Source organism: Brevibacterium sp. LAARM3_SD1 (genome assembly GCF_057364765.1).
The window spans coordinates 56,980-113,778 of record NZ_JBNFOL010000002.1 but is presented as its reverse complement, the minus strand read 5'-3'; the positions used below and the strand labels follow the sequence as shown (position 1 = coordinate 113,778).

Here is a 56,799-nt window from a genome sequence, read left to right as displayed (position 1 = left end):
TCCGGTGATTCGGCGAGGAAGCGACAGAGTGCGGCGACCTGCGAGTCCGGAGATTGCGGATCGTTCGAGTCGGCGAAGAGATAGAGACGCCACCGCCCGTCCGCGCTCGCCTCATGGCCGAGCTCGAGCGCTTCGCATCGGCCAACCGGATCACCGGGGCGGAATGGAAGCGCTCGCCGACGGGGAAGCCGGTGGCCAGCTGCTGATGGTCGGCGGTGCCGGTGATCATGTTCGGCGGATATTCAGTCGCGAAACCGGCGGTGAATCGTCCGCCATCGGTGAAGATCTGCTGCCGCTCCTGGGCGCTCATCCCACCGGCACCCGGATCGGAGGGGTCGGCAGGCTTGGCCGCCATGGCCTCCGACCATTTGAGATCGAAATCGATGAGCTCTTGGGCGATGGCCTGCCGCTCGACGGCGTAGGTGTCGAGCAGGGGCTCCGGACTCTGGCCGCGGACGACCGCTGCGAGCTTCCACCCGAGGTTGAACGCGTCCTGCATGGACACGTTCATGCCCTGACCGGCCTTCGCGCTGTGCGTATGGCAGGCGTCTCCGGTGATGAAGACTCGGGGAGATCGCGTGCCCCTTTCATCGGCGGTGATGTCGTCGAAACGGTCGGCGATGCGCTGGCCGACTTCGTAGACCGACCACCAGGCGATGTCTCGGACATCGAGAGTGTATGGGTGGAGGATCCGCTGTGCTGCGGCGATGATTTCGTCAGAGGTGAATCGGCTGCGGGCCTGTCGGTCTTCTGGATCGAGGTCGCCGAGGTCGACGTAGAGGCGGATCATGTAGCCGCCTTCGCGTGGGATGAGGAGCACGCTTCCGCCGGAAGCTGACTGGATCGCGGACTTGAGGCGGATGTCGGGGAAGTCGGTGACGGCGAAGATGTCCATGACTCCCCACGCGTGGTTGCGAGCGTCGCCGTTCATTTCGATCCCCAGCGATCGGCGCACTGCCGAGCGTGCCCCATCGCAGCCGACGACGTACTTGGCGCGCACTACCGTGGGCTCAGCTGTGTCTGTGGGATCCGTCGGGGCCATGGTCACCTCGACTGGGTACGCCTGAGTGTCGTCGGTCGTGACGGCGGTGACCTCATAGCCGTAGTCGGGAACCAGTCGAGTGGGTGACTTCTCCATGTGGTCGAGGAGGAAGTCCTGCATGCGCGCCTGATTGACGATGACGTGCGGGTATTCGGACAGTCCCTCTTCGACGTCTTGGACGCGACCGGTGCGGACGATGCCGTCGGTTCCGCCTTCGGTATCCGGGCCCCAGAAGGTGGTCTCGTTGACCCAGTGGGCCTCTCGGATGAGTCGTTCGGCTAGGCCGAACGCGTCGAACATCTCTACGGTGCGGCAGGCCACCCCGTCGGCGTGGCCGAGTTCCAAAGGGCCGCCTCGGCGTTCGATGACTTTGGTGGTGATGTCGGGGAACTGGGCCAACTGGGCAGCGAGCACTGTCCCGGCCGGGCCGGTGCCGACGATGAGGACGTCGACTTCATCCACGTTCGTCGTGTGGCCCGAGTTGTCAGCGGCGGGGTGAACCTCGGGGTCACCGGGTCTGAAGCCGTCGAGGTAGAACTGCATTGTGCTCCGATCTTGCGAAATCCGTCGTTGGGTGAAGACGTGCTCCCGATGACTATCGCGTCGTCTGCGATAGAAGACAATAGTTTTCTGCTATGTGGAAAATGAGTAGGATCGGGCTATGGATCGTCGCGTCGTCGCCCAGAAGCCTGCCCATCTGCTGGGGTCGGTCGACAATACGCTTCGCCTGCTGCAGGGCCTGCGGGATACCGGGGCGATGCGGATCACCGACGCCGCTGATGAGCTCGGGGTCAGCGTCTCGACGGCTCATCGCCTGCTGAGCATGTTGGTCTATCGGGGGTTCGCGGTCAGAGACGAATCGCGTGTCTACCATCCCGGTCCGGGGATCGTGGCCGGCGCTCAGGCGCAGGATGCGCATCGAGATGTGCTTGACAGAATGAAGCCCCGACTGAAAGAGCTGTCCGAGCAGACCGGGCAGACGTGCAACCTGATGGTTCGAGTGGGAACGACAACGCGATTCCTCGACAGCTGCGAAGGCCCCGACGGGCTTGGCATCGGGTCCCGTGCGGGTGAGATCCTGCCGGCCGCGCTCACTTCGGGAGGGCAGGTGCTGCTGGCCGATCTCGACGTGGACGTGCTGGGGAGCCTGTATACGTCGAAGTCGGCCCGGACCTCCGGAGATCACCTCGACGAGGATGCCTTCGCGAAGTTCGTGAGGAGGCTCGAGACGGTGCGCCGGTTGGGGTGGGCACTCAACCGGGAGCGCACCGAGAGGGGAGTGGCGGCTCTCGGTATGGCGGTGCGAGATCCCGGTGGTGAAGCGGTGGCGGCTGTGAGCATTTCTGTTCCCAGTGGCCGTGCTGCCTTGCTTGACTCGCCCGAGATCCGTGCGGCGCTCGCCCGCACCTGCGGGTGATGTGACCGGCGCCGAGCTTCCCGGCGCTGCGGTGATCTGCATTTTCTGAGCCGTCCGGGTAAGTCGTCAGAATTTCACTTGACAACTGTCTAGCCAAACTGAAGACTGTTCCCTACATCACACCAAAGGGGGCATAGCAATGAAGCTGGCAGACAAGGTTGCCGTCGTCACAGGAGCGGCATCGGGGATGGGACGGGCCGCCGTCGAGGCGCTGGTCGACAACGGCGCGACGGTCTACGCCATCGACCTGCGTGAAAAACCGCTTCGCCAAGCATTCGAAGGCACCGAGGCGGTCCACACCATCGCTTTGGACATCTCCGACTCCGCCGAGGTGTCGCGGGCTATGCGCCGCGTCGGCGACGAACAGTCGAGGCTCGATGTGCTGGTCAACGCGGCAGGCGTATCGACTCCGAACGGCGAGAAGCAGCGCTGGGTCGACAACATCAACCACGAAATGATCAGCGCGGCCAAGGAAGGCCGGGAGTACCATCCCGACTTCCTCTCGGGCATCACCGACGAGGACTTCCGGCGAGTCGTCGACATCAACCTCAACGGCACCTTCTTTCTGATTCGAGAAGCCGCTCCGCTGATGAAGGAGACCGGTGGATCGATCGTCAACTTCGCTTCCGTCGCGGGACTCATGGGGCTGCCAATGCCCGCCTATTACCCGGCGTCCAAGGCCGCGATCGTGGGCATGACCAAGGCCATCGCGGCCGAACTCGCGCCCTTCAACGTCCGTGTCAATGCCCTGGCACCAGCCGGAATCAACACTGCGATGTTCGCCGCATCCGGTGACGAGCACATGGACGCACTGCTGGCCTTGCAGCCGCTCAAGCGCGTCGCCGAACCCGAAGAGATCGCCAAGACCGTTCTGTTCCTGGCCTCCGAAGAATCCGCACACTACACCGGACAGACACTGTCGCCCTCCGGCGGCGCGGTGATGATGTGAACCCTCTCAGCGAAAGGAACAGTCGCATGGAAATGCACAGTGACGTCGTCATCAATGATGTAGCCGGCATGGAGACCCGCTTCGTCAACCGTTTGGACGAAGCGATCCGTGAAGACCTAGAAGCCGAGTCGTACTATGGCGCCAGTGTCATCGTCGCCCGTCACGGCGAGATCGCGCTCAAGGGGATCTACGGACAATCGGACCGGCACCGAGGTCGTGCCACCGGATCCGACGACATCTACCGGATCCTGTCGATGTCCAAGGGATTCACCAACGCCCTCGTCTTCCGTGCCCTCAGCGAGGGGCGGATCATGCTGTCGACCCGCGTGGTCGACCTCATTCCCGAGTTCTTCGGCAACGAGCCCTTCCGTGCGGTGCGGAAGGAGCGGATCAATCTGGCGCACCTGCTCACCCACCGTGCTGGGATGCCCGCAACTCCCAACCCGGGCCTGGGACCGGATTCATTCGCGGTCCTCGCCGACGTCATCGAAGCCCTCGGGTCTGTGGACGTCGTCAATGAGCCCGGAGAGAACCTCAACTATTCCGCGGCGATCAACCACGCCCTCATCGGAGAGATGCTGCGGCGAGCCTATGGCGCGGAGTCGTTCCGGGATCTGATGAACAAGAAGATCTTCGCCCCCGCCGGAATGGGCACGACCCGATTCGGCCTGCCCGCGGAATGGACGGACCGGGCAGTGCCGCTCGAAGTGATCGTCGCCAACGACTCCTGGCTCAAGCCCGAGGACATCGAAGTCCTCAACGACGTCATCGCTCGCCCCGACGCCGAGATGCCGTGGGTCGGAGCGGTGTCGACGATCGACGATGTCTTCACCTTCACCGAACTGCTGCGCAACCGGGGACGAACGGATTCGGGAGAGCTCCTCTTCAGCCCAGCGGTCCTCGACTTCGCCACCACGAAACAGACCGGAGACCAGATCAACGACCTCTACGGCATGGTCGCCGCGGCACGGCACTGGGATGCGCCCGAAGGCAACATGGGTCTCGGAATGGCGCTGGCAGGCACCGGCACCTATGCGCGCTTCTTCGGCCCGTTCGTCTCGCCCGGGACATTCGGTTCCTATGGCGCCGGTTCGTCCCTGCTCTGGGTCGACCCCGTCTCAGACGTCAGCTTCTGCTTCCTGTCGAGCGGCGTCATGGACGAAGCCGATAACGTGGCCCGTTTTCAACGACTGTCCTCGATCGCCGCCTCCGCGGTCATCGACTGACCCGAGACACCCGGACTTCAGAGAGGAAGGATCCGACCACCATGACAAGCACAGCTCACGAGTCTCGCCCGGTCGGCCGGTGCCCAGTCGCACACGGCTTCGACGTGATGGGCGATGACTACTACTCAGACCCGGCCGCACACATCGCCGAGTTCAGGGAACAGACCCCGGTCTTCTGGTACGAACCGCTGCACGCTTGGATCGCCACCACCCGTGAGGACTGTCTTGAAGTCCTGTCGGACTGGCAGACGTTCTCATCCGCATCGAACTCCGCCGCGGACGTTCCCGAAAGGCACCGCAGCGTCTATCCGCCGGAACTCGTGGCCAAGATGATCGTCGGTATGGACCCGCCCGATCACACTCTGGCACGGTCCGTGGCCCAGAAGGGCTTCGTCAAGGAGCGGATGGACCGTCTCCAGCCCGAGATCGAAGCACGTGCCCACCGCATCATCGACCGCTTCGAAGAACGCGGCGCGGCGAACCTCCTCGAGGAGTACTCCCTCGAACTGACTACACAGACGATCATGGCACTCCTCGGTTTGGACTACGAGTACGAAGGCATGCTGCGTCAGCTGCGTGACGACCTGTTCGCCATCCTCTCGTCAGCCCATGCGCCGATGGAGGAACCCGAGAAATCCACCGTCTGGAACCGCTTCGTCGAAGCCAACCTCGTCCTCCGGGAGATCATCGACCAACGACGTGATTCGGATGCCGACGATCTCATCTCCGTGATGGCATCGTCACGGAACTCCGACGGGACATTCGCGTTGTCCTCGGAGCAGATCGGCCTGCACATCTCGGAATTCTCAGCGGCGGGAACCGACACCACCGCTCAGGCGATGACGAATGCCGTGCTCTTCGTGACGCAGCATCCCGATGCCCTCGACGATGCCCTTGTGGAACCGCGGCTGTGGTCGAACGTGTTCGAGGAGACCATCCGGCGCCGCCCATCCTCAACCTTCACTTCCCGAAAGACCACTCGACCGGTGACGCTCTCGGGAGTCGACATCCCGGCTGGCGACATGATCTTCGTCGGGCTCGCCTCGGCCAATACCGATCCGACACACGTGCGCGACCCCTTCGAATTCGACATTCACAGGCCCGACCCGACCGATCATCTGGCCTTCACCTCGGGGCGTCACACCTGCTTGGGCAATCCACTCGCCAGGGTCCAGGGCGCCACCGGCCTGCGAGTGCTCTTCGAACGTCTGCCGTCCCTGCGGCCCGATGACGTACACGAGCTCGACTTCGCGAGATTGCCGCTGCTGCCGATCCGCCGCTCTCTTCGAGTCCACTGGGATGTCGAGGACGTGCATCGCAATCGCTCGCAGACCATCCGTCAGCTCAATCTGCGGGTAGCCGAGCGAACCGAACAGACCGCCTCGGCGGCGGCTATCACCTTGGAACATCCGGACGGTGGTGTCCTTCCGAAGTGGAAGGCGGGAGCACATATCGATGTGACATTGACCGACGCGGGCGGCGAATCACTGGTTCGTCAGTACTCCTTGTCGTCCGACCCGGCCGATTCCTCTCGCTACCGCATCGGGATCCTGAGGGAGGATGACGGACGAGGTGGTTCGAAGCTGGCTCACGAGCAGCTGCACGCAGGAGCCGATGTGACGGTGTCGTGGCCGCGCAACAACTTCCGTCTGTCCGGGGCGAAAAGGTATCTCTTCATCGCCGGGGGAATCGGAGTCACGCCCATGTTGGCCATGATTCGTGAGGCGAACGCCACCGGCGCCGACTGGGAGCTGCATTATGCGGGCCGGGCCCGCGAGACCATGGCTTTCCTCGACGAACTCGCAGAATACGGGGATCGGGTGAAGCTCTACCCGGGCGACGAAGGCCGGCGTCTGTCGTTGCCCGGACTTCTCGAGCAGCCTCAGGACGACTGCCTGGTGTACGTCTGCGGGCCGGCACCTCTGATGGACGCGGCCGAGCAGGCAATGGGCGAATGGCCCGATGATGCACTTCGGCTCGAGCGTTTTGTCCCGAAGACGATCGAACGCACCGAACCGGACACGCCTTTCGAGGTGCGATTCGAGGCCAGTCAGGTGTCGGTCGAAGTCGGCGCGGAGCAGACGATTCTCGAGGCGGCCGCTGAGGCAGGGCTGCCCGTGCTCTCATCGTGCGAGGAAGGCACTTGTGGGACGTGTGAGACCCGAGTGGTCTCCGGAGACGTCGATCATCGCGACTCGATTCTCAGTGCTTCGGAACAGGCCGCGAGCGAGACGATGATGATCTGCGTGTCGAGGGCCCAAGGGACTTGTCCGCGGCTGGTGCTCGACCGATGACGCCTTAGTCGAGGAACGCGACCCACTGCTCAGCGAGGCTGCGCAGGATGAGTCCTTCCGGGACCGACTGCCCGCGCACATAGAGGAAGTAGAAGTTGTGTTCCAAGCCGATCATCAACGTGATGAGGTGTGCTTCCCACTGGCTGCGGTCGTCACCGGTCAAGGATCCAGCGCGGTCTGCGGACAGCGAGCGGGTGATCCGGCGGTGGAGCTCAAGCCATTCGTCGAATACTGCGGCATCGACGGTCATCGCCCGGGAGATGGCGTCGAACTCGGCGAGGTGTGACTTCCACAGCTGCGCGGCCGACTCCAGCCAGGTCGAGACACCGTCGACCGTTGTCTCGACCTGGTCCAAGCGGCTGTAAAGTCCGAGGACTTCGGACTCCAGCTGACGCATCCGATGCAGAACGATCTGGGACTTGCTGGTGAAATGCAGATACAGATTGGCTCTGCTCGTCTCAGCGCGTCTGGCGATCTGCACCATTGACGTGGTTTCGTAGCCGGCGGTTTCGAACAGCTCGAGTGCAGAGTCGACGATGCGCTGCTGAGTCTGCAGCTTGTCGATATCCCGCTGAGTAGCCACTCGGCTCCTTTAGGTCGGCTGGGGTCTGACAGCACAAGACTAGCGAATCCGGCGCGGAACTCGGCCCCCGACGAAGGCTGGGGGCCGAGCTCGTCGACGCCTGGGTCTCAACCCGCCTAGCTGCTCGGGGTGAACATTCGCACGATCTCGCGCTTGAGGATCTTGCCGCTGGGCCCCTTGGGGAGCTCGTCGAGGAACTCGATAATCCGCGGGATCTTGTAAGCAGCCAGATTCTCCCGGCAGATCCGCTCGACATCTGCGGCGTCGAGGTCGGAACCCGGTGTGCGGGCGATGACGGCGGTCACCTGCTGACCGTACTTCTCGTCCGGAGTGCCCACGACACTGGCCTGAGCGACATCGGGAATTTCATAGAGGACCTCCTCGACCTCACGCGGGTAGACGTTGTAACCGCCGTGGATGATGAGATCCTTGATGCGATCGACGATGAAGAGATACCCGTCCTCGTCCAAACGGCCGAGGTCGCCCGTGCGGAACCAGCCCTCGGCGTCGAGCACCTCGGCGGTGGCCTCCGGCTTCTTCCAATAGCCGGCCATGATCGCAGGTCCTCGCAGCAGCACCTCACCCACCTTACCGGCAGGCAGCTCATTGCCGTCGGGGTCGACGGTCTTGACTTCAAATCCGGGAACCGCCGGGCCGACGCTCATGGGCTTCCGTGTTCCATGCAGCGGGTTGAACGTACCCAGTCCGGACGTCTCCGTGAGCCCGTAGCCTTCCGTGACCGGTGCCGTGAAGCGGTCTTCGACCTTACGGACCACCTCGGCGGCGATCGAGGCACCGCCCGAGCTGATGAGGCGCAGGTTCGGCGCTTCACTGTCGGAAGCGCTCGCCAGCACCGACATCCACATCGTCGGTACGCCGGAGACGATGGTGGTCTCATCCTCGGCGAGCGAATCGATGAATGCTTCCGGGTCCCAACGAGGGAACAGCGTCACCGGCGCGCGGCGCTCATTGCCGGTATGGTCACGGCGGCCAAGCCGAACACGTGGAAGAGCGGCAGTCCGGTCGCGGATCGGTCCGAGGGGTCGGCCTCGATCATCTGTCGGACGATATCGGTCGCGGAAACAAAATTCCCCAACGTCAGCATCGTCCCCTTCGGTCTGCCGGTCGTCCCCGAAGTGTAGAGAAGGGCGGCGATGTCATCCCACGCGAAATCGGCACGGTCGACGGTGACATCGGACTCGGCGCCCACCTCGGCGGTCGGGCCCTCATTGCCGACGATGGCCAGGGTGTGGAAGCCGACATCGTGGTTCGCCGCAGCGGTCTTCCCCGCCTCGGCAGTGACTGGATGAGCCACGACCAAGCGGGCCTCGGAGTCGCTGAGGATATAGTCGAGCTCCCTGACCGTCGAGAGTGGATTGACGGCCACGATGACCAGCCCGGCGGAATGCGCCCCGAAGAATGCGATGAGGAACTCCGGCGAGGTGGGGGCGATGAGCACGATCCGATCGCCGGGGTGCACACCGGCTGCCAGATATCGATCGCGGGCAGCCCCGATCTCGCCGAGGAGGCGCACCTTCGACAGCGTGACCCGGTCCGGCCCCGGGGGAGTGGACACCGCGTCGGATTCTGGGTCCCTTTCGGCCCAGGGGGTGAGCAGGTCAATGATCGATGTGCGCGACTTCGCGGCCATGAAACTCCTTCGGATCACGACGTGGACGGGCCCGCGCAGGGCTCGACAGCACCACGGGGATGCTGAAATACTTGAACTTGAGTACAGGTTCAACTATAGATCGATGACGCATCGCAGACAACGGTGTGTGCGAAGGGAGAAGAGGGCTATGGAGATCGAAGGGCGCACCGCTGTCGTCACCGGAGCCGCGGCCGGAATCGGGGCTGCGCTGGCCAGGGCGCTGCATGAACGCGGTGCCCGGGTGCTGCTTGCCGACCTCGCCGAGGAGGTCGCGGACACCTCTGCGGAGCTGGGCCAGCCGTACTGGACCGGGGATGTCTCCACGGCGGACGGTGTGGACGATCTGCTGGCCACTGCCGACAGTGAACTCGGCGATGTCGATTTCTACTTCGCCAATGCCGGAATCGCCGGGGCATCCGGGCTCGGCGGCGAGCGTGACTGGGACCGCATCCTCGACGTCAACCTGCGGGCACATATCCGTGCCGCCGAACGGCTCGTGCCCCGGTGGCAGGCTCGGGGAGGAGGATATTTCGTGGCGACCGCCTCGGCAGCGGGACTGCTCACTCAGATCGGCCAGGCCGGTTACTCGGTGACCAAGCATGCCGCACTCGCCTTCGCCGAATGGCTGTCGGTGACCTACGGCGACGACGGAGTGGGCGTATCCGTGCTCGCTCCGATGGGAGTGAACACCAAGATCCTGTGGGGAGGCGATCCCAGTTCCCTGACCGCAGAGGAACTCGCCGCCCAACGGGCCGTGTCCGAAGCCGGCACCGTCCTCGAGCCGGAAGACGTCGCCGTGACCGTCATGGCCGCCGTCGAAGCCGAAACCTTCCTCATCCTGCCCCACCCCGAAGTCCTCGACATGTACCGGATGAAAGGCTCCGACTACGACCGCTGGATCCGCGGGATGCGCCGCTACCAGGCAAAGCTGCGTGGCAGCGGCGCTGCGGAGTGAGCCGACTACACGGGCTCGACCGCGACGGTCTCCGTGCGCAGGTGTTCACCCGGGACAGCTGTCTGTGACTGCCTGACGGACTTCGGGTTCGTCTCCTTCAGCGCCAGCGTTGACACGACGGTGATCAGGGCCATCGCACACACGAACAGCGTGATCCCCAGCGTTGATCCGTCCATCTTCGCGATCAGCCACGTCATGACGATGGGCGTCGAGCCCGACACGACGATCGCGCTGAGCTGATAGGCCAGAGAGACCGCGGAGAAGCGGATCTGCGGGGCGAACAATTCGCCGAAGTACGCGGCGATCGGGGCGTAGATGAGTGACTGGAACACGCTGGCCACGCTGATCGAGACCGCGAAGAGGACGATGTCCGTCGTATTGATCAGGGCGAAATAGGGGAACGCCCACGCCAGCAGGCCGACGCCACCGATGATGATGACCGGACGGCGACCGATCAGGTCGGCGAGCCTGCCGCCGATGAGAATGGTGGCGATGCCGAACACGCAGGAGAGCATGGCGGCGATGAGCATCTGCCCGTAGTCCATACCCAGGTAGCTCGTGCCGTAGGACAGGGCTCCGGCGATCGTGATGTAGAAGACGCAGTTCGTTCCCGACAGTGTGCCCGCGGCCAGCAGTATCGTCTTCCAGTGCGATCTGATGGCCTGCCACAGCGGTGCCTGCACGACCTTCGGCTTGGCCGCAGACACCTCGTTCTCGAGCTGTCTGAACTCGGGGGAGTCCTCGACTCTGAGCTGGATGTACATGACGATCGGCACCAGCAGCGCCGTGGCCCAGAACGGGATCCGCCAGCCCCACGATACGAAGGCCGCCTCATCGACCGCGGACGAGACGATGACGAAGGCCAGATTGCCGAGCAGGGCTCCAGTGGGAACGCCGACCTGCATGAACGAGCCCGAGAATGCTCGGTGCTTGGGCCCGGCGGACTCGCTGAGCAGCAGCGCCAGCCCGCCCCACTGGGCGCCGCAGGCGATGCCCTGGATGAATCGGCACGTGACGAGCAGGACCGGGGCCATGAGGCCGATGCTCCCGGCCGAGGGCAGGCAGCCGATGAGGAAGGTGAAGACAGCCATGCCCAGCAGGGCGATGACCACCATGGGTTTGCGGCCGATCTTGTCTCCGAAGTTGCCGGCGACGAGACCGCCGACCGGCCGCGCGATGAAACCGGTGGCGAAGGTCGAGAACGCCAGGAGCGTGCCGGTGACTCCGTTCGTATCAGGGAAGAAGACCTGCGGGAAGACCAGTGCGGCCGCTGTGCCGTAGAGGAAGAAGTCGTACCATTCGATCGAGGAGCCGACGAGGCCGGCAGTTCTCAATCCAGCGTGTTTGTCCGGTTTCACCTGCGGATTGATGGTTTGTGCGTGGACTGACATGGGATTCCCTTCATCGTCGAAAATGGTCCCTCAGTGCATATGGTCGATGGGTATTACTCGAAGTAACGGCGCGGGTTCTTCACCAGCATCGTGTCGATATCGTCGTCGGTCACGCCCTTGTCCAGCAGCATCGGAATGACGTCGTCGCTGATGTGGCGGAAGTGCCAGTTTGGTTGGATCTGCGCCTTCTCTTCCTGAGTGAAGTAGTCGATGTAGCACGCTGCATCGTGGGCTAAGGTGATGCGGTCGGCATAGCCGCGACGGACGAGTTCGACGATGGTGTCGACGCGCGGTTCGGTCGGCAGATAGGCGTCGATGCCGAACCGGTCCATGCCCAGGAACGATCCGTTCTCGGCGATCTGGGACAGGTAGTCGAGGTCTGTCGAGTCGCCCGAGTGGCCGATGATGACCTTCCCCAGATCCGCGCCCTCTTCCTTGAGCACTCGCTGCGTGACCAGGCCGGATCCTGTGCGTGGATTGGTGTGGACGGTGATGGGGGCGCCGGTCTGAGCGCTCGCCTGACCGACCGCCCGCATCGTGCGCTCGACGCCCTCGGTGAGCCCGGGGGATTCGATGGCGCATTTGAGGAAGGCGGCCTTGACTCCGGTGTCGGCGATGCCCTCCTCGAGGTCGCGGACGAACAGTTTCACGAGCGGTTCCGGTTCGTCGACGAGGAGACCCGGGCCGCGATGCTCGAACTGGTGGGGGAGGTCGGTGAATGTGTAGAGGCCGGTGGCTGCGACGATGTTGAGGTCGGTCTGTTCGGCCACTCTCTGGACTCGAGGGATGTAGCGACCGAGACCCACGACCGTCGGGTCGAAGATAGTATCGATCCCCGCCGCTTTGAGGTCATTGAGCTTGGCGACGGCATCGGCGATCTTCTCTTCGTCGTCCCAGGCCGTGTCATAGTTCTGCCGCATCTCCTCGCTGAGGACGAAGATGTGCTCGTGGACGAGGGTTCGGCCGAGTTCGCTGCTGTCGATGGTGCCGGTGACGGTCTGGACTTCTGCCATGGGTGCCGCTCCTTTGCGTAGACGTCCCTGCCGTGAGGCTTGTTTCTGTTCCGCCTTGAAGTGACCCAGCACACACGGCTAGTCTCAGAATAGTGAATCTGAACTCAATTTCAAATACGATGATGATTCGGGTTTCACGGACCGCGCGTGACCCGTCGCACCCACCGAAAGGCAGACAATGACGACTCCCATCAGGCCCACGACCATCGCCGACCTTGAATCGCTCGTCGGTGAGGAACTCGGTCCGACCAGCTGGCACACGCTGATCCAGGACGACATCAACTCATTCGCCGACCTGACGAACGACCACCAGTGGATCCACGTCGATGAGGAACGTGCTGCCGCTGGTCCCTTCGGCGGCACGATCGGTCATGGACTGTTCACCCTGTCGCTGGGGCCGGGGTTCATGGAGGAGCTCATGGCGTTCGACGGATTCGCGCACAGTCTCAACTACGGCTACGGCAAGGTGCGATTCCCGCAGCCTCGACCAGTGGGTTCAAAGGTGCGCATGCGGGCGACGGTCTCAGCCGTCGATGCGCGCGGCACCGGGTCCGCACAGGTGACCACCACTCAGATCTTCGAAGCCGAGGGGATCGAGAAGCCGATCTGCGTCGCCGAATCGATCGGCTACTTCACCGAACACAACGCAGACATCTGAACCGCTGACATCCGAACCGCTGACATCCGGCTCTCCGAAGCCGGACAGGCCATGCGGTCATACAGAACGAGTCATTGAGAACAAGGGAGTACCCATGGACATGTCGACACTGTTTTCGCTGAAAGGGCGCAGTGCGCTGATCACCGGCGGCTCGCGCGGAATCGGCCGGATGATCGCCGAAGGATTCGTGCAGTCGGGCGTGCGCGTCTACATCACCGCCCGCAAGGCCGAGGCCTGTGACGCGACCGCCGCCGAGCTGTCCGAACAGGGAACCTGCGTGTCCCTGCCCGGAGACATCTCCACGAAGGAGGGACTCGCCTCGGTGGTGGCCCGGCTCCGCGAGCACGAGACGAGTCTGGACATCCTCGTCAACAATGCCGGTGCCGCCTGGGGCGCGCCGTTCGACGAGTTCCCGGAGGACGGGTGGGACAAGGTCATGGACCTCAACCTCAAGGCGATGTTCTTCCTCACCCAGGCGCTCGCGCCCGACCTGCGGGCCGCCGCGAGCTCGGAAGGCCACCTCGCCAAGGTCATCAACGTCGCCTCCATCGACGGCATCCGACCCAATCCGCTGGAGACCTACAGCTACCACGCGTCCAAGGCCGGAGTGATCCACCTGACCAAACGCTTGGCCTCCCGACTGGCACCGGACGGAGTGATCGTCAGCGGCATCGCTCCCGGAGCCTTCGGGACGACGATGAATAAGGCCGCCCGCGACCACGGCGACGAAGTGAAGACGAAGATCCCGGCGGGACGGATCGGCACAGCCGAGGACATGGCCGGAGTCGCCGCCTATCTCGCTTCTCGGGCCGGCGACTACGTCGTGGGAGAGACGATCGCCGTAGACGGCGGTGTCGTCGCCTCGTCTCGTCTCTGACGACCCCGCCGACGACCCCGACAGCATCACCCACGTGGGCGAATCCAAACGAAAGGACCCCCGACCATCATGAGAGCAATGCAGCTGAGTGCCACCGACGGCCCCGGCTCCCTGGAACTGCGAGACGTCGAGACTCCGACGCCCGGGCCCGGCGAGGTCCTCATCGACGTCGCCTATGCCGGCGTGACCTTCCCCGAACTCCTCCAATCTCGCGGGCAGTATCAGATGCAGCCGCCGCTGCCCTACACAGTGGGGTCGGAAGTCTCCGGGGTCGTGCGTGAGCTCGGCGACGGCGTCACCGGCCTCAGCGTCGGCGACCGCGTCCTCGGGGCGGCGAACACGGGAGCCTATGCGGAGTCCATCGTCGTCCCGGCCGCCAGCGTCCTTCCGCTTCCGGAGTCCGTATCGCTGACCGCCGGAGCAGGAATGCCGATGAACCTCCTGACCGCGGACTTCGCGCTGCGTGTGCGAGGCAGACTCGAACCGGGCCAGACGGTCCTCGTCCACGGCGCCGCGGGCGGACTCGGCAGCGCCCTCGTCCAGGTCGCCCGCGCCTACGGCGGAGAAGTCGTGGGCGTGGTCTCGACCGAGGAGAAGGCGGAGACGGTGCGCAGCCTCGGTGCTTCTCATGTGGTCTTGGCCGAACAATTCAAAGACACGGTCAAGGACCTGCTCCCCGGCGGTGTCGACCTCGTCGCCGACCCGGTCGGCGGCGATCGGTTCACCGATTCCCTGCGCACGTTGAAGACCTTCGGCACTCTCCTGGTTCTCGGATTCACCGCAGGATCCATCCCCGAAGTCAAGGTCAACCGTCTGCTGCTGAACAACATCTCCGTGGCCGGAGTGGGGTGGGGCGCGGCTCTGGCCGGACGACCGGACATGGTCGCCACCCAGTGGGACACGCTGTGGCCGCATCTGAGCTCTGGAGCACTCGATCCCGTCGTTCATACCGTGCTCCCACTGGAGAAAGCGCAGGAGGCTCTTGAGCTCATCGACTCCCGATCCGTGCGTGGCAAGGTCGTCCTCGAAGTCAGAGGAGAGACCGGCGGCGCCGGCATTCACGACCGCCGGGCCTGAAACCCCACACACCTGAGACCACACACGCCGGAAACCATCCGAGAGAGCAGAAATCATGGACTTCGCACCAGATGAGACGACCCGCGACTACCAATCCAGGCTCAACGCCTTCATGGACGACTTCGTCTACCCCGCCGAACCGGTCTACCACCGGCAACGGGCCGAGGCCGGGGATCCGAACTTCCACCCGCCCGTCCTCGAAGACCTCAAACGTGAGGCCCGCTCCCAAGGACTGTGGAACCTGTTCCTGCCGTACGACGAATGGGGAGCAGGACTGACGAACCTGCAGTACGCACATCTGGCGGAGATCACGGGCCGCAGTGCGGAGATCGCCCCCGAGGCCATCAACTGCAACGCACCCGATACCGGGAATATGGAGGTCCTCGCGCTCTTCGGGACCGACGAGCACAAGGAGAAGTGGCTCAAACCGCTGCTCAACGGTGAGATCGCCTCGGCGTTCTGCATGACCGAACCGGCGGTGGCGAGCTCCGATGCGACGAACATCGAGATGAGCATCGCCTCCGACGGAGACGACTACGTGCTCAACGGACGGAAATGGTTCGCCTCGAACGCTCTGCACGCCAACTGTCAGGTCTTCATCGTCATGGGCAAGACCGACCCCAACGCAGAGGCCCACCGGCAGCAGTCGATGCTCGTCGTTCCGAAAGACACCCCCGGCATCACCGTGGTCCGGGGACTGCCGGTGTTCGGCTACCTCGACAGGGAAGGCCACGCCGAGATCATCTTCGACGATGTGCGAGTGCCGAAGACTGCGCTCCTCTCCGGCGAGGGTGACGGATTCGCCATCAGCCAGGCCCGGCTGGGACCGGGGCGCATACACCACTGCATGCGCTCGATCGGGATGGCCGAACGCGCCCTCGACCTTCTGATCGACCGGGCCCAGCAGCGGGTCACCTTCGGCCAGCCGTTGGCAGACCGAGCGAACATCCAGGATTGGATCGCCGAGGCTCGCGTCGAGATCGAAGCCACCCGCCTCCTCGTGCTCAAGGCCGCGTGGATGATGGACACCGTCGGCAACAAGGAAGCGGCGACGGAGATCGCGGCCATCAAGGTCAAGGCCCCGAACATGGCACTGACGATCATCGACCGGGCGATCCAGGTCCACGGGGGCGGAGGGGTCACCGACGACTTTCCGTTGGCCAGCTTCTACGCCCATCAGCGCATACTGCGTCTGGCCGACGGACCCGACGAAGTGCACAAACGGTCGATCGCGCGGCGTGAACTGCGACGGAGGAAGAACGCACGGGAGGCCCGATGAGCGTCGAACTCGATCTGCCGAGCCTGGCGACATGGTTACGGGACGCGGGCGAGCCGGTGACCGGATCGCTGCACGGAGTCCGGGTGGGGCAGGGACAGTCGAACCTCACCTACCGCATCGACGACGAGACGGGCCGGTCGTGGATCGCCCGTCGACCCCCGCTGGGACATCTCCTCGCCTCGGCCCATGACGTCGCCCGGGAGCACCGGATCATCGCTGCCCTGCAATCGACCGGAGTGCCAGTCCCCGCCACCATCGGAGTCTGTGAGGACCCCGCAGTCGCCGACGTCCCCGTCGTCATCGTGGAACACGTCGAGGGAACCGTCATCGACGATGAGGAGGCCGCCCGACAACTCGCCCCCGAGACCCGCAGACGTCTCGGCCTCGAACTCGCTCGGACCCTGGCGAAGATCCACGCCGTCGACATCGACGCTGTCGGCTTGGGCGACCTGGCGTCTCGGAAACCCTACGCGCCGAGGCAGCTGAAGAGGTGGAGCCGCCAACTCGAGGAGAGCCGGACCCAGGACCGTCCCGATCTCGACGCTCTCACTTCGGTGCTGACCGAGCATCTGCCCGAGCCCGATGAGATCACCCTGGTCCATGGTGACTTCCACATCCGCAACGTCATCATCGACAGCGCCACCGGTGACATCCGAGCGGTGCTCGATTGGGAACTGGCGACACTGGGTGACCCGCTGGCCGATGTGGGCAGCTCCTTGGCGTATTGGACTCAGGCCGGCGAGGTGCCCGAAGGCGCCCCGACCGCAGTGGACGGATTCCCGTCCCGCGCCGAGATCGCTGCCGAATACCTGGCTGTCTCGGGCCGCAGCAGGCGAACGCTCGGCTTCTGGCACACGCTGGGGCTGTGGAAGATCGCGATCATCGCCGAAGGCGTCCGTCGCCGCGTCGCGGAAAACCCCGCGAACGCCGCTGCCCACGGCGTGCCCACGGCCGGCGACGTCCAGGCGATCATCGATCAGGGATGGGCTGTTGCGCGGGAGAGCGGGCTGACATCATGAGCTTGCACTCTGCCCGTGCCCAACAGATGGCTGCCCGTGCCCGAGAAATGGATTGTAGGATTGGCTGTCATGTCGACGACCGAAGGCGCAGCTGAGGATCTCCCCACGCTCGTGGATACCGCACTCCTGCGCGATCTCCCGACGACCACGCGGGGAATCCGCACTCGGGCGGCTCTGGTCGCCGCCGCCCGAGTCGTGTTCGAACGTGATGGCTTCATAGATTCCCGACTGACCGACATCACCAAAGAGGCCAAGTGCTCCACGGGCACGTTCTACACCTATTTCGACAGCAAAGAGCAGGCTTTCGCCGCCGTGCTCAGCGAAGCTCAGGAGGACATGCTCCATCCGGGGCCGCCGCACAGCGGCGACGAAGAGCGCACCGTCATCGAGCAGCTCCAAGCCGGACATCGGGCCTACATCGAGTCGTATAAGCGCAATGCGAAGCTGATGTTCCTGCTCGAACAGGTTGCCGCGATCGACGCGAACTTCCGTCGACTGCGCCTCGACCGGGCGCGGGCCTTCTCCAGACGCAACTGCCGGTGGATCCGAAAGCTTCAGGACGAAGGGTATGTCGACCCGAGTCTCGACCCCCTCATGTCGGCCCGGGCGCTGTCAGCGATGGTCGGGCGGATGGCGTACTTCAAATATGCGGTCGAGGAACCGGACTGGGGGAGCGACGAACTGCTCGTGGAGACCGCGACCAAACTATGGGTCAACGCGCTGGGCATTCCCACCGACGGTTCTCGTCGCAGTCCCCAGGCACCCGGCGCTCAGCAATGAACGCTGAACAGCAATGACCGGAGCTCAGCAATGAACGCTGAGCAGGGCGGATAATCGAGGGACCTTGATCAGCGAGGAGGCCGATCCATGACAACTGCGACGTCTCAGCCCCACAGTGGTGCCCCGTTCGACAACGCCTCGGTGGCCGCGCGCTTGGCAGAGCTGACGGAGACCGCCGACGCCGAGGCGCTGACGGTGTCCACCGGCCAAGGGGAGTTCGCCGCTTTCCGGGCGACGCCGACGCACCCGGATCCCGACCTCGGCGAGGCGATCCTTCTGCACGGGTGGCCGGAATACGCTTCCTGCTGGGAGAGGACTGCTGGCCTCCTCCTCGCGCAGGGGATGGGTGTGTTCGCCTATGACCAACGAGGATATTCGCCGGGAGTGCGCCCGGAATCGGTGGGGGAGTACGCAATTGCGGGCCTGGTCGCCGACCTTGACGAAGTCTCCCGTGCGGCGGGGCTCGAACGATTCCACCTCGTCGGTCATGATTGGGGCGGACTGGTCGCTTGGCCTTTTGCCGCGAACCACCCGCAGCGTCTGCACACCTGTACCGTCGTGTCGACTCCACATCCCAGAGCACTGGGCAAACAGCTGAAGACGGACGATGACCAGTACGAACGCATGGGCTATATGCGGTCGATCCAAGACCACCCGGAAGGAGTGGCCCGAACGTTGCTGCGCGATGACGGGAAGAGACTGGTCGATCTCTACGGCGGAGCCGTCCCCGACGACCTCGCAGCCTCCTATGTTGCTCGATTCAGTGAGCCAGGGGCTTTTCTGTCCGTGCTCAAGTACTACCAAGCGATGGACGGCAGCGATCGGACGCCGAGCACTCCCATCACGGTGCCCACGAGCTTCATCTGGGGCAGCGAGGATATTGCCTTTTCCCGCGCAACCGCAGAGCTCAGCGCTCGCTACGTCGAGGGTCCTTATCGTTTCGTCCCGCTTGAAGGGGCCTCCCACTGGCTGCCGGAATCGCATCCGGAGGACATTGCGGCCACGGTGATCGAAATGCTCGAGAATCTGCCGATTGACTGCGTTTCGTGGCCGAAGTGGACCTGGAGATGGCGTCCCGACTGCACAGCTGTCCCGACGACACAGGCGCTCGGCGAGGGGAGACGAAACACCACGTGCGGCATCCTCACGATGAGGACGACGGCACCCGTGGTGGTGTGACTCGGGATGGCTCGAAAGGTCAGTTCCCGATCGTGGCCTTCGCCTGGTTGTCGGCGGCCACGGTGGTCTGCGGTTCGGGCAGGGCCGCGTCCGCCTCGGGGGCATTCGTCGGCGCACCATGGACATCGGGCTCGAGTGAGAGCTCGTCGAACGGGTTGTCACCCGACAGGGTGGCGCGGGCGACGTCGAGGTCGATCTCGTTCGTCCACTTGCCGATGAGCAGGGTGGCGACGGCGTTGCCGGTGAAGTTCGTCAGCGCACGGCACTCGGACATGAACTTGTCGATGCCGACGATGACGCCCATGCCGTCGAGCAGCTCGGGGCGGTGCGACTGCAGACCGGCGGCCAGGGTGGCCAGGCCCGCGCCGGTGACTCCGGCAGCGCCCTTCGAGGCGATGATCATGAACACGAGCAGCGAGATCTGCTCAGGGATCGACATCGGCATGCCCATGGCCGAGGACACGAACAGCGAGGCCATGGTCAGGTAGATGGCGGTGCCGTCGAGGTTGAACGAGTAGCCGGTGGGCACGGTGATGCCGACGACCGGCTTCGAGACTCCGGCGTGCTCCATCTTCGCGATCAGACGCGGCAGAGCAGACTCCGACGACGAGGTGGAGAAGATGAGCAGGAACTCACGAGCCAGGTACTTCAGCAGCAGGAAGATGTTCAGACCGGTGACGATCTTGAGCAGACCGCCGAGGACGATGACGATGAACAGCGCACAGGTGAGGTAGAAGGCGCCCATGAGGGTCGCCATCGCCCCGATCGCGGCCCAGCCGGTCTTGCCGACGACCGCCGCGATCGCACCGAAGGCGCCGATGGGAGCGGCCCACATGATCATCATCATGAGCTTGAAGACGACGGCCTGGATGTGCTTGATTCCGGTGAGAACCGGCTCGCCGGCCTTGCCCATCGACTGCAGGGCGAATCCGACGAGGAGAGCGAGCACGAGGGTCGGCAGAACCGGGATGTCACCGGGGATGAGGCTCATGAGGAAGGCGACCATTCCACCTTCTTCGCCACCGGCGGCCTCTTCATACGGCTGGAGGTGGAGTCCGTCGCCGGGGTGGATGAAGTTGCCGACGACGAGGCCGATGACCAGGGCGAACGTCGCCATGATGAGGAAGTAGATGAGCGCGAGCCCGCCGACCTTGCCGACGGTGGCTGCCTTCGCCACGGAGCCGACGCCGAGGACGATGGTGCAGAAGATGACCGGGGCGATGATCATCTTGATGAGCGCGACGAATGCCTTGCCCAGGGGTTCGAGTGCGATTCCCGCCTCCGGGGCGATGAGCCCGATGGCGGCACCGGCGAACACGGCCACGATGACCATGATGTAGAGCCAGTGAGTGCGATCCTTCTTCCGCTGCGGGGCACCCTGATCGGTTGCCGCTGCGGTGGGCCTGCCCGTGTTCGCGGACCCGCCCCTCTGCTGTGGCGACATTGCCATGTTTCCTCCAAACGATGTTCGCGACCACACCCCTCGATGGGCGGGATCGCACGCGACGACTGGCCGCGGTGGTGATGTACCCGACAACTGTGCCAGCCGATGTGATCGGTGTCTCGGTTGCGTTCATAGTGTTCACAGGAGGAGTGAGACGCGCCGAGGCAGGAGTATGGCCAGGGAGGACGGGCCGGCGAAGGTCGGGCCGGCGAAGGTCGGGCCGGCGAGAGTCAGGCTTGCGGCTCCTCCGCGTGCTGGTGATCGGCATCGGCACGCGGTACCCGCTGCTCGAGGGCCTTGAGGCCGATGGGGCAGGTGATGGTGAGCTTGAGGCGTCGACTCTTCGCGTCTTCGACAGCGCGCCGCATGAGCTCTCGGCGGTGCTGATCCGCCTGCATAGGCTCGATAGCTTCGCAGTAGATGAACATGACCTCATTGGCATCAGGCTCGAGTTTGTAATGGAGCGCGGCCACGAGTCTGCCGGGAAGGTAGAGGTCGTACTTCGAGGATTCCTGGTTGTTGAGCATCGTGTACATAGTGGTCTCCTGGGGTAGGTCTGTCAGAATGGTCGGTGTCACCAGTCGCTGGGCGACAGAGCCGCCGCAGATGCTGGGTCTCGCAGGTCATGGAGGAAAGTTTGCGCCCAGTGGCGGACGTCGAAAGCGGCGACGGTGTCGGCCATCGCATCCATGCGCTTCCGGGCCTCGTCTTCGCTGAGCGTGGCCGCGTGATGGATGGCCGCCTTCAGGCCGGCCCGATCATGGGGATTGACGATGATGGCTTGGTCGAGTTCTTCGGCGGCTCCTGCGAATTCGGAGAGGACGAGTGCACCGCCCCTGCCTCGGCGGGCAGTGACGAATTTCTTGGCCACGAGGTTCATCCCATCCCGCAGGGAGGTGACGAGCAGGATGTCGGCGGCCAGGTACAGGACGACGGCTTCCTCTGTCGAATGTGAGTGGTGGGAGTAGTGGATGACATCGCCGCCGAGAGTGGAGAACCTCCCATTGATGCGCCCGACCGCATGTTCGACCTCGTCGCGCAGGTCCTGGTAGGCGCGCACGCCTTCGCGAGAGGGGACTGCGATCTGCGCGAGACAGGTTCCCTGCGCATCGAGCAGTCCGTCGTCGATCAGCTCCTCGAAAGCCCACAGCCGGTGCAGGATTCCCTTCGAATAGTCGAGGCGATCCACCCCGATCATGAGGGTGGCGGGATCGCCCAGGTCACGGCGAAAGCATCGGGCCATCTCCTGTACCGCGGGGGATTCGGCCGCGGCCCGGATCTCATCGACGTCGATCGAGATCGGGTACGAGCCGACTCGGCCGCGAAGTTCCTCGGGATCCATGCCCAGCAGCTTCTGCATAGCCTGGCGGGCCTTAGCGGCATCGGCCTCTCGCTGGAGACCGATGACATCGGCCCCGAGCAGGCCGCGGAGGATTTCGTCACGCCAGGGCAGCTGGGCCACCTGCTCGACGGGAGGGAACGGAATATGGCAGAAGTATCCGATCCGGATGTCCGGTCGTCGAGCGCGGATCATCGCCGGTACGAGCTGGAGGTGGTAATCGTGTACCCAGACTGTCGCTCCAGTCTCGGCGGCCTCGACCGCGGCCTGTGCGAATCGGGCGTTGACTTCCCGATAGGCCCGCCACCATGAGCGGTGGTACTGCGGTGCGACGATGAGGTCGTGGTGCAGCGGCCATAGAGTAGCGTTGCAGAATCCCTCATAGTACTGCTGATGTTCGTCATGGCTGAGCGAGACGGGGACGAGGCTCATCCCGTCGAAGTCGAAGGGCTCGAGGCTGTCGTCATGTGTGTTCGCCCAGCCGACCCAGGCTCCGGCTTGCTCGCGCACCACGGGAGCCACGGCTGAGACCAGCCCGCCGGGCGAGGTTTCCCACGCCCCGTCGATGCGGTCGACGGGGAGGCGATTAGCCACCACGACGAAAGCATGGCAGTCAGTTCCCATCATCTTCTCTTCTTCTCGTGCCGCCGGGACGGATCGTACCGGCACGCCGACTTCTGGGGCATGAGATCTGAAAGCATGGCCGAAGGGCGGAGGCGGACAGTGCCTCCGCCCTCCAGCCGCGTCCCTCAGTCCTCCGGTGAGTCCTTGAGTGAGTCCTTGACGCCCTTCAGCGAGTCCTTGGTGTCGTCGCCGACCTGCTTGATCTTGCCCTTGGCCGCGTCCGTCCTGCCTTCGACTTCGAGGCCTTTGTCGTCGGTGACCTTGCCTGCAGCGGTCTTCGCTTTGCCCTTGAGCTCTTCAGCCTTATCAGAGGCCTTGTCGGTCTTGTCGTGAGAATCCATGATTCGTCCTTTCGTGGAGATCGGTGTGGACGTACTGCTCTGTCGAGCGCTATTCATGTTTACGGCGTAATCAACTTAGCAGACCGCGTTTTCGCTGCGCAACAGATCTGGCGAGTCGGGTGGTCGATGGAGGGTGGTAGCTTAGTCATCCATGAGGAGTTTACAGTGTAATCCCGGTATCGGGGGACCTCTCGACGCGTCGGATCAAGCGAGTAGACTGACGGTGAAATCCGTCCGGTCTGCGACATCTCCGACGAAGAAAGGGAGGCGCGCGTGGTTCAGCAGCGACTTGATCGTGCACAGGTCGTCGAGTCGGCGATCGCCTTCGTCGATGCCTGCGGTCTCAGCGAGCTCACGATGCGTCGCCTCGGAACGGCCTTGGACGTAGAGGCGATGGCACTGTATCGGCATGTTTCGGGGCGGGGGGACCTCCTCGAGGCCATGGTCGACGAGCTCATCGACGGCCTCTTCGACGACGATCTCATGACAGAGGACTCCCATTCGTGGGAGGAGTATCTGCAGCGTGTCGCCAATGCCACGCGGAATCTGGCCCTCAAGCATCCGCGGATCTTCCCTCTCATCGCCACCCAGCCACCTCAGGCGCCCTGGCTCCGTCCGCCGCTGCGCAGCGTGCGCTGGGTCGAGGACTTCCTGTCCTCACTGCAGCGCTTCGGATTTGCCGACGCCGAGGCGGTGGCGGCATACAAGGCCTTCACGAGCTTCCTCGTCGGCGCCCTTCTGCTCCAAGCGGCCTCCCTGACCCCGGAGGCCCTCGGCGATGAGGAGGAGTCCTCCGCCGGCGACGACCTCAGCGAGTATCCCACGGTGGCCCGATTGCAGGGCCTGCTCATGGAAGACCACGCCCAGCGCGAGTTCGACGACGCCCTCGACGATCTCATCGAGCGGATCCGCACCAGCACGCAGGGCTGAGAATCTCGGCAGGTGGCTCCGAGAGCCCTTGAGCTGTGGCGTGCCTGCGCCCTCACGGATAGTCTTGGCTCAGTGACGATCCGATTACAAAGGAGCAGGATATGAAACTCAGCACCGCACTTCTGCGCGCAGTTCCCGGCGCATTCATCCTCAATTCGGGCATCGGCAAGCTCGGTCTCGACGAGGAATCCGCGGCCGGACTCCAGCAGATGGCCGCCAACGGTGTGCCCATGGTCGAGAACATGACCCCCGCCCAGTTCGGGAAGTTCCTGTCCTACGGTGAGATCGCCGTCGGCTCCGCCCTGCTGCTGCCGTTCGTGCCTACCCGCATCGCCGGTGCCGCGCTGACGACCTTCGCCGCCGGCCTCGTCGCGAACTACTTCTCCATCGATTCGATGACCAAGGACGACGGCATCCGCCCGTCCGAGGACGGCACCGCAGTGGCCAAGGACACGTGGCTGGCCGCAATCGGCTTGGCCCTCCTCATCTCCGGCGGCAGCAAGAAGAAAAAGAAGAGCGTTAAGAAGTAATGGCGTCCCTCCCGGCCCCTCCATGGCGGGGCCGGGAGCGATTCCGGGCTCGCCGAGGCGGCACCCTGGCGAGGCGTCTCTTCCTCGTCCAGCTCGTCCTCATCGTCCTCGTCTGCACCGCCCTGTCGGTGACGAGCTACGTGACGACGCTCAACAACATCCGGCACGCCACCGGAGAGCGGGTCCTGTCCATCGCCGAGACGCTCGCCCACGATCCCTATGTCACCGAGTCTGTGACCGGGGACGATCCCGCCGCCCGACTGCAGCCCTACGCGCTGACCGTCATCGACACCGCCGAGGCGGACTTCGTGACGATCATGGACCGCGACGGCACGCGCTACACCCACCCCGATCCCGAACAGCTGGGCAAGAAGTACATCGGCAGCACCGCGAAAGCCCGCGCCGGACAGACCGAGACCGAGGAATACGTAGGCACGCTCGGGCCGTCGGTGCGCGCGATCGTGCCGATCAAGGACGCCGCCGGCGAGGTCACCGCCATGGTCGCCGTCGGCGTGACTCTGGAAACGCTGTCCGTGGCGCAGGCGGCCTCCCTGCCGCAGATCATCCTCGTCGGCCTCGCCGCGCTCGCCCTCGGCGGACTCGGCTCCTGGCTGCTCGCCCGCTACCTGCGCCGAGTCACCCTCGGCTACGGTCCCGAGGAGCTCCGTCGGCTGTTCGCGTTCTACGATTCGGCCCTGCATTCCCTGCGTGAGGGCCTCATCCTCGCCGACGATTCCGGTCGGCTCGTCCTCTACAACGATGAGGCCGCGTCCCTGCTGGGCCTGCCCACAGTGGAGGAATCGACGCCGATCTCCCTCGCCGAGGTGGCCCTGCCCGAATCTGTCCGTGACCTTCTTTCGACCGGTCGGGTCGCCGTCGATGAAATCCACTTCACCGCGGATCGTGTCCTCGTCATCAGCCAGAAGCAGGCGAGCCAACCGCGCGGTCGCGGAGCCGACAGTGGCCGTTTGAGTCGCTGGGCTGGTGCGCGCCAACCGGGTGGCCGCGGAATCGGAGGAACGGTCGCGACCCTGCGTGATCGCACTGACATCCAGGAGCTCACCGGTGAGCTGGCGACGATGACGACGCTGTCCGAAGCTTTGCGTGCCCAGACCCACGAACATGCCAACCGGCTGCACACGGTCTCCACGCTCATCGAGCTCGGTCGGGTGCAGGAGGCGTTGGACTTCGCGGTCAAAGATGAGCAGGAGTCGCAGCGGCTGACGGATTCCTTCGTCGCTTCCCTCGACGAACCATTCATCACCGCGCTCATGATCGGCAAGGCCGCTCAGGCCAATGAACGCGGCATCGAACTCACCGTCACAGCCACCGGCGAACTTCCGCCCGAACGACTCGACGCCCGCGACCTCGTCACCGTCGCCGGCAACCTTCTCGACAATGCCTTCGACGCCGTCGCTGACGCGGACGAGAAGCACGTATGGGCGGACTTCGTCGCCGCCGACGGGGAGCTCATCATCACCATCGCCGACTCCGGCGCCGGGGTCGCGGGCGAAGACATCGACGCGCTCTTCCACCTCGGCACCTCGGCGAAACCCGAGCCCGGGGGAGTGGGACGACACGGATTCGGACTCGTATTGGTCCGGCAGGCGGTCAGCCGCCTCGGCGGGCATATCGATGTCGATTCCGATGGCGGCGCGATCTTCACGGTCACGCTCCCGCTGGGGGACACGACTGCTGTAGGCGACTACGATTCTGCGCAGGACCCCACCGCGGATGATGCGGGTCTGAGTCAGCAACAGGCGGAAGGAGACCCACGTGAGCAATGATGCCGCGCTGCGGGTGCTCATCGTCGAAGACGATCCGATGACCGCGCAGGCGCACGCGGACTTCGTGGCCCGAGTGCCCGGCTTCGAAGTCGTCGGGACCTGCCTGGGCGGGCACGAGGCGATCGAACGCTTCGACGAACTCGCCGCGGCCGGGACGTCAGTCGATATCGTCCTCCTCGACATGAATCTCACGGATTCGCACGGTCTCGAAGTGGCAGGGCGCCTGAATTCGCGCGGTCAGGACGTCGACATCATCGCGATCACCGCGGTGCGGCACCTGCAGGTGATCCGGTCGGCGATCTCGTCGGGCATCACGCAGTACCTCATCAAGCCCTTCACCTTCGCGTCGTTCCGGGAGAAGCTGGAGAACCAGCGGGAGTTCCGGCGCGGTCTCACCGGGTCGGGGTCGTTGGCGACTCAGGCCTCGGTGGACAATGCGCTCTCAGCCCTGCGGTCGGTATCGTCGACGACCCTGCCGAAGGGGCTGATCGCCGAGACCTTGGACGCCGTGTCCGCTTTCGTCCGCGACTCCTCGGTTCCGGTCTCCGCCACCGAGGTGGGGCGTCGGCTTGAATTGTCTCGCGTGACCGTCCGCCGGTATCTCGAGCATCTCGTCGCAACGAAACAGGCGATCAAACAGCCCCGACACGGGACTCCGGGGAGGCCCGAGTACGAGTATCGGTGGGTGTGAGCTGAGGACCGTATTCAGACTGATCGGACGGAGAGATCAGATATGCGGGTCAGACGCAGGAAGGCGGGCGAAGGAATCTCTTCCTTCGCCCGCCTTCGAGCTTGTCAGGTCAATGGTTCTATCTGCCTGATCAGCGTGACTGATCTGTTCCGTCAGTTGTTGAGGTTCTCGATCGCGTAGTCGGCCTCGGACTGAGTGAACTGTTCACCGTATTCGCTGGTGAGCTGATCGTGGATCGCATTCGGCGACATCGCCATGTCGTCCTGGTAGATCCGTGCCTTCTCCAGGGCGTTCTGGTTCCAGTCGGCCTGGACGTTGTCGATGGCGTACTGGGCGGCGTCGGCGGAGAAGTCCTCACCGTATTCGCTCGTCAGCTGGTCGTAGATGCCCTGCTTGCTCATGTGCATCATGTCCGAGTAGGTCTCAGCCTTTGTCAGGGCTGAGTTGTATTCGGCGGGAACGCTCGAGTCGTCCTCTTCTTCCGCCGGTGCAGCGGGCTCCTCGACGACGGGTTCTTCCTCGACAGGCTCCTGAGCAGCGGGTTCTTCCGCCGGCTCTTCGGCCGGTTCCTCGGCCGGTTCCTCCTCGACGGCAGGTTCTGCGTCGACGGGTTCTTCGACTGCTTCGGCTGCGGGAGCTTCCTCGGCAGGAGCTTCCTCTTCGGAGACGATCGGCGCATTGTCGTCGGTGGCATTCGATGCCGAGCCCGCAGAGACTCCGCCGAAGATGAGGCCGAGGACGAAGAAGATGCCGGTGACGATCCAGGCGACCTTCTTGTGCTGGTCATATCCCTGGAGGCGCAGCCCCTGCTTGTCCTTCTGTCCGCCGGCCAGCGTAATGATGAGGTCGACGAGGGCCCAGATGCCGAAACCGCCGAAGGTGATGAGCTTGAGGACACCGGTACCGATCTTGCCCAGGTAGAAGCGGTCGACGCCGAGTCCGCCGAGCAGCCACGACAGCAGCCACGTAGCAAGGAACGATTTCTGCCCGACGAGGGGCTGGAACTGCCCGAATGAGGGCTGGTTCTGGCCGTATGCGGGCTGAGCGGGGATCCACTGGTTCGAGTTGTCGACCGGTACTGGGGGCTGCTGTGTCATTATCACTTCCGGATGTTCAGAGGGGAGGTAGTTGCATATTCAACTATAAGTTAAAATTTCAACTAAGTGCACCAGATGTTGTCTCGATTGGATAACAAATCCTCTTGTCGGAGTTCTTGGCCAGAGTGGGGAAGCTCACCCAGCTGCGCCCGCCGGGTTCCGAGGCTCCGAGGAAAGAATCAGGTTCGGGGTCGCGGATGACACGGGATTCTCTGTCATAATCATGAATGCACCCCTCATTACCCAGCGGCTTCCCCGGCTGCACCTCGACGTGAGTCGAGTCGAGACGAAAGTTCCCCCTCCGTGTCACCTCAACAGACCAACCGAGCCGAAAATGCGAACCGACCGTCGGGAACCGACGGGACCTCATCGGTCTTCGACCTGCAATTCGGACCGCGAGCCGCCTCGGCGAAGGGCTTCGCATCTGCGCTCGAACTGGGCGACACACTCTCCGAGTCCGAGCTGGAACCGATCTTCCGCGCCAGCGGCGGCCGTACCCGCATCGCCGACTCCCTGATTCAGGCCCGAGTCGAAGCGGGATTGCCCGCGGGCGATACCGACCCCGACCGGACTGTCGCGATGCTGTCGACGGAACTGAGCCCTGCGATCAGGGATGCCTCCCGCGAATCGGCCGCACTCTATCTGCTCGCCCTCTTCTCGTGGACGCCGAAGATCACCTCGTCCATGGTCGACCTTGTCTATGCCGCCTTCGACGCAGCGAAGGTCACGAACGACGCCACACCCGATGGTCTCACCCCGCTGCTGACCTCGGCGGGCCTGCTCGCCGTTGCTCCCGGCGACTCCGAGGTCTTCACCGTTCCCGCTTTCATCCGCATCCTGATGCGGCGCATCTCCGCAGTCGACGACGGCCCCGCGAAGCAAACTCCACGCGAAGCCCTCAGCACGGCTATCGCCGACGCCGTCGGCCGCCAACGCATGGACAGTCGTGAAGGACTGCCGGGGCTGCTCGACCTTGTCTTGGAGATCAGGGATTGGAAGGTGCTGGAGCGCGGGTGGGCGCGACGGTCGGTCAATGTCTTCGTAGATGTTCCGGAATCGATTGAGGCTTTTCTCAACGTTCCAGAGGCTATGGTCGCGGAGAATCCGATCCTCACCCTGGCCCGCAGTGCTGCACGGCGGATCGATTCGACCCGGCGGATGCTCGGGACCGATGACCCCGGAAAGTTGCTGACCGCCACCGACTTCGACAGCATCGTGGTGCCGGAGCTGCACGGCCGACTGGCCGACCCGAGCCTTCCGCTCTCCGGCGACGAGATGGCCGTGCTGACCATGTTGGAAGCGCGCCATCACCGTCTGAACCAGAACTTCGATGCGGCGCTGGGCGTCATCGAGATGGGGCGGGAGCGGATGCTCAGCCTCGGTGCCGGAGAGCCGGGGCCCACGCTGATGCTGCAGGCCGAACTCAACCTTGAGCGTGGGTGGTGCCTCATTGCGGTCGGTCGCTTCACCGAGGCGGCTTCCGTGCTGCAGAACGTCGTGCACTTCGCGGGAATCTACACTCCGAACTCACCGCACCCGCTGCTGTCGGGGTTGGTCGAAACCGCTCTGGCCGGGCTGGGCCACGGTCACGGGTCAGATATGGATCGTTGTCTGAAGGAGGCGCGTGAGGCCGCCGCACGATTCGGGATGGAGACGCTGCCCGACGAGCGAACGGCACTGAGTGTTGAGCTGTTCCGCAGCCTCGACCGACTCGATCTCGACGCGGCTGAGGGCATCCTTGCTGAGCTGGATCAAGCGAAGACTACTCAGCACCTGGGGCCGATTCCGGACTGTGCCAAGGCTCTGTACTACGTGTACCGCGGGCGGATGTCGATCGCTGCGAAGCTGGTGACGGAGAGCCCGACGGTGCAGATCCTGCCCACGGCGGACGACGCGAGCGCTCAATTCTCCGGATTCATCAATATCGTCGGTTTCGTACTTGCTGCGGCGGGAGAGACCAAGACGCTGCAGGATATGAGCGACCGAATGAGTTCGAGCAGCCCTGGCGACTCGATCATCAAGGCTCGACAGGCCCTCGTCTTCGGGCAGCATGATCGGCTGTGGGCTGCGACCGGGCAGGCACTCGGCAGTGATCAGGGGCCCCGGCACAAGAGCTGTGCCATGGCCCTGCGTGCCGACATGCTCCACCATGAGGGGCGTGCCGACGAAGCGCTGGAGACGTTCGTGCAGATGCTCGACTACTGTGCGATCACGGCGTCGGTGCTGGCGGTCGCGCAGCTGTCGAAGTCAGCTCGAGAGTCGCTCATCCCGGCTTCGGCCGAATTCTCCGAGTGGGAAGCCGTGGCTCGGTCGTTCAATTCGACGGAGCTCTCGGCATCCGTGCTGCAGACGCGTCTGCTCGAGCTGCCCGAGACCGCGCCGGTGACCCCGGACTTCCAGACGGATCTCACTGTGGCCGAACAGTCACTGCTGTTCGCCATCGACTCATCGAAGTCGATCGCGCAGATCGCCCGCGAGTTCGGCGTGGTGTCGGGAACGCTGAAGAACCGACTGTCCGCGCTCTACCGCAAGCTCGGTGTGAGCAGTCGCGCCGAAGCCGTCGCCTACGCCCATCGCAACCAGCAGGGGTGACGGGTGGCGGCCTGCCGTCGCCGGAGCTGACGACGCGCCCTGCCAGATCGGCAGGCGTTCAGCCGAGGTGGACGTGGCCGACCTGAATCGCAATCGCCATGTGGCCCGGTCTACGCCGCGAAGACTCCCGGGGTCGTGCCCAGGGTCGACCGGAAATGTCTCGTGAGATGGGCCTGATCGTGGAAGCCTGACTCCGCGGCCGCCTCGGCGGGGGTGTGTCCGGCCAGAAGAAGTCGGCGGGCGCGATCGACCCGTCGGCCGATGACATACCGGTGGGGCGCGATCCCGAACGTCGTGGTGAACACCCGCACCAGGTGGCTGCGGTGGGCGCCGAGCTCGGCAGCCGCCTCGGCGATGGTGAAGGACTCGACCAGTCGATCATCGAGCATCTCCCGCAGACGTCGGGCAAGCGGCGCATCGGAGGCGGTCTCGGTGGCGGGGATCAGCCGGGAGTTCGCGATCTCACGCAGGGCCAGGACGCCGCATTCGGCGGGGCGCGATATCGCGACTGCGATCTACACGGAAGAACTGTTCTCCACCGGACACGATGCCGCCAACCGCGCTGCCGTCGCCGGTGTCCCGGCCGAGGAGCTCAACCTCGTCGGGGTGGCTCTGCACGGTCCGAAGAACGGTGTCGATCGGGTGGTGAAGGGTGCGCGGATGCACGCGTGAGGTGTGTGTGAGGCTGCGCCAGTGAGAGTGTGAGGCGGCTCTGCCCCTTGAGCCTCAGTTCGGGGCGAGGAACTCCGAGATCCGATTCAGCGCAGAAGCCTCGAGCGAGTAATACGACCAGACGCCGCGCTTCTCCCGACGGAGGACCCCGGCGTCGACGAGGATCTTCAGGTGGTGGGAGACGGTCGGCTGTCCGAGCCCGACGGGCTCGGTGAGATCGCAGACGCACGCTTCCTGCTGCTCGTGCGCGGCGATGAGCGAGACCAGACGCAACCGGGTCGGGTCGGCCACTGACTTGAGAATGCGCGCGAAGTCCTGAGCGTCATCGAGGCTCAACGGCGAGACGGTCAGTGCCGGGCAGCAGACGTCCGCCTCGGTCGGAGAGAGTGCGGGTTGTGTGGTCACTCTTCCATTATGCGCATACATTGACATTTGTCGATGCCTTGTGGTCCGATCGTATCGAAGAACTTCAATGCGTCGGCACAAGAGTGCGGCGCAGAACCGACCAGGACCTCAAGGAAGACCATGCACTCCACGGCTACTGCCCACATCGATTCGCCGGTGGCAGCGAAGATGTCGACGCTGGACCGACTCCTGCCGCTGTGGATCATCGGCGCCATGGCGCTGGGTCTGCTGTTGGGCAGGGTCGTGCCCGGCCTGGCAGAGGCCTTGGACTCGGTCAAGGTCGCCGACGTATCCCTGCCGATCGCCATCGGCCTGCTGGTGATGATGTTCCCGGTGCTCGCGAAGGTCCGATACAACGAGACCGGACGCGTGCTCGCCGACAAGAAGCTCATGATCACCTCTTTGGTCATCAACTGGTTGGCAGCCCCCGCGTTCATGTTCGCCCTGGCGTGGCTGTTCCTTCCCGACCTGCCCGAATACCGCACCGGACTCATCATCGTCGGTCTGGCCAGGTGCATCGCCATGGTCCTCATCTGGAACGACCTGGCGTGCGGGGACCGCGAGGCCGCCGTCGTGCTCGTCGCCATCAACTCGGTGTTCCAGGTGATCGCCTTCGGCCTCCTCGGCTGGTTCTACCTGCAGTGGCTGCCGGACCTTCTGGGCCTGCCGACGACCAGCAGCGAATTCTCCTTCTGGGCGATCACCCTCAGCGTTCTCGTCTTCCTCGGCATCCCGCTGCTCGCCGGCTTCCTCACCCGCACCGTGGGGGAGAAGACGAAAGGACGCGAGTGGTACGAAGACCGGTTCCTCCCCAAGATCGGGCCGTGGGCGCTGTACGGACTGCTCTTCACCATCGTCCTGCTCTTCGCCTTCCAGGGTGACGAGATCACCTCTCACCCGGGCAATGTCGCCCGCATCGCCCTGCCGCTGCTCGTCTACTTCGTCGTCGTCTTCGCGTTCGGGATGATCATCGGCAAAGCGCTGAGGCTGGGATACGAGAAGACGACGACCCTGGCGTTCACAGCCGCCGGCAACAACTTCGAACTCGCCATTGCGGTGGCGATCGGAACCTACGGCGTCGCCTCCGGACAGGCGCTGGCCGGAGTCGTCGGCCCTCTCATCGAGGTGCCCATCCTCGTCGCCCTCGTCTACGTCGCGCTGTGGGCACGACCACGATTCTTCCCATCCGCCTCCGGCCAAGGAGTGAACCGAGTATGAGTCCGACACCGATCGACAAGCCGAGCGTCGTCTTCGTCTGCGTGCACAACGCAGGCAGATCCCAGATGGCGGCCGGATTCCTCCGTGAGCTGGGCGGGGAGCAGATCGAAGTCCGATCCGCTGGCAGCGCACCTGCCGAGACGCTCAATCCGATTGCTGTCGATGCGATGGGAGAGCTCGACATCGACATCACCCGAAACAGTCCCACGCTGCTCGACGCCGACACGGTGCGCACCTCCGACGTCGTGATCACCATGGGCTGCGGCGACACCTGCCCGATCTTTCCCGGCAAACGGTACGAAGACTGGGATCTGGATGATCCCGCAGGGCAGAACCTCGAGTCGGTGCGTAGGATTCGTGATGAGATCCGGGCTCGCGTCGAAGCGCTGATCGCCGACCTCGTTCCCGACACCGAGGCGCTGCCCGGCACATCGACCACAGAATCACCTCAACCCACAGAATCACCTCAACCCACCGAGGAGGCCCGCCATGACTGACAATGCGCTCGCCGATCTGCCGGTCGTCGTGATCGGATCCGGACCGGTCGGCCTCGCGGCCGCCGCTCACCTGGTCACCCGCGGAATCCGCCCGCTCGTTCTCGAGGCGGAACCCTCCTCGGCCGCGGCAGTCGCCGAATGGGGCCACATCGGTCTGTTCTCTCCGTGGAAGTACAACATCGACGAGGCGGCGCGAGGTCTGCTTTCGCCCACCGGTTGGCAGGAGCCCGACGGAGACCACCTGCCCACGGGTGCCGAGCTCATCCGCGACTACCTCAACCCCCTTTCGGAAACAGCTGAACTCCGTGACGCTATCCTCACCGATACCCGGGTTGTGGCAGTGAGCCGAGTCGGCAAGGACCGCACCGGAACCTCGCAGCGTGGATCGACTCCCTTCCTCGTCCGCACTCAGAGCTCCGACGGGACATCGGTCGATGTCCATGCCAGGGCCGTCATCGATGCCTCGGGAACCTGGGAGACCCCGAACCCGCTGGGGCAGTCCGGGCTTATTGGTCCGGGTGAGGCTGAAGCCCGCCGCAGGGGGTTCGTCACCTCGCCTCTGCCCGACGTCGTCGGTCGTGATCGCGAGCAGTTCGCCGGGCGGAAGACGCTCGTCGTCGGAGGAGGGCATTCGGCGGCGAACACGCTCTTGGCTCTGGCCGAACTACGAGAGGAATCCCCGGACACGCGAATCGGCTGGGTGCTCAGGCGCGCAGACCCGGCATCCGTCTACGGTGGGGAGGACCAGGACGGTCTGCCGGCTCGCGGAGCCCTGGGCGCGCGGCTCCGCCGCCTTGTCGAAGACGGAGCCATCGATGTGCATGCCTCCACGACGATCACCGGGTTCGCCACCGACGGTGGTGGCACCGTCGCTGCCGAGACCGGCGGTGAGCCGGTGACGCTCCACGCCGATCGGGTCGTCCCGGCCACCGGCTTCCGTCCCGACCTGGGATTCCTGCGCGAGATCCGGCTGGACCTCGACCCGGTTGTCGAAGCCCCGCAGCAGTTGGGGCCGCTCATCGATCCCGAATATCACAGCTGCGGAACGGTCCCGCCGCATGGTGCCCGGGCGCTGGGGCATCCCGAGCCGAATTTTTACATCGTGGGCATGAAGTCCTACGGGCGAGCTCCGACGTTCCTCATGTACACCGGTTACGAGCAGGTCCGCTCCGTCGTCGCAGCAATTGCAGGGGACCACGAAGCAGCGGACCGAGTCGAGCTCGTCCTGCCGGAGACCGGCGTGTGTTCGACCGACATTGGATCTTCGTGTGACGCGCCGACCGGCAAGCCTGGTTCTGTCGACTTGCCCACGGCAGGCGCACCGGATGCAGGCGGATGCTGCGGACCTGCGGAACCGGTTGTGGTCGGGATCCCCACAGGGACAGAACACGGGCGATCCGGAGAGACCGGGAACGGCTGACTCGCGGGCTCGGCCTGCGCTGCCTCAGCGGTAGGTGGCGTTCTTCGGATCCTGGTGGCCGTGGTCGTTGAACGAGATGAGGCTGGTTCCGCCTCGGCCGGTGATGATCTTCGTGATGCCGGTATTGATCGTCACTCGGTTGAACGCCATCCACTGATCGAAGCCGCCGCCGATCAAGCGGGCAGCGGTCCACGCGATCGCGCCGGCGCTCGAGACAACGATTGTCGACTGCCCCGACCCCATGGCGGCGACGGCATCATCCAGGGCGCGTTCGACGCGTGAAGTGAACTGCTTGTAGGTCTCCCGGTAGTCCTCGTCGTGTTCGCCCGAGGCCCAACGGGCGGCACCGCGTTCGAGTTCGCCCTGGAAGATCTTCGAATCGTGCTTGGCACGAGGGTCGACATCGTCGAGCACACCGGTGAGCTCCCACGCGGCGTACTCGTTCCACCCGGAGTCGACATGGGCATCCATGCTCAGGCCCATGCCCTCGAGGAGGCCTTCGGCCGTCTGGCGCTGCCGCAGCATCTCACCATGGACGATCCTGTCCGGCTCGATGCCCTGTGCGCCGAGGAAGCGTCCGGCGATACGGCTCTGCTCCTTGCCGAGATCAGACAGCCGATCATAGTCATCGGTGCCGAACGAAGCCTGTCCGTGCCGGACCAGATAGAGCACACTCATGAATCACTACATCCTCGTCGTGAAGTCCACGCTGCTTTTCGAGCGATCGTTTTCTGATGCAGTCTACGGGACAGCTGTGGGGAACAGCTGCTGGGCCAGTCGAAGAACCTCGGCGAGGGCGGGGCTGGCGCCGTCTCTGCGCCATGCCATGAGCAGCGGAAAAGATCCCTGCGGGTCCTCGAGGGGGACGAAGGCGATGTTGGGGAACGAGGCATTCTGCGGCACTGACGATACGGTGACCGAACAGCCGATCTCAGCGCCGACAAGTGAGAGTATCGTCCACGTGTCCGGAGCCGTCTGGATGACGGTGGGATTGAACCCGGCCGCCTGCGACAGTCCATAGAGTCGCTCGATCGTCGTCGACCCCGGGTTCGGCGGCAGTGTGATGAATTCCTCTCCCTCGAGTTGACTCATCGACACCGAAGTTCGGTCTGCCAGGGGATGGTCCCGGTGCATGGCGACGACGAGTGACTCCTGCGCAACGACTCGTGTGTCGACTGCGTGCGGGATGAACGGCCAGTACCCGAAGGCGAGATCCACAGAACCGTCGGCGACGCTGTCGATGGCCGGCAGGGCAAAGGAAGCACTCTGCAGGCTGAGGTGGATCCCGGGGTGGGTGCCGCGGACGAGCTTGAGCAGACTTCCCATGAGTTTGTGGGTTGCGATGCCGGTGAAAGCTACACGCAAGTGCCCGACCTCTCCCTTCCCCGCGGCCTGCACCGCCGAGTCGGCCAGGCGGTGGCTCATGAGGATGTCGCGCGCAGGTTCGATAAGCGCTTGCCCGGCGGGAGTCAGGCGCACCGACCGGGTGCTGCGTTCGAACAGTTGGGCTGACATATCGGACTCCAGAGTTCGGATGAGGCGGCTGAGGGGCGGCTGGGTCATGTGCAGTCGTTCCGCGGCGCGGCCGAAATGAAGCTCTTCGGCGAGGACGAGAAACGCGCGGATGTGCTTGGTGTCCATATCTGTGCCTCGTTCGTGAGTTCGGTGCGGCCCCGGGGTGTGAGAGGCCGGTTGTTATTCGTGCAGACTATGCATCAATAGTCCTCAGTATAAGTATTGGACGGGTATCAATGATTCTGAAAGGATGACTCAGGTCACAGCCATTCGAGGTTCGAGGAGGAACGCGATGGACAAGACGATGAGTCTGTCCCAGGCGATCGGCACATATCTGAACGATGGGGACACTGTCGCGCTAGAGGGATTCGGGCACATCGTGCCGGTCGCCGCCGCGCACGAGATCATCCGGCAGGACTTCACGGATCTGATCCTTGCCCGCATGTCCTGCGATGTCATCGTCGACCAGCTGCTCGGAGCGAACTGCCTGAAGGGTCTCATCTCCTCGTTCATCGCCAACAGTTCGGCCGGTTCCCTCCACGAACTGCGGCGGCGCATTGAGAAGTCGGACCCGGAGCCGCTGTGGTTCGACGAATACAGTCACGGTGGAATGGTCGCTCGCTACCAGGCCGGTGCCGCGAAGCTGCCGTTCCAGCCCATCGCCTCCTATCGGGGCAGCGACCTGGCGGCGAAGAATCCGCGGATCAGGTCCGTGCCAGACCCTTACGGCGGACCGAACATCCACGTCGTCCCCGCTCTCAACCCCGACCTCACGATCATCCACGCCCAACGCGCGGACATGCACGGAAACGTGCAGGCCTGGGGGATGCTCGGAATCCAAACCGAGGCCGCGTTCGCCGGCCGCCGACTCATCGTCACCGTCGAGGAGATTGTCGACGAGGCTGTCGTCCGATCCGATCCGAACCGTACGATCGTTCCCGCGCACGTCGTCGACGCCGTCGTCGCCGTCCCCCGAGGCTCGCATCCTCACTCGGTCCAGGGCTATTACGACCGCGACGACGAGTTCTCGAGACAGTGGTCGGTGCTCGCGCGCGACGGGGCGGCGGTTCAGAGCTGGCTCGAGACCAACATCCGCGGCACGAACGATCACGATGAGTTCCTTGCGACTCTCGGATCGGACCACTTCGAGCGGATGGCCATCCACGACGCCTATTCGACACCTGTGAACTACGGAGGCCGAGCATGACGCTGAGCGCTCACGACATCGCTGAGACCCAGACCTGCGACGAGGTCAGCGAGACCACAAGCAGCGAGATCGCTGGCGACGAGGTCACCAGCAGCGAACTTCTCACGGTCCATTCGGCCCGTGCGCTGGCCGGACGCAATGTGGTCTTCGCCGGACACGGCCTGCCCACACTGGCCGTCTCTCTGGCCCAGCACACTGTGGCGCCGGACGTCGAGATCGTCTACGAGTCGGGAGTCACCGGAGCCAGACCGCCGGCCATGCCGCGCAGCATTTCGGACTCGATCCTCGTCCCGGGAGCCGCCTCGGTGATGCCGATGACCCACCTGTTCAACTATGTTCTGCAGGGTCAGCGCATCGACGTCGGATTCCTCGGCGCCGCCCAGGTCGACAAGCACGGGAATCTCAACTCCACTCTCATCGGTGAGGACTGGGAGCACCCCGACAGCCGGCTTCCGGGCTCAGGCGGAGCCATCGAGGCCATGGCGGGCGCGGCCGAGATCTTCCTCGTCATGCGCCGACATACCCCGCGTACCTTCGTCGAGTCCTTGGACTTCGTCACCTCCCCGGGGCCGAAGACGGCCGCCGAGGCTGCGGTCGGGTCAATGCCGGCGGGCGCTGGCGTAACCCATGTGATCACTGACATGGGAATCATGACGCGCTTCGCCCAGGACGAAGAACTCACACTCACGGCCGTTCACCCTGGTGTCGACCCTGCCGAAGTGGTGCGCCAGACCGGGTGGAGCCTGCAGGTCTCGCCCGACCTGGAGACGACGCTGCCGCCGACTCCGGGTGAGCTGGCGCTGCTGCGAGAGACGCTCGATCCCACCCGCATCTACCTGCGCTGAACCGGAAGCCTCGCCTGCCGACCCATGTTCACGGGCAATTGTCGGCGACAGCCGTCCAATGCGGCTCCCTGCCGAACACGCGAGAATTCGAATCGAAGAAAGTTGAAATCATGTCAATGAAGACAAATACCCAGGTTGCATCACCGCCTGATCCGAACGTGACTCGTCCTGAGCTGCGCCGTGCCGCATGGTCCTCATGGCTCGGCAGTTCGCTCGAATACATGGACTTCACTCTTTACACGCTTGCCTCCGCCTTGGTCTTCGGGCCGCTGTTCTTCCCCAATGAGACTCCTGCAGTGGCGCTGATCTCCAGCCTCGGTGTCTATGGATCCGGGTTTGTTGTGAGACCTATCGGCGGTTACGTCTTCGGCCGAGTCGGTGACAAGCACGGTCGTCGGATCGTTCTCATCGTCACGCTGTCGATGATGGGCATCGCGACCATGGGCATCGGGCTTCTTCCGACTTATGCACAGATCGGTATCTGGGCGCCGGCACTGCTAGTCCTTCTCCGACTCGTGCAAGGGTTCGGGGCCGGAGCCGAATTGGCCGGAGCGTCGGTGCTCTTGGTCGAATCGTCGCCCGTGCGTCGCCGTGGGCTCTTCGGGGCGATCGTGGCGATGGGGACCAACAGCGGAATCTTCCTGGCCACAGTGCTATGGACTCTACTCACACTTTTGCCCGATGACGCCTTCCTCAGCTGGGGCTGGCGGGTTCCGTTCCTGCTCAGCATCGTCACCACTTTCGTGGCACTGGCGATTCGCACGAAGGTCAAGGAATCTCCGGTGTTTGAGGAAGCCAAGGATCGCCGCGCGGAGGCCGCTGCGAACCAGGTGGAGCAGCCGAGCATTCTTGTCGAGGCACGGCAGTCGGCAAAGTCGTTTCTGCTCGCCCTGGGCATCCGCATGGGCGAGAATTCTGCTGTCTACCTGGTCAAAGGCTTCATGGTCGGATGGGTTGTGACTACGACCGGTCTGGATTCCGCGGTGGTTACGACAGGCATCATGATCGGAACCGTCATCGGTTTCGCGACCGTGCCCTATTTCGGCAAGCTCAGCGACAAGTTGGGCCGACGGCCGGTGTTCCTGGGCTTCACTCTCTTCCAGATCCTCTTCGCGATTCCGGCTATGTTGCTCATCGAGACCGGCAATCCGATCGTCATTGCCGCGGTATTCGCTATCTTCGTGGGCGGCCCCCTGCCGAACCTCTATGGCGTTGAGTCGAGCTGGTTGGTTGAACTGTTTGGATCGAAACACCGGTATACGTTCATGACTACGATCAAGGAAGTTGGGTCGGTAGTTTCCGGCGGCTTGGCGCCGGTGATTGCGGCTGCGCTCGTAGCTGTGATCACAGACTCGTGGTGGCCCGTCGCGATCGTTCTCATCCTCTTTGCTGGCTGCGGCTTGCTCGGCGCACTTTTCGCGCCAGAGACCCGTGGTCGTGACCTCACAACTGAAGTCGACGCAGTGGACGAAAGCCGCGCTCTGCAGTAGAGGAGGGGCGGCAGACGTACCGGCACTTGCCGCCGCTGTCTAAGCTGGGAGCAGGCCCCTTGCCGCGTAATCAGAACGGCGGGGGATCGACCTCGAGGTCGTGGTCCCAATTGATCCGGTCGGGTACGTAGCGGGAATCCCAGGGGTCGGTGGCTCCTGAGCTGTCCTGGGAGTACCTCGGTGCAACATCGGCGAGTGCCTCGGCGATGGCGGCCCGCTCCCGAGCGACGACGTCGGCGTCTCGGGCCGCGGCGGCCTTCTTCTCGCGCAGTTTCTCTTTCCGAAGGCGTGCGCGCTCCGTATTGATCTTGGCCATCTGAGCGCGGTAGCCCGCATACCAGTTTCCGGTCAGCTGCTTTCTGGCTGCAGGGTTGTTTCCTGCGGGAAGACAAGGTTGTTGGGCAGACTTCTCCCAATTGAGGCAGCGTTCCAGCCGCAGCCGACGAGTTTCAGCCTGCTGCTTCTCGAACGCTTCCGCCAGTCGGCGCTCACGTGCTTCGCGCTCCTCTCGGCAGCGCTTCTCTTCATCGCGCTGGCGGATCGTCGATTCACCAGGCATGAGTTCGAGCACCGTTAGTGCGGGAGGCACCATTGACCAGGGCAGTTTCCACCGCTTGAGACCCAGTCGTCCTAAGGCATCGAATTCGAGTGCTTGTGCAACATTGATCGGTTGCCCGGGCGCAGACACAGTGGTCGAGATCCCGTGTTTGAACTCGTAGTCGAGCTCACCGGATTTGGGCATAGTGACCCGAAGGCGGCCGGCGGTCTTCAACGAATGATGCTTCTTGCACAGCGGATGCAGGTTTCCGAACCGAGTGAGACCGCCCTTGAGCGGATCCAGATGGAAGAACGGAACGACATGGTCGATCTCTGACTTCTCTGCCCGGCGCGAGCAGCCGGGAACGGTGCACACCGTCCACTGTTCGATCAGTGTCTTCCGAAGATCTCTGGGGACCTGGTAGGTGGTCGCCTTAGCGTCGATGGGTGTGCCGGTAGCGGGATCGGTGAGGATCCGCTGGATGCTCTTCGAACGGCCGGCGATGTTGCGGGCTACCTCGGCGGGCACCGGAGAGCCGTCGGCAAATGTACCGGGCAGGTCCGAGTCTCCGGTGAGCGTGAGGAAGGGAACGGTCACCACGGTGGCGGCCTGATGCGACAGCCACTGGCTGCTGGTGGGCATGCGCAGCTTGACGAAATATTCAACGGGTCCGGCGGCGTCCTCGTCGTCGGGGCGGAATGCGGATCCGGTGGACCGGCCTTGCGAGGAATTGCTGTCAGTTGACTCCGTGCTGTCAGCGGATCCCGAAGCGACGTCCTTGGCGAAACCAGCGACGGCGTCATCGCGGTCCATGTCCGGAATGAGTTCGCCGTCGGCGTCGAGCAGCGACGCTTCTTTGGCAGTTTGGATTCCCGTGATCGGGTCGACCGAGATGACCTTGACCTTGAGTTCCGGCACAGGTCGGGTGAAGAGGTCGTACTCGAGCTGCGAGATAGACCGGTCATCGCTGATCTCAACCCCCACGGGCAGATTGAACGCCGACTTGTTCTTGCGTGCACGGCAAGCGCGATGCCTTGAATGCGGTTGTAGCAGGCGAAGATCTCAGCCGAAGGGCCGCTGACGGTCAGGCAAGCAGAGCCGTCCTTAAAACCCTCGACGTCGACGCGACGACGTTTGGTGGCGAGCTCGGTGTTGTCGACCCGAGGAACGAGCAGGGCGATCATCTTCGCCAGGTCCCGGCGCAAGGTCTCGCAGGTGATGTCGGCGCGCCTGGCAGCCAGGAAGGTATCGAGTTTCGGGAGGTAGTCAAACGCGACATCGGCACATTGGCGGGAGACCACGTCGACATGAGCCTGGGTGAACTCGCCTGCGCGAACTCGATCGGCAAAGCGGGGGAGACCATAGAAGATCGTCATTGCGCCGGACAGCTGACGGTAGGTGCGAGCAGTGTTGGTTCCCAAAATCTCGAGATCTCGACGAGATCCTCAGCGTCGACATAGTCATAGACCCACTTCGAAAAGCAGACGCCTTCATCGAGCTCGGGGAATTCGGGCAGTTCCTTCGAATCGGACTCGGCCGCCTTTTTCAACTGCTGGCGGGCGAAGTCGGCGTCATAGGGCACTACTGATGTGGAGGTGGGGGACGATGCGTCCTTGGGGCAGGTCTCGGGCGCCGACTCAGATGGTTCAGCCGACTCCTCGCTGTCGCGTCCGGCGCTCTGTTCGGACTCTCTGGCGCGACGGTCGAAGGATCCTGCGATCGTTTCGCAGCGGAAGGGTTCGGAGCCCTCGGGAACGGGGAAATCGAAGCCGATGAAAACCTGCTCGAGGACGACTGAAGAGACTGACTCGAGAAGCGAGAAATGGGCGCGATCGGACGCGACGGCGTTCTCGGCGAAGCGAGACATGCTCGATTCGAAGCGGATGGCGAATCGGGGCGACGGCTGTGTCGCGCCCGGTTCTTCGGTCTGATCGGGGGTCGAACGGTTGGTGGTGCCCTTCATTGCTCTTTCACCTGCCTCGGACTTCGTTGTCGGGGAAGTGGTGCTGATTTGAAAAGCTGTTAACTCTATAGTAGATGATCAGGGTGACATATACAATAGAAAAACAGGAGAAGGTTCGAATATGTTTCGAGTTCTCATGTTAGATTCTTCGGTTATCTGATCATCATTGCACTCCGCACTGACATAAGAGCGATAGGCAATGTCTGAGCAGGTCCGACGCGGTATCGGTGTGAATGAGCCTTCTCGAGGCAGGTCTGTCTCAGTTGGCGGGGCAGGCGGTGCGGCGAGAGCAGGTGGAGCGAGGAGGTGAGGCGGCGAAGAAGATGTCTGCAGCGCTATCGCCGTGATCGGAGACCTGGACCATCCCGGCCCGTCGAGAGCGACCCAGCATCACCGCCCCACAGCACCACCCCACGGTGCACCCTACGGTGGTCCAAAGGTCTGGAGAACATGCCACCGGAAGGTGGGGTCGCCTCGGCGAGGGCCGGATATTCGGGTGAAACGGGTCACAGCATCGGTTATGCTGTTCGAGTTGCCGGATGCGACCCATGAGGTCGGTACTCGCCACATGCGAGCCGTATCCGCACTGCGCGAAACCGCGTCGCCCTTCACCTAGGGCACGTCGCGGGTCGCGTCGACGTCACCGCACCATCCTTCACTGGTGACCAGTTCTTCGCCCAGACCATCGCCTGCGCTCACGGTCGACCGTGTCCGCGCCGGCCGACGGCCAGACGATCACTGCCGGCTGCGCCGATGATCCGATCATCGAGCGGAGTGCTCGCCCAACCGAGTGCTCACGAGCTTCGTAAGCTCACGGACCGCCGCCGCATCAACCATGAGGATCAACCATGACGACCACCGCTCACAACTCCGCCGCTTCCGACCAGGGCTCCAAGGGCCCGATCACCGACGCCGAGATCTTCGAGGCGCACGAAGGCGGCAAGCTCTCCGCCGAGCTCACCTCACCGCTCCAGACCCAGCGCGACCTGTCGATCGCGTACACCCCGGGCGTGGCCAAGGTCTGCACCGCGATCAAGGACGAACCGCAGCTGGCGCGCACGCACACGTGGACCGGCCGACTCGTCGCGGTCATCTCTGACGGATCGGCTGTGCTCGGTCTCGGTGACATCGGTCCGGCCGCCTCGCTGCCGGTGATGGAGGGCAAGTGCGCTCTGTTCAAGTCCTTCTCCGGGCTGAATGCGATTCCGATCGTGCTCGATACCAATGACACGGACGAGATCGTCGAAACGATCGTCCGGATGGCTCCGACCTTCGGCGCAATCAACCTCGAGGACATCTCCGCCCCGCGCTGCTTCGAGATCGAGGACCGGGTCAAGGAAGCCCTCGACATCCCCGTCATGCACGATGATCAGCACGGCACCGCCGTCGTCGTCCTCGCCGCTCTGACGAACGCTCTGCGCGTGGTGAAGAAGTCCTTCGAGTCCGTCCGCGTGGTCGTCTCCGGCGCCGGTGCCGCCGGTGTGGCCGTGGTGAAGATCCTCGCCGACGCAGGCGTGAAGGACATCGTCGTCCTCGATTCCAAGGGAGTCGTCGAGTCCGGTCGCTCTGACCTGTCCGAGACCAAGCAGTTCCTCGCCGAGTCGACGAATCCGCGCGGAATCTCCGGTGGGATCGGCGAAGCCCTCGACGGTGCCGATGCCTTCATCGGCGTCTCTGGCGGCACCATCGACGAGGCGCATCTGGAGAACATGGCCGACGACGCGATCATCTTCGCCCTGTCGAACCCCAACCCCGAGGTGGCCCCCGACGTCGCGTCCAAGTACGCCACCGTGGTGGCCACCGGACGCAGCGACTTCCCGAACCAGATCAACAACGTCCTCGCGTTCCCCGGAATCTTCCGCGGCGCGCTCGACGCCGATGCCAATGAGATCACCGACGATATGAAGCTCGTCGCCGCTCGTGCGATCGCCGATCTCGTCGGCGATGACCTCGAGCCCGGCTACATCGTGCCCGGTGCGCTCGATTCCCGTGTGGCCCCGGCCGTCGCCGAGGCGGTCGAGAAGTCCGCGCTGGAAGCCATGGCCAAGCGCTGAGGCGATGGCCGAGCGCTGAGGTCATAACGTCGCGCTGAGGTTCGCATGCGCCCGCTGGTATCCGCTGATGTCAGCTGGGGTTTGGGTGGGGCAGGGCCTGCGGGCCGGCTGCTGAATCCGAACGGTACTGAGGGGCGGGTGAAGAGAGATCTTCACCCGCCCCTCAGCTGTTGTTGCGGCCGGAGGTTCTGGCCCGCGCCGGCGCGCCGGTGTCGGTCGGCCGTCGGAGGGCTGCCGACCGACACCGGCGGCCGCGTTGCCGCTCAGTCGTCGGTGACGGTGATGGTGACGTCGATGTTTCCGCGGGTGGCGTTGGAGTACGGGCACACCTTGTGGGCCTTGTCGGCCAGCGCCTGGGCCTCGGCCTTGTCGAGGTGCGGGAGTGTGACCTCGAGTTCGACGGCGAGCTGGAACCCGCCCTCATTGTCCTTGCCGATGCTCACGCGTGAGCCGACCGTGGAATCGTCGACGTTCGCCTTGGCTTGACCGGCCACGAGGCGCAGCGCTGAGTGATAGCAGGCCGCGTAGCCGACGGCGAAGAGCTGTTCGGGATTCGTGCCGTTGCCGCTGCCGCCCATCTCGGTCGGAGTCGCGAGATCGACATCGACCTTTCCGTCGCTCGTGCGTCCGTGGCCGTCGCGGCCTTCGCCTGTGGCCAGTGCTTCTGCTGTGTAGAGAGCCCTCATGATATTTCCTTCCGTTGGTGGTGCATTGTCGGATCAGTGGTGATTGTGGGGTCAGCGGTGCAGCACGGGTTCAGTGGCGCGCTGCCAATGCAGAGGCGCGGTGCGAGTTCAAAGGTGCGGCAGGGGGGCGGGGGACTCGACAGGCGCGGATTCCGCGCGCAGGTTCCTCGTCAGCGCGCGCAGAGTCTCCAGCAGCTCGGGCATCGTCGCGGGGTCAAGATTCGTGCGCTCGCCGATCCGGGCCGGCACGCATTCGGCGCGTTCTTTGGCCGCTGCGCCCTCGGCGGTGGCGCGGACGAGAACTCTGCGCGAATCCTCGGCGGAACGATGACGGGTGACGAAGCTGAGCGATTCGAGTCGTGACAGCAGAGGGGAGAGCGTGCCCGAGTCGAGCTGCAGACGCTCGCCGAGGCGCTTGACCGTCACGCCCTCGTCGTCGGAGCTCTCTTCCCACAGCACGAGCATCACCAGATACTGCGGATAGGTGATGCCGAGTTCGGCAAGCAGATCCTTGTACGACGCGGTCATCGCTCGTGACGCCGAATAGAGAGCGAAGCAGAGCTGCCGGTCGAGGTCGAGCGCGTTCATATGAGAATGATTGCACACAATTCAATTGCGCACAACCAATAATTGCAGGCGGCACCGAGTTCCCAGGAGTCAGTCAGTTCACGGGCGGCGTCAATTTCCCAGGTGGCGGCGAGTTCCTAGGAAGAGAAGTTCCCAGGTGGCGGCGAGTTCCTATGGGGAGGACCTCCTTTGGGGAGGAGTACCCAAGTGGAGCACCGGGGGTGCGCATACGGATGAGGAGTGGGCGAAGATCTCTCTTCACCCACCCCTCGGAAGTGTGTGCTGAGCTGTGTCTGCCGGCTCAACTCTGGCCGGCCCAGCGATGCCGGTCCAGCACTGCCGGCCGGCCCAACGATGCCAGCTCAGCCCTGGTTGCCGCCGCGGCGGTTGCGCCACTGCTCGGCGGCGGCGCGAACGGCCGACTGGGCCGCGGAGCGCGGATCCGAGTGCCCCTGCCCGCCGTGCTGACTTTGGCCCTGTCCGCCCGTTCCCTGACCGGAGCCGCCCTGGCCCTGTCCGCCGACATACTGCCCGGACCGATCTGCCGGGGGAGTCGTCGGCTGCGGCGGGACGTTCGTGCCGTCGGCGCCGTTGCCGGAACTGCTCCTGGAATCGCCGCCCGCATCGTCGCGGCCCTGCGGTGCCGGCAGGTGCGAGCCTTCGTCGGCGGCATTGGCGGCGAACAGGGCGTTGCGGATCTCCTGGCCCATCTCGCCCAGGCCGCCCGGGTTCGACGGCATGAACAGCACGTTCGACCGGCCCTCCTGCGCGACGTTCTGCATCGTGTCGAAGTACTGGGTCATCATCAGCAGCTGCTCGGCAGTCTTGTGGATGCCCACCTCCTGGAGCAATGCGTACTGTTCGGCGATGCCGTTGGCGATCGCCTTCCGCTGAGCGGCCACGCCTTCACCGTGCAGGCGCATCGCCTCGGACTCTGCCTGAGCCTGGGTGACGCGCTTGATCTTGTCCGCCTCGGCGAGGGACTGTGCGGCGACGCGGTCACGCTGTGCGGCGTTGATCGAGTTCATCGAATCGCGCACCTTCGGATCAGGGGTGATGTCGGTGACCAGGCTGCTCACGATCTTGAATCCGTAGCGCTTCATCGATTCCGAGAGCCGGCCCTCGACGTTCTCCGCGATGTCGTCCTTCGACTCGAACGCAGTGTCCAGAGTCAGGCCCGAAAGAGCCGAACGAACGGTGTCGAAGACGTAAGAGCGGATCTGCTCCTCGGAGTTCGCCAGCTTGTAGTACGCATCGGCTACGTTGTCCTCTTCGACGACGTACTGGACGGCGACGGGAACCGTGACGAAGACGTTGTCCTTCGTCTTCGACTCGATGTTGACTTCGAGCTGCTGAACTCGCAGCGAGATCGGTCGGCTCGTCGTCTCGATGAACGGCACCTTCGTGTTCAGTCCCGGCTTCGCGACCTTCTTGAACTTGCCGAACCGCTCGACGATGACGTTCTCCTGCGTCTTCACCGTGAAGAACATGCTGGTGCGCAGCTTGCCGAACAGCAGAACGGCGATGACGAGGATGACGATGATTATGGCGAATGTGGCCACCACTCCACTCATGACTTCTCCAATGGGTCGTGGTTGTCGGCCGTGCGACGACCGCTGACGCCTATCACTCTAGTAGTCATCGAGTGCCGCGTATATGACAAGGCCGCTGGTTCTCGTCTCGAGGAGGGAGCTCATCACCGATACATCTGATGTCAGACGTATAATGGAGGCTCAGCATGGAACGACCAGCAGAAGGTGATCATGGCGGAGACGACAGAGACCGGACGGAAAGTGACGACGTCCGACAGGATCAAGGATCTCATCCTCTCCGACGGTCTGCGTCCCGGTGACCTGCTGCCGACCGAAGGTGAACTGTGCACCCGCCTCGGCGTCTCGCGGTCGAACGTCAGGGAAGCCATCCGCAAACTCTCGACCCTCGACATCGTCGACGTCCGCCACGGCCACGGCACCTACGTCGGCGAGATGACGCTCGACGCGCTCGTCGAAGCCCTCGTCTTCCGCGGCGTGCTCAGCCCCGGCGACGATCTCGACGCCCTGCGTGATGTCGTCGAGGTGCGCAAGGCCCTCGACCACGGAATGTCCGAGCAGATCGTCGACGCCCTGAACGGCACAGAGAATTCCGAGCTCAAGGACCTCGTCGATGAGATGACCGCGCTCGCCGCCGCCGGAAAGACCTTCCCGCAGCAGGATCGCGCCTTCCACACGGGACTGCTCGCGAAACTCGGCAACTCGCTCGTCGGCCAACTCGTCGCAGCGTTCTGGGATGTGCACACGGCCGTCCTGCCCAAACTCAACGTCGCCGTGGCCGCCGACCTCGAGCAGACAGCGCAGGCCCACGGCCTCATGCTCGAAGCGGCGGAATCCGGCGATTCCGAGGCCTTCCGCGCCGCGATCACCGCCCACTATGAGCCGATCATGCGCGCCCTCGAGCAGAATTGATTGACTGCAGACTGACGCCCACGCAACCGACCTGGCCAGTGGCGAACGAAGACCGCAATACGCCGAACATGACCCGCAAGACGCTCAACACAGACCGCGAGATGTCGAACCTGCACCGCATAACGCCGAAGGAGAACTGATGGAAGTCGTCATCGCCGACGAATACACGCTGGCGGAACTCGCCGCCGACGCGATCGAGCGGCTGCTGCGCACCGAAGCCGCCCCGGTCATCGGGCTGGCAACCGGATCGAGCCCGCTGCGCATCTACGATGAGCTGACCACCCGCCACAAGAACGAAGGGCTGTCCTTCGCCCACGCGCAGGCGTTCATGCTCGACGAATACGTCGGCATCGCCGACGACCATCCGCAGCGTTATCGCAATGTCATCGACACCGAGATCGCCACGCGCGTCGACTTCGCCGAGGGGGCCGTCCACGGTCCGGAAGGGTCGGCCGATGATCTGGCGGCCGCCTCGGCGGACTATGAACACAAGATCGCCGAGGCGGGCGGGATCGACCTGCAGATCCTCGGGATCGGCAGCGACGGTCACATCGCGTTCAACGAACCCGGATCGTCCCTGGCCTCGCGGACACGGGTGAAGTCCCTGACGCACCAGACGCGGATCGACAACGCGCGGTTCTTCGACGGCGACGTCGAGCAGGTGCCGAAGCTGTGCCTGACCCAGGGGCTGGGCACGATCATGGAGGCCAAACACCTCATGCTCGTAGCGACCGGCGGCAACAAGGCCGAGGCCGTGCATCAGATGGTCGAGGGACCGATCTCCGCGATGTGGCCGGCGACCGTGCTCCAGATGCACCCGCACGTCACGGTCATGCTCGACGATGCGGCGGCGTCGCGCCTGCAGCTCGGCGACTACTACCGCCACGCATACGAGAACAAACCGGAATGGCAGAGCCTCTGAGCGAAATCAGCCCTCGACCGCCTCGGTGAACCATGAGGTGATCGTCGTCGGATGCGTGATCGCGGTGCCCACGACGACGGAGTCGGCGCCGGCCTCGACCGCGGCGGCGGCATGCAGCGGGGTGTGGATGCGGCCCTCGGCGACGAGCAGCGCGGGCAGTTCCGCAACTCGGAGGGCGCTGATGAGTTCGAGATCGGGACCCTCGGTCTTCGCCCGTTCGCCGGTGTAGCCGGCCAGGGTCGTGCCGATGATGTCGGCTCCGGCCTCGACCGCGGCCAACGCATCGTCAAGGCTGCCGCAATCGGCCATGACCAGGGCATTCGTCTGCTCATGGAGGCGTTCGACCGTCTCGGCCAGGCTCAGTCCGTCGGGTCGTGCGCGTCGAGTGCCATCGAGGGCGACGATGTGGGATCCGGCAAGAACCACCGCATAGGCGTGCTGGAAGGTCGGAGTGATGACGACGCCGTCCTTGCCGTCCTTCCACAGCCCGATGATCGGGACCTCGACGGCCGAGCGGGTCGCCTGAATATCGCCGAGCCCCTGCACTCGCACTGCCGCCGCTCCTCCGCTGACCGCCGAGGCCGCCACCTGCGCCATCGTTCTCGGATCGCGCATCGGCTCGCCGTGATAGGCCTGCGCGGAGACGATGAGCCGCCCCCGCAGAGCCTCGAGGATCTCGGTCTTCGACAACATCAGTGAGTCTCCTTCTTCTGGCCGTTCTTCCCGCCGGGCTCGTCGTTCCACAGGCCGGCGGCGCCGATGAGCGCGGCATCCTGTCCCAATTCTGCCTTCACGAGCTGAGCTCCGGAGGCGGCGGGGATGAGTTCCGCGGCGAAGGCCGCCCGGAGGGGGTTCCACCAGATGCCGTCCATCTCGGCGAGTCCGCCGCCGATGACGACGAATTCGGGGGAGAGGACATTGACGATCCCGCCGAGTGCCGACCCGAGGCACGTGCCCCGATGTCGAAGGCGCGAAGCGCCAGTTCATCCCCCGCCGAGGCGGCCGCCGCCAATTCTCGGGTGTTGGCTGGGACGCACGCTGAGTTCACCGAGGCGGCCGCCGCATCACGATCGGATCCTGAATTTGGCCCCGAGGAGGAGCTGGACGGATTCGCCGATTCCTGATTGTGGGAATGTTCGTGTGCCGCAGGCTCTGCCGGCCCGGGAGAGGGCTCGGCGGAGCCATAGGCCAGGCGCCGGTAGGTTTCGAGAACAGCCGGACCCGAGGCAATGGCTTCGACGTGGCCGGTTCCGCCGCACGGGCAGCCCAGACCGGTTGCAGCCGCGACGGGCACATGCCCGATGTGACCGGCCGCGGAGTTCCGGCCTGTGAGCAGATGCCCATCGGCGATGAACCCGCCGCCGATTCCGGTGCCCGCCGCGACGAGCAGGCAGCTTCGAGCACCGCGGGAGGCTCCGGCGGCTGCCTCGCCGAGGGCATGGGCGTGCACATCATTGACGACGCGCACGGGAAGACCGGTGCGCGCCGTGAGTTCAGCGAACAGGTCCGTTCCGGCCCATCCGGGCAGGGACTCCGTCGCGGAGACGACGAGACCGCTCGACGGGTCGATGACCCCGGCCGCGCCGATGCCGATCCGCCACACGAAGTCGGAACCCGAGCCGTCCCCGCCCCCGGCAAGACCGCCGGATCCGGCACTGCCACGACCGGCAGTCGCGGCACTGCCATGACCGCCGGTCTCGGCGCCACGCGCACCCGACGTCTCCGCGATGACGGCGGCGGCCACCTCGGCGATGGTGTCGAGAACGGCCCGGGCACCTGCGGTCGCAGGCGTCGGGACGCTGCGCACGTGCGCAAGTTCGTCGTCGATGACGGAACCGGCACGGATCTTCGTGCCTCCGACATCGACGGCGACGGTGGCGGGCAGGGTCACAGCAGTCCTGCGGCGGCGACGATCTCGCGGACGCGCTCGGCCTCTTCGGCGTTGAGCGCCTCCATCGGCTCGGCCATCCGGTTCGAGTCGATGACGCCCATGAGCTGCAGAGCGGTCTTGAACCCGCCGAGGCCCGCCGCACCTGCGGACACGCGGCCCGGGGTCGCGGCTCCGGTGATGTCGAACAGGCGTGCCACGCGATCCTGCTCGGCCGCCGCGGCCTGCCAGTCGCCGGCCTTCGCGGCATCATAGATGCGCACGTATGCGGCGGGGTCGACGTTGCCGAGCCCGGGGACGATGCCCGCCGCGCCGCCGAGCATCGCACCGTCGGTGACCACCTCGTGGCCGGTGAACACGGCGAAGTTCTCCAGGTGCTTCGTCGCCAGCAGCAGTCGGCGGAAGCCGACGTCGTCACCCGAGGAGTCCTTGACTCCGGCGATCACACCCTCCTCGGCGAGGCGGACGAGGACGTCGAGCGGCATCTTCATATGCGTGCGCACCGGCACGTCGTAGGCGAAGACGGGCACGCTGATATGGGCGGCGACGGCGCGCAGGTGGCGCTCCACCTCGGCGGCATCGGACAGGGCATAGAACGGCGTGGTCACGACGGCGGCGTCACCGCCGATGGCCAGCAGACGGTCGGCCTCGTCGAGAACCCGGGGGGTCGTCTGCTCGCTGATGCCCACGAGTACGGGCACCCGGCCGGCGGCGGCCTCGAGCGCGGTTTCGAGCACGAGGTCACGTTCGGCGTTCGTCAGGTACGGGACCTCACCGGAGGACCCGAGCACGAAGATTCCGTGCACTCCACCGGCCACGAGGTGGTCGACGAGGGCGGCCAACCCGGCGCGGTCGATCTCGCCGTCCGCGGTGCGCGGGGTCAGCAGCGGGGGGATGATGCCGTGGAAGTCAGTCATGGTCGTGTCCTTACTTGTCGTTCTTGTCATTGCTCGCCGAGGCGGCCCCGGGCTCGGTCGGATCCGATCCGATCGTCGGGGCTGAGTCGGCGGAGACTGCGGGGGAGGCGGCCCCGGAGACCGCGGGGGAGGCGGCCGCGGATGCGGCGACCGCCCGGGCAGGTTCGGTGGGAACTCGGCGAGTGTAGGCCGAGCGCTTGCCGAAGATCGTCAGCGGCAGCACATCGTGGTCGCTGCGGCCGCGCTGCATCGTCCCGGTGAGCAGGGAGATGAGGTAGCCGAAGACCATGGCGCCGATGAATGCGACGGTGGAGACGGCGAACGGCGAGAGCCCGGCCGTGTCCTGGACGATCCAGGCCAGTGCAGCACCGAGCAGAAGGCCTGCGAGCACTCCCGAAGTGTTCGCTCGCTTCGTGAAGATCCCGAGGGCGAAGACGCCGGCCAACGGAACGCCGAAGAGCCCGGTGATCGACAGGAACAGGTCCCAGGTCTGGGCCTGATCGGTCGCCGAGAGGTAGAGCGCGACGCCGACGGACAGGGCGCCGACGATGACGATGACGGCGCGGGAGAAGGCGACTCCGGTGCGAGGCGCTCCGTCTTTCGACGGGAAGAAGCGGTCGCGGATGTCGACGGTCACGCAGGCCGAGATCGAGTTGAGGCTCGACGAGATCGTCGACTGCGCAGCGGCGAAGATCGCGGCGATGAGCAGGCCCGAAATGCCGGCGGGCAGAGCGGTGACCGCGAAATACGGCACGAGCGCCGAGGTGTTGAAGCCCTCCGGCAGCGACTCCGTGTGCCGGTAGAAGCTGAAGAGGACGGTGCCGATTCCGTAGAACAGGGGGATCGTCAGCAGAGCGAGGAAGCCGTTGACGATGAGCGACCGTGCCGTCGACTTCGGCGAATCCGTCGTCTGGTAGCGCTGGACGACGTCCTGGCTCGCGGTGTACTGGTGCAGGTTGTTGAAGACCGAGCCGAGGAAGACGATCGGAATGGCTGCTGCGGCTCCGCCGAACTTCCAGTTGTCGGCGGAGATGAACTTGTCATCGGCCGCGGCGTCGGAGACCACGGTGGCCAGGCCGCCGTCGAGGGCCATGATGCCGAAGACGAGGATGACCGCGGCACCGACGAGGAGGATGATGCCCTGGACGACATCGGACCAGATGACGCCCTCGATGCCGCCGAGGAAGGTGTAGACGACTGAGAGCACGCCGACGGCTCCGGCGACGAGCGCGGGTTTGATGTCGGTGACCGAGCTGATGGCCAGGGTCGGCAGATAGATGACGATGGCGACGCGGCCGATGTGGAAGAGGACGAAGAGCACCGAGCCGAGCACGCGGATGCTTGGGCCGAAGCGCTCTTCGAGGTACTCATACGCCGTGGTGACGTCGAGTTTGCGGAAGAACGGGATGTAGAAGATCACGAGCAGCGGGACGATCGCGAAGATCGCGATATTGCCGGCCGCATAGGACCAGTCGGTGAGGAATGCCTGCTCGGGCGTGGACATATAGGTGATCGCCGACAGCGTCGTCGCGTAGATGGAGAAGCCCGCCGCCCAAGCCGGGATCCGCCCTTCGGCCTTGAAGAAGGCGTCCTTGCCTCTGCCGGCCCGGCGGGTGAACCAGACCGCGATGCCGAGGGTGGCCAAGAGGTAGATGATGATCACGGCCCAGTTGAGGCCGCCGAGTCCCGGAGCGTCCATGCTCCCTCCTCACGTGGATGATGTAGAGGGCCGGCGCGGGCGTGAGTGCGAGCGGAAGCCCCATCTGACATTTAGGACCGACACGTAAGACGTATGATGTCCTATGTTGTGAATGTACGGGAATGTGCGACACGGCACAACCCGGAGGGCAGAGGGCATGATATCCGCGCAGGTGAGGCGGGTGCAGCTGAGCTGGGTCAGATGAGGCGGGTGCAGTTGAGTCGGGTCAGTCGTGCGGTGTGCGCACGGTGATCGTCAGCTCCGGCTTGGCGGCCGGGCGCTCATCAGTGGGAAATGAGTCGACGACCTGGTCGACGAGCGGCTGGAGGAACAGCTTGCCCAGCTGCCGGATCATGACTGTGACGACCTGATCGACGCGACTCCTGTCCGTCGAGGCGACGCCTCCCGAGCGCATGGAATCCACGCTCTGCAGTGAGAGCCTGGCCAGGCGTGTGATGAGAGTGCGACCGGCAGAGCCTTCGAGGAGTTCGCGGCGCAGGTAGCCGACTATGAGCGGGTTCGCCTTGAGCATCTGAGCCACCGCGGCATCGCGCCCGGCGGTATCCGCGACGGAGTCCGGAGCTGCGGCATCGGCTTCGGTGATCGCTGCGGCGAATTGGTCGACGATCCAACTCTCGACAGCCGCCCGCAGTCCGTCCTTCGAGCCGAAGTGGTGTGAGATCAGGCCGATGGCCACTCCCGCCTCGGAGGCGATCGCGCGCAGGGGAGTGCCGGCGAATCCGGTTGTGGCGAACTGATGGAGACCGGCATTGCGAATCCGGGCACGGCTCGTGAGATCTATCGCCGAGGACTCGCCGGCGTCGGCGTTCCTGCTGTTGCGCTCCGCATTCATCGGCACATCCATGTCCTCACCTCTGACGTCCGCGGCCATTCTCTCAGACCGATGCTGTTGCCCTTTCTCCTGCCGATGCTCGTGCTCGTGTCGGTGATCGTACCTGGAAACCGGTAACTTCTCGTCATAGCATTGAACGTTCTTTCAATATCCTATACATTCATTCAGGAAAGTTGATTCGATTCGACCGGGGGATCCGCGAATGACCGCCTCTCAACCGCTCAGCGGAGTCACGGTGATCTCTCTTGCCGTCAATCTGCCGGGACCGCTGGCGGCAGCGCGCCTGCATGCTCTCGGTGCCCGAGTCATCAAGGTCGAACCGCCCATCGGCGATCCCCTCAACCTGATGTTCCCCGCCTACTACCAGGAGCTCACCGACGGCCAGGAGATCCGGACCATCGACCTCAAAGACGATGAGGGAATCGAGCAGCTCCGGACGCTCTTAGCCGGGGCCGACCTGCTGCTCACCTCGATGCGTCGCCGCGCAGCCGCCGCTCTCGGCCTGCCGGAGTTCGTCGACGAACACGAACTGGTCCACGTCGAGATCGTCGGCTTTGCCGGTGACCGCGCCGACGTCCCCGGCCACGACCTCACCTATCAGGCAGCGCACTCCACCCTCCTCCCGGGAACCATGCCCACAGTGCCCGTCGCCGATGTCCTCGGCGGCGAGCACGCGGCACTCCAAGCTCTGGCAGGGCTGCACGAACTCGAGACCCGACGCACTGCTGCCCAGGGTGCCGGCGATCAGGACGCGAACGGTCAGCACAGCGGCGGAATCGTCCGTCGCGTCGTCCTCGACAAGGCGGCCGAATGGGCGGCGGGACCGGCACGGCACGAAATGAGCACACCGGGAGGTCCCCTCGGCGGGGGAACGCCTTTCTATCGGACCTACTCGACGGCTGACGGTCATATTGCCGTCGCCTGCCTCGAGCCTCATTTCGCGAAGGCGCTGGCCTCCCTCGTCGGGTCCGAACACGAGGAACTCGAGAAGGCCTTCGCCGCCGAGCCGACGGCGTACTGGATCGACTTCGCAGCCGAGCATGATCTGCCCGTTGAGCGAGTCGCTCTCGGCTGATCAACGCGCACACGAATACCCCCACATGATCACCCAGAGCGCATCTCCGCACCAGCACCCCGCATCCCCCTCATCAGCACCTCCCACCACTGACCTCTCTGGGGCCGGCACGGCCCTTCGGAACCAACACGACGAGCAGATTCAGGAGACATCACAATGATTCTCGACGGATACCGCGGCGCCTGGGAGACCCAGGAGACGGATGACCTGCGCGATCTGGCACGCGGATTCTTCGCCAAGGAGATCGTGCCGCACGAAGCCCGCTTCGCCGAGCAGAAACAGGTCGATCGTGACACGTGGACCCGGGCCGGCGACGCCGGTCTGCTGTGCATCTCGATCCCCGAAGAGTACGGCGGCGGTGGCGGCACCTTCGCCCACGAGGCGGTGCTCCTGCAGGAACAGGGGTTCGTGGGCGACACCGCCTGGGGCACCAGCGTCCACTCGACGATCAACGCCCACTACATCAACGCCTTCGGCACCGAAGAGCAGAAGCGCAGGTGGCTGCCCCGCATGGCCACCGGCGAGCTCGTGTCGGCGATCGCCATGACCGAACCGGGCACCGGATCGGACCTGCAGAACATCACGACCCGGGCGGTGCGTGACGGCGACGAATATGTCATCAACGGCGCCAAGACGTTCATCACCAACGGGTCCCATGCCGACCTCGTCATCATCGTGGCCCGCACCAGCGACGAGCCCGGCGCGAAGGGTGTCTCGCTCATCGTGGCCGAAGTGAATGATCTGCCGGGGTTCTCGCGCGGACGTGTGCTGGAGAAGGTCGGACTGCACGGACAGGACACGCGGGAGCTGTTCTTCGAGGACATGCGCGTCCCGGCTGAGAACGTCCTCGGCGGAGTTGAGGGCCGCGGGTTCATCCAACTCATGCAGCAGCTGCCTCAGGAACGACTGGCGATCGCCGTCGGCGGTGCCGCGACCGCGGAATTCGCCGTCCGGGAGACCGTCGCCTATGCGAAGGAGCGGGAGGCCTTCGGCAGGCCCATCCTCGGTTTCCAGAACACGAAGTTCGTCCTCGCCGAATGTGCCACCGAGGCATTGTCCGTCCGCACCTTCATCGACCACCTCACCAGCGAACACATCAAGGGAACGCTGACGACAGAGCAGGCGTCCGCAGGCAAGTACT

Annotated in this window: 51 protein-coding genes and 4 pseudogenes (2 of these 55 cut by a window edge); 29 read left to right on the top strand and 26 right to left on the bottom strand. The window is 64.5% G+C overall.

Features of this window, described 5'->3' with window-relative positions; translation table 11 throughout:
* Positions 1–1,585 (bottom strand): annotated as a pseudogene (locus AC2W7L_RS01570) (FAD-binding monooxygenase); it reaches 337 nt to the left of the window's first position.
* Between the two features lie 118 nt (positions 1,586–1,703).
* Here AC2W7L_RS01570 and AC2W7L_RS01565 point away from each other — a divergent pair.
* The 4 genes from AC2W7L_RS01565 (at position 1,704) to AC2W7L_RS01550 (ending at position 6,928) form a co-directional block, all read left to right on the top strand.
* On the top strand, positions 1,704–2,459 hold the full coding sequence (locus tag AC2W7L_RS01565) for an IclR family transcriptional regulator (RefSeq protein WP_486002962.1): 756 nt from the start codon (positions 1,704–1,706) through the stop codon (positions 2,457–2,459).
* Positions 2,460–2,598: 139 nt separating this feature from the next.
* A complete protein-coding gene (locus tag AC2W7L_RS01560) occupies positions 2,599–3,408 on the top strand; it encodes an SDR family NAD(P)-dependent oxidoreductase (protein ID WP_486002961.1) in 810 nt (269 codons plus the stop codon).
* Positions 3,409–3,434: 26 nt separating this feature from the next.
* Complete coding sequence (locus tag AC2W7L_RS01555) at positions 3,435–4,634, top strand: serine hydrolase domain-containing protein (protein WP_486002960.1); 1,200 nt, start codon at positions 3,435–3,437, stop codon at positions 4,632–4,634.
* 41 nt (positions 4,635–4,675) lie between these two features.
* On the top strand, positions 4,676–6,928 hold the full coding sequence (locus AC2W7L_RS01550) for a cytochrome P450 (RefSeq protein WP_486002959.1): 2,253 nt from the start codon (positions 4,676–4,678) through the stop codon (positions 6,926–6,928).
* 4 nt (positions 6,929–6,932) lie between these two features.
* Here AC2W7L_RS01550 and AC2W7L_RS01545 read toward each other — a convergent pair whose 3' ends face one another.
* From AC2W7L_RS01545 to AC2W7L_RS01535, 3 genes are all read right to left on the bottom strand, one after another.
* Entirely contained in the window at positions 6,933–7,511 is a 579-nt protein-coding gene (locus AC2W7L_RS01545) for a TetR/AcrR family transcriptional regulator (RefSeq protein WP_486002958.1), read from the bottom strand.
* Between the two features lie 116 nt (positions 7,512–7,627).
* Complete coding sequence (locus AC2W7L_RS01540) at positions 7,628–8,464, bottom strand: class I adenylate-forming enzyme family protein (protein ID WP_486002957.1); 837 nt, start codon at positions 8,462–8,464, stop codon at positions 7,628–7,630.
* Positions 8,461–9,162: an AMP-binding protein gene (locus AC2W7L_RS01535; protein ID WP_486002956.1), complete on the bottom strand. Its 702-nt coding sequence runs from the start codon at positions 9,160–9,162 to the stop codon at positions 8,461–8,463. Before AC2W7L_RS01535 ends, AC2W7L_RS01540 begins: the two co-directional genes overlap by 4 nt.
* A 148-nt stretch (positions 9,163–9,310) precedes the next feature.
* On the opposite strand from AC2W7L_RS01535, the gene AC2W7L_RS01530 reads away from it, so the two are divergent.
* Positions 9,311–10,117, top strand: coding sequence for an SDR family oxidoreductase (locus AC2W7L_RS01530; RefSeq protein WP_486002955.1), 807 nt, complete (start codon positions 9,311–9,313; stop codon positions 10,115–10,117).
* Between the two features lie 5 nt (positions 10,118–10,122).
* Here the strand turns inward: AC2W7L_RS01530 and AC2W7L_RS01525 are convergent, their stop codons facing one another.
* Complete coding sequence (locus AC2W7L_RS01525; protein ID WP_486002954.1) at positions 10,123–11,451, bottom strand: MFS transporter; 1,329 nt, start codon at positions 11,449–11,451, stop codon at positions 10,123–10,125.
* Positions 11,452–11,561: 110 nt separating this feature from the next.
* Positions 11,562–12,521 carry a phosphotriesterase family protein gene (locus tag AC2W7L_RS01520; RefSeq protein ID WP_486002953.1) on the bottom strand — a complete coding sequence of 320 codons (960 nt, stop codon included), beginning with the start codon at positions 12,519–12,521 and terminating at the stop codon, positions 11,562–11,564.
* Positions 12,522–12,699: 178 nt separating this feature from the next.
* Here AC2W7L_RS01520 and AC2W7L_RS01515 point away from each other — a divergent pair, with 178 nt between their 5' ends.
* From AC2W7L_RS01515 to AC2W7L_RS01485, 7 genes are all read left to right on the top strand, one after another.
* A complete protein-coding gene (locus tag AC2W7L_RS01515) occupies positions 12,700–13,179 on the top strand; it encodes a MaoC family dehydratase (RefSeq protein ID WP_212128006.1) in 480 nt (159 codons plus the stop codon).
* Between the two features lie 94 nt (positions 13,180–13,273).
* Positions 13,274–14,056: an SDR family oxidoreductase gene (locus tag AC2W7L_RS01510; protein ID WP_486002952.1), complete on the top strand. Its 783-nt coding sequence runs from the start codon at positions 13,274–13,276 to the stop codon at positions 14,054–14,056.
* Positions 14,057–14,125: 69 nt separating this feature from the next.
* The gene (locus AC2W7L_RS01505; protein ID WP_486002951.1) at positions 14,126–15,133 is read left to right on the top strand and encodes an NADPH:quinone oxidoreductase family protein; all 1,008 of its coding nucleotides are present in this window, start codon (positions 14,126–14,128) and stop codon (positions 15,131–15,133) included.
* A 55-nt stretch (positions 15,134–15,188) separates the two neighbouring features.
* Positions 15,189–16,412, top strand: coding sequence for an acyl-CoA dehydrogenase family protein (locus AC2W7L_RS01500; RefSeq protein ID WP_486002950.1), 1,224 nt, complete (start codon positions 15,189–15,191; stop codon positions 16,410–16,412).
* Entirely contained in the window at positions 16,409–17,431 is a 1,023-nt protein-coding gene (locus AC2W7L_RS01495) for a phosphotransferase family protein (protein ID WP_486002949.1), read from the top strand. Before AC2W7L_RS01500 ends, AC2W7L_RS01495 begins: the two co-directional genes overlap by 4 nt.
* Positions 17,432–17,500: 69 nt before the next feature.
* A complete protein-coding gene (locus tag AC2W7L_RS01490; protein ID WP_486002948.1) occupies positions 17,501–18,211 on the top strand; it encodes a TetR/AcrR family transcriptional regulator in 711 nt (236 codons plus the stop codon).
* 87 nt (positions 18,212–18,298) lie between these two features.
* The gene (locus AC2W7L_RS01485; protein ID WP_486002947.1) at positions 18,299–19,390 is read left to right on the top strand and encodes an alpha/beta fold hydrolase; all 1,092 of its coding nucleotides are present in this window, start codon (positions 18,299–18,301) and stop codon (positions 19,388–19,390) included.
* Between the two features lie 19 nt (positions 19,391–19,409).
* Here AC2W7L_RS01485 and AC2W7L_RS01480 read toward each other — a convergent pair whose 3' ends face one another.
* The 4 genes from AC2W7L_RS01480 to AC2W7L_RS01465 form a co-directional block, all read right to left on the bottom strand.
* Positions 19,410–20,834 carry a cation:dicarboxylate symporter family transporter gene (locus AC2W7L_RS01480; protein ID WP_486003037.1) on the bottom strand — a complete coding sequence of 475 codons (1,425 nt, stop codon included), beginning with the start codon at positions 20,832–20,834 and terminating at the stop codon, positions 19,410–19,412.
* A gap of 230 nt (positions 20,835–21,064) precedes the next feature.
* Positions 21,065–21,370, bottom strand: coding sequence for a hypothetical protein (locus AC2W7L_RS01475; RefSeq protein WP_486002946.1), 306 nt, complete (start codon positions 21,368–21,370; stop codon positions 21,065–21,067).
* A gap of 38 nt (positions 21,371–21,408) precedes the next feature.
* Entirely contained in the window at positions 21,409–22,800 is a 1,392-nt protein-coding gene (locus tag AC2W7L_RS01470) for an alpha,alpha-trehalose-phosphate synthase (UDP-forming) (protein WP_486002945.1), read from the bottom strand.
* A 122-nt stretch (positions 22,801–22,922) separates the two neighbouring features.
* A complete protein-coding gene (locus tag AC2W7L_RS01465) occupies positions 22,923–23,138 on the bottom strand; it encodes a CsbD family protein (RefSeq protein ID WP_486002944.1) in 216 nt (71 codons plus the stop codon).
* Positions 23,139–23,411: 273 nt separating this feature from the next.
* Here AC2W7L_RS01465 and AC2W7L_RS01460 point away from each other — a divergent pair, with 273 nt between their 5' ends.
* The 4 genes from AC2W7L_RS01460 (at position 23,412) to AC2W7L_RS01445 (ending at position 27,076) form a co-directional block, all read left to right on the top strand.
* Complete coding sequence (locus AC2W7L_RS01460) at positions 23,412–24,068, top strand: TetR/AcrR family transcriptional regulator (protein WP_486002943.1); 657 nt, start codon at positions 23,412–23,414, stop codon at positions 24,066–24,068.
* A 101-nt stretch (positions 24,069–24,169) separates the two neighbouring features.
* Positions 24,170–24,598, top strand: a complete 429-nt coding sequence (locus tag AC2W7L_RS01455) for a hypothetical protein (protein ID WP_101546189.1) — start codon at positions 24,170–24,172, stop codon at positions 24,596–24,598.
* A complete protein-coding gene (locus AC2W7L_RS01450; RefSeq protein ID WP_486002942.1) occupies positions 24,598–26,385 on the top strand; it encodes a sensor histidine kinase in 1,788 nt (595 codons plus the stop codon). The genes AC2W7L_RS01455 and AC2W7L_RS01450 overlap by 1 nt, the downstream gene beginning before the upstream one ends.
* Positions 26,375–27,076, top strand: coding sequence for a response regulator (locus AC2W7L_RS01445; RefSeq protein WP_486002941.1), 702 nt, complete (start codon positions 26,375–26,377; stop codon positions 27,074–27,076). The genes AC2W7L_RS01450 and AC2W7L_RS01445 overlap by 11 nt, the downstream gene beginning before the upstream one ends.
* Before the next feature lie 152 nt (positions 27,077–27,228).
* On the opposite strand, the gene AC2W7L_RS01440 is transcribed toward AC2W7L_RS01445, so the two are convergent.
* Positions 27,229–28,173, bottom strand: coding sequence for an Ltp family lipoprotein (locus tag AC2W7L_RS01440; RefSeq protein WP_486002940.1), 945 nt, complete (start codon positions 28,171–28,173; stop codon positions 27,229–27,231).
* 303 nt (positions 28,174–28,476) lie between these two features.
* Here AC2W7L_RS01440 and AC2W7L_RS01435 point away from each other — a divergent pair, with 303 nt between their 5' ends.
* On the top strand, positions 28,477–30,765 hold the full coding sequence (locus AC2W7L_RS01435) for a helix-turn-helix transcriptional regulator (RefSeq protein ID WP_486002939.1): 2,289 nt from the start codon (positions 28,477–28,479) through the stop codon (positions 30,763–30,765).
* Positions 30,766–30,875: 110 nt separating this feature from the next.
* Here the strand turns inward: AC2W7L_RS01435 and AC2W7L_RS01430 are convergent, their stop codons facing one another.
* Positions 30,876–31,154, bottom strand: coding sequence for a helix-turn-helix transcriptional regulator (locus AC2W7L_RS01430; RefSeq protein ID WP_486002938.1), 279 nt, complete (start codon positions 31,152–31,154; stop codon positions 30,876–30,878).
* 43 nt (positions 31,155–31,197) lie between these two features.
* On the opposite strand from AC2W7L_RS01430, the gene AC2W7L_RS01425 reads away from it, so the two are divergent.
* Positions 31,198–31,437: a DUF2000 family protein gene (locus tag AC2W7L_RS01425; protein WP_486002937.1), complete on the top strand. Its 240-nt coding sequence runs from the start codon at positions 31,198–31,200 to the stop codon at positions 31,435–31,437.
* 54 nt (positions 31,438–31,491) lie between these two features.
* Here AC2W7L_RS01425 and AC2W7L_RS01420 read toward each other — a convergent pair whose 3' ends face one another.
* Positions 31,492–31,842, bottom strand: a complete 351-nt coding sequence (locus tag AC2W7L_RS01420; RefSeq protein WP_486002936.1) for an ArsR/SmtB family transcription factor — start codon at positions 31,840–31,842, stop codon at positions 31,492–31,494.
* A 120-nt stretch (positions 31,843–31,962) separates the two neighbouring features.
* Between AC2W7L_RS01420 and arsB the strand changes: the two genes are divergently transcribed.
* The 3 genes and pseudogenes from arsB (at position 31,963) to AC2W7L_RS01405 (ending at position 34,977) form a co-directional block, all read left to right on the top strand.
* Positions 31,963–33,060 carry an ACR3 family arsenite efflux transporter gene (arsB, locus tag AC2W7L_RS01415; protein WP_486002935.1) on the top strand — a complete coding sequence of 366 codons (1,098 nt, stop codon included), beginning with the start codon at positions 31,963–31,965 and terminating at the stop codon, positions 33,058–33,060.
* Positions 33,057–33,464, top strand: a pseudogene (locus AC2W7L_RS01410) (arsenate reductase ArsC); the annotation flags it as partial. The gene arsB and the pseudogene AC2W7L_RS01410, both read left to right, overlap by 4 nt.
* 85 nt (positions 33,465–33,549) lie before the next feature.
* A complete protein-coding gene (locus tag AC2W7L_RS01405) occupies positions 33,550–34,977 on the top strand; it encodes an NAD(P)-binding domain-containing protein (protein WP_486002934.1) in 1,428 nt (475 codons plus the stop codon).
* Between the two features lie 24 nt (positions 34,978–35,001).
* On the opposite strand, the gene AC2W7L_RS01400 is transcribed toward AC2W7L_RS01405, so the two are convergent.
* Positions 35,002–35,655: a histidine phosphatase family protein gene (locus AC2W7L_RS01400; RefSeq protein ID WP_486002933.1), complete on the bottom strand. Its 654-nt coding sequence runs from the start codon at positions 35,653–35,655 to the stop codon at positions 35,002–35,004.
* 63 nt (positions 35,656–35,718) lie between these two features.
* Positions 35,719–36,618, bottom strand: coding sequence for a LysR substrate-binding domain-containing protein (locus AC2W7L_RS01395; protein WP_486002932.1), 900 nt, complete (start codon positions 36,616–36,618; stop codon positions 35,719–35,721).
* 166 nt (positions 36,619–36,784) lie between these two features.
* Between AC2W7L_RS01395 and AC2W7L_RS01390 the strand changes: the two genes are divergently transcribed.
* Genes AC2W7L_RS01390 through AC2W7L_RS01380 form a run of 3 tightly spaced genes read left to right on the top strand, consistent with a single transcriptional unit; the run spans position 36,785 to position 40,034 of the window.
* Positions 36,785–37,699 (top strand): CoA transferase subunit A, encoded by a 915-nt coding sequence (locus AC2W7L_RS01390; RefSeq protein ID WP_486002931.1) that lies wholly within the window; start codon positions 36,785–36,787, stop codon positions 37,697–37,699.
* Positions 37,696–38,544 carry a CoA-transferase subunit beta gene (locus AC2W7L_RS01385; protein ID WP_486002930.1) on the top strand — a complete coding sequence of 283 codons (849 nt, stop codon included), beginning with the start codon at positions 37,696–37,698 and terminating at the stop codon, positions 38,542–38,544. Before AC2W7L_RS01390 ends, AC2W7L_RS01385 begins: the two co-directional genes overlap by 4 nt.
* Before the next feature lie 38 nt (positions 38,545–38,582).
* Positions 38,583–40,034, top strand: a complete 1,452-nt coding sequence (locus AC2W7L_RS01380) for an MFS transporter (RefSeq protein WP_486002929.1) — start codon at positions 38,583–38,585, stop codon at positions 40,032–40,034.
* A 70-nt stretch (positions 40,035–40,104) separates the two neighbouring features.
* Here AC2W7L_RS01380 and AC2W7L_RS01375 read toward each other — a convergent pair whose 3' ends face one another.
* On the bottom strand, positions 40,105–41,556 hold the full coding sequence (locus AC2W7L_RS01375; protein ID WP_486002928.1) for an HNH endonuclease signature motif containing protein: 1,452 nt from the start codon (positions 41,554–41,556) through the stop codon (positions 40,105–40,107).
* A 388-nt stretch (positions 41,557–41,944) separates the two neighbouring features.
* Complete coding sequence (locus AC2W7L_RS01370) at positions 41,945–42,535, bottom strand: hypothetical protein (RefSeq protein ID WP_486002927.1); 591 nt, start codon at positions 42,533–42,535, stop codon at positions 41,945–41,947.
* 848 nt (positions 42,536–43,383) lie between these two features.
* On the opposite strand from AC2W7L_RS01370, the gene AC2W7L_RS01365 reads away from it, so the two are divergent.
* A complete protein-coding gene (locus tag AC2W7L_RS01365) occupies positions 43,384–44,589 on the top strand; it encodes an NAD(P)-dependent malic enzyme (RefSeq protein WP_369864996.1) in 1,206 nt (401 codons plus the stop codon).
* A gap of 263 nt (positions 44,590–44,852) precedes the next feature.
* Here the strand turns inward: AC2W7L_RS01365 and AC2W7L_RS01360 are convergent, their stop codons facing one another.
* The 3 genes from AC2W7L_RS01360 to AC2W7L_RS01350 all read right to left on the bottom strand — a co-directional run bounded on the left by AC2W7L_RS01360 (position 44,853) and on the right by AC2W7L_RS01350 (position 47,416).
* Positions 44,853–45,275, bottom strand: coding sequence for an organic hydroperoxide resistance protein (locus AC2W7L_RS01360; protein ID WP_486002926.1), 423 nt, complete (start codon positions 45,273–45,275; stop codon positions 44,853–44,855).
* A 108-nt stretch (positions 45,276–45,383) separates the two neighbouring features.
* Positions 45,384–45,863, bottom strand: a complete 480-nt coding sequence (locus tag AC2W7L_RS01355; protein WP_486002925.1) for a MarR family winged helix-turn-helix transcriptional regulator — start codon at positions 45,861–45,863, stop codon at positions 45,384–45,386.
* 341 nt (positions 45,864–46,204) lie between these two features.
* Positions 46,205–47,416: an SPFH domain-containing protein gene (locus AC2W7L_RS01350; protein WP_486002924.1), complete on the bottom strand. Its 1,212-nt coding sequence runs from the start codon at positions 47,414–47,416 to the stop codon at positions 46,205–46,207.
* Between the two features lie 189 nt (positions 47,417–47,605).
* Here AC2W7L_RS01350 and AC2W7L_RS01345 point away from each other — a divergent pair, with 189 nt between their 5' ends.
* Positions 47,606–48,304 carry a FadR/GntR family transcriptional regulator gene (locus AC2W7L_RS01345; RefSeq protein WP_486002923.1) on the top strand — a complete coding sequence of 233 codons (699 nt, stop codon included), beginning with the start codon at positions 47,606–47,608 and terminating at the stop codon, positions 48,302–48,304.
* 139 nt (positions 48,305–48,443) lie between these two features.
* A complete protein-coding gene (gene nagB, locus AC2W7L_RS01340) occupies positions 48,444–49,226 on the top strand; it encodes a glucosamine-6-phosphate deaminase (protein ID WP_486002922.1) in 783 nt (260 codons plus the stop codon).
* Between the two features lie 6 nt (positions 49,227–49,232).
* Here the strand turns inward: nagB and AC2W7L_RS01335 are convergent, their stop codons facing one another.
* The 6 genes and pseudogenes from AC2W7L_RS01335 to AC2W7L_RS01310 form a co-directional block, all read right to left on the bottom strand.
* Positions 49,233–49,919 (bottom strand): N-acetylmannosamine-6-phosphate 2-epimerase, encoded by a 687-nt coding sequence (locus tag AC2W7L_RS01335; protein WP_486002921.1) that lies wholly within the window; start codon positions 49,917–49,919, stop codon positions 49,233–49,235.
* Positions 49,920–50,020: 101 nt separating this feature from the next.
* Positions 50,021–50,152 (bottom strand): annotated as a pseudogene (locus AC2W7L_RS01330) (ROK family protein); the annotation flags it as partial.
* 299 nt (positions 50,153–50,451) lie between these two features.
* Positions 50,452–50,829 (bottom strand): annotated as a pseudogene (locus AC2W7L_RS01325) (ROK family protein); the annotation flags it as partial.
* A 284-nt stretch (positions 50,830–51,113) separates the two neighbouring features.
* Entirely contained in the window at positions 51,114–52,031 is a 918-nt protein-coding gene (locus AC2W7L_RS01320; protein ID WP_486002920.1) for a dihydrodipicolinate synthase family protein, read from the bottom strand.
* Positions 52,032–52,041: 10 nt separating this feature from the next.
* Positions 52,042–53,730 (bottom strand): sodium:solute symporter family protein, encoded by a 1,689-nt coding sequence (locus AC2W7L_RS01315; protein ID WP_486002919.1) that lies wholly within the window; start codon positions 53,728–53,730, stop codon positions 52,042–52,044.
* Positions 53,731–53,956: 226 nt separating this feature from the next.
* Positions 53,957–54,595 (bottom strand): TetR/AcrR family transcriptional regulator, encoded by a 639-nt coding sequence (locus AC2W7L_RS01310; RefSeq protein WP_486002918.1) that lies wholly within the window; start codon positions 54,593–54,595, stop codon positions 53,957–53,959.
* Between the two features lie 190 nt (positions 54,596–54,785).
* Between AC2W7L_RS01310 and AC2W7L_RS01305 the strand changes: the two genes are divergently transcribed.
* Entirely contained in the window at positions 54,786–55,658 is an 873-nt protein-coding gene (locus AC2W7L_RS01305) for a CoA transferase (RefSeq protein ID WP_486002917.1), read from the top strand.
* Between the two features lie 156 nt (positions 55,659–55,814).
* A protein-coding gene (locus AC2W7L_RS01300; RefSeq protein WP_486002916.1) for an acyl-CoA dehydrogenase family protein crosses the window boundary here: on the top strand, positions 55,815–56,799 show its 5' portion. It continues 170 nt past the right edge of the window; only the first 985 of its 1,155 coding nucleotides appear in the window; it begins with the start codon at positions 55,815–55,817; its stop codon lies beyond the right edge, outside the window.

What these genes read in the sequence shown, in the direction of transcription:
- AC2W7L_RS01400 (WP_486002933.1), bottom strand. Translation starts at nt 35,655, where the DNA reads ATGAGTGTGCTCTATCTGGTCCGGCACGGACAGGCTTCGTTCGGCACC.
- AC2W7L_RS01565 (WP_486002962.1), top strand. Translation starts at nt 1,704, where the DNA reads ATGGATCGTCGCGTCGTCGCCCAGAAGCCTGCCCATCTGCTGGGGTCG.
- AC2W7L_RS01485 (WP_486002947.1), top strand. Translation starts at nt 18,299, where the DNA reads ATGACAACTGCGACGTCTCAGCCCCACAGTGGTGCCCCGTTCGACAAC.
- AC2W7L_RS01550 (WP_486002959.1), top strand. Translation starts at nt 4,676, where the DNA reads ATGACAAGCACAGCTCACGAGTCTCGCCCGGTCGGCCGGTGCCCAGTC.
- AC2W7L_RS01505 (WP_486002951.1), top strand. Translation starts at nt 14,126, where the DNA reads ATGAGAGCAATGCAGCTGAGTGCCACCGACGGCCCCGGCTCCCTGGAA.
- AC2W7L_RS01440 (WP_486002940.1), bottom strand. Translation starts at nt 28,173, where the DNA reads ATGACACAGCAGCCCCCAGTACCGGTCGACAACTCGAACCAGTGGATC.
- AC2W7L_RS01390 (WP_486002931.1), top strand. Translation starts at nt 36,785, where the DNA reads ATGGACAAGACGATGAGTCTGTCCCAGGCGATCGGCACATATCTGAAC.
- AC2W7L_RS01510 (WP_486002952.1), top strand. Translation starts at nt 13,274, where the DNA reads ATGGACATGTCGACACTGTTTTCGCTGAAAGGGCGCAGTGCGCTGATC.
- AC2W7L_RS01360 (WP_486002926.1), bottom strand. Translation starts at nt 45,275, where the DNA reads ATGAGGGCTCTCTACACAGCAGAAGCACTGGCCACAGGCGAAGGCCGC.
- AC2W7L_RS01370 (WP_486002927.1), bottom strand. Translation starts at nt 42,535, where the DNA reads ATGAAGGGCACCACCAACCGTTCGACCCCCGATCAGACCGAAGAACCG.
- AC2W7L_RS01535 (WP_486002956.1), bottom strand. Translation starts at nt 9,162, where the DNA reads ATGGCCGCGAAGTCGCGCACATCGATCATTGACCTGCTCACCCCCTGG.
- AC2W7L_RS01430 (WP_486002938.1), bottom strand. Translation starts at nt 31,154, where the DNA reads ATGCTCGATGATCGACTGGTCGAGTCCTTCACCATCGCCGAGGCGGCT.
- AC2W7L_RS01530 (WP_486002955.1), top strand. Translation starts at nt 9,311, where the DNA reads ATGGAGATCGAAGGGCGCACCGCTGTCGTCACCGGAGCCGCGGCCGGA.
- nagB (WP_486002922.1), top strand. Translation starts at nt 48,444, where the DNA reads ATGGAAGTCGTCATCGCCGACGAATACACGCTGGCGGAACTCGCCGCC.
- AC2W7L_RS01405 (WP_486002934.1), top strand. Translation starts at nt 33,550, where the DNA reads ATGACTGACAATGCGCTCGCCGATCTGCCGGTCGTCGTGATCGGATCC.
- AC2W7L_RS01365 (WP_369864996.1), top strand. Translation starts at nt 43,384, where the DNA reads ATGACGACCACCGCTCACAACTCCGCCGCTTCCGACCAGGGCTCCAAG.
- AC2W7L_RS01385 (WP_486002930.1), top strand. Translation starts at nt 37,696, where the DNA reads ATGACGCTGAGCGCTCACGACATCGCTGAGACCCAGACCTGCGACGAG.
- AC2W7L_RS01305 (WP_486002917.1), top strand. Translation starts at nt 54,786, where the DNA reads ATGACCGCCTCTCAACCGCTCAGCGGAGTCACGGTGATCTCTCTTGCC.
- AC2W7L_RS01315 (WP_486002919.1), bottom strand. Translation starts at nt 53,730, where the DNA reads ATGGACGCTCCGGGACTCGGCGGCCTCAACTGGGCCGTGATCATCATC.
- AC2W7L_RS01500 (WP_486002950.1), top strand. Translation starts at nt 15,189, where the DNA reads ATGGACTTCGCACCAGATGAGACGACCCGCGACTACCAATCCAGGCTC.
- AC2W7L_RS01465 (WP_486002944.1), bottom strand. Translation starts at nt 23,138, where the DNA reads ATGGATTCTCACGACAAGACCGACAAGGCCTCTGATAAGGCTGAAGAG.
- AC2W7L_RS01395 (WP_486002932.1), bottom strand. Translation starts at nt 36,618, where the DNA reads ATGGACACCAAGCACATCCGCGCGTTTCTCGTCCTCGCCGAAGAGCTT.
- AC2W7L_RS01475 (WP_486002946.1), bottom strand. Translation starts at nt 21,370, where the DNA reads ATGTACACGATGCTCAACAACCAGGAATCCTCGAAGTACGACCTCTAC.
- AC2W7L_RS01515 (WP_212128006.1), top strand. Translation starts at nt 12,700, where the DNA reads ATGACGACTCCCATCAGGCCCACGACCATCGCCGACCTTGAATCGCTC.
- AC2W7L_RS01310 (WP_486002918.1), bottom strand. Translation starts at nt 54,595, where the DNA reads ATGGATGTGCCGATGAATGCGGAGCGCAACAGCAGGAACGCCGACGCC.
- AC2W7L_RS01450 (WP_486002942.1), top strand. Translation starts at nt 24,598, where the DNA reads ATGGCGTCCCTCCCGGCCCCTCCATGGCGGGGCCGGGAGCGATTCCGG.
- AC2W7L_RS01355 (WP_486002925.1), bottom strand. Translation starts at nt 45,863, where the DNA reads ATGAACGCGCTCGACCTCGACCGGCAGCTCTGCTTCGCTCTCTATTCG.
- AC2W7L_RS01490 (WP_486002948.1), top strand. Translation starts at nt 17,501, where the DNA reads ATGTCGACGACCGAAGGCGCAGCTGAGGATCTCCCCACGCTCGTGGAT.
- AC2W7L_RS01455 (WP_101546189.1), top strand. Translation starts at nt 24,170, where the DNA reads ATGAAACTCAGCACCGCACTTCTGCGCGCAGTTCCCGGCGCATTCATC.
- AC2W7L_RS01495 (WP_486002949.1), top strand. Translation starts at nt 16,409, where the DNA reads ATGAGCGTCGAACTCGATCTGCCGAGCCTGGCGACATGGTTACGGGAC.
- AC2W7L_RS01470 (WP_486002945.1), bottom strand. Translation starts at nt 22,800, where the DNA reads ATGATGGGAACTGACTGCCATGCTTTCGTCGTGGTGGCTAATCGCCTC.
- AC2W7L_RS01350 (WP_486002924.1), bottom strand. Translation starts at nt 47,416, where the DNA reads ATGAGTGGAGTGGTGGCCACATTCGCCATAATCATCGTCATCCTCGTC.
- AC2W7L_RS01555 (WP_486002960.1), top strand. Translation starts at nt 3,435, where the DNA reads ATGGAAATGCACAGTGACGTCGTCATCAATGATGTAGCCGGCATGGAG.
- AC2W7L_RS01320 (WP_486002920.1), bottom strand. Translation starts at nt 52,031, where the DNA reads ATGACTGACTTCCACGGCATCATCCCCCCGCTGCTGACCCCGCGCACC.
- AC2W7L_RS01345 (WP_486002923.1), top strand. Translation starts at nt 47,606, where the DNA reads ATGGCGGAGACGACAGAGACCGGACGGAAAGTGACGACGTCCGACAGG.
- AC2W7L_RS01560 (WP_486002961.1), top strand. Translation starts at nt 2,599, where the DNA reads ATGAAGCTGGCAGACAAGGTTGCCGTCGTCACAGGAGCGGCATCGGGG.
- AC2W7L_RS01335 (WP_486002921.1), bottom strand. Translation starts at nt 49,919, where the DNA reads ATGTTGTCGAAGACCGAGATCCTCGAGGCTCTGCGGGGGCGGCTCATC.
- arsB (WP_486002935.1), top strand. Translation starts at nt 31,963, where the DNA reads ATGCACTCCACGGCTACTGCCCACATCGATTCGCCGGTGGCAGCGAAG.
- AC2W7L_RS01480 (WP_486003037.1), bottom strand. Translation starts at nt 20,834, where the DNA reads ATGTCGCCACAGCAGAGGGGCGGGTCCGCGAACACGGGCAGGCCCACC.
- AC2W7L_RS01520 (WP_486002953.1), bottom strand. Translation starts at nt 12,521, where the DNA reads ATGGCAGAAGTCCAGACCGTCACCGGCACCATCGACAGCAGCGAACTC.